This is a genomic window from Rhodococcus yunnanensis NBRC 103083, from assembly GCF_001895005.1.
Taxonomy (GTDB): domain Bacteria; phylum Actinomycetota; class Actinomycetes; order Mycobacteriales; family Mycobacteriaceae; genus Rhodococcoides; species Rhodococcoides yunnanense.
On record NZ_BCXH01000006.1, the window covers coordinates 115,040 to 172,518 of the forward strand.

At 64.6% G+C, this 57,479-nt stretch carries 53 protein-coding genes and 2 riboswitches (1 of these 55 cut by a window edge); of the genes, 46 read left to right on the forward strand and 7 right to left on the reverse strand.

Annotation, left to right across the window (positions count from 1 at the left end):
- On the forward strand, nucleotides 1-711 hold the 3' portion of the coding sequence (locus RY1_RS12330; RefSeq protein WP_371829470.1) for an SMP-30/gluconolactonase/LRE family protein. The gene continues 162 nt to the left of window position 1, outside the view; only the last 711 of its 873 coding nucleotides appear in the window; the start codon falls outside the window, past its left edge; the stop codon is at nucleotides 709-711.
- A 136-nt stretch (nucleotides 712-847) separates the two neighbouring features.
- On the opposite strand, the gene RY1_RS12335 is transcribed toward RY1_RS12330, so the two are convergent.
- Entirely contained in the window at nucleotides 848-2,218 is a 1,371-nt protein-coding gene (locus tag RY1_RS12335; RefSeq protein ID WP_072803860.1) for an FAD-dependent oxidoreductase, read from the reverse strand.
- 388 nt (nucleotides 2,219-2,606) lie between these two features.
- Between RY1_RS12335 and RY1_RS12340 the strand changes: the two genes are divergently transcribed.
- The 7 genes from RY1_RS12340 to RY1_RS12370 are packed head-to-tail and all read left to right on the forward strand — an operon-like array spanning nucleotide 2,607 to nucleotide 8,471.
- Nucleotides 2,607-3,476, forward strand: a complete 870-nt coding sequence (locus RY1_RS12340; protein WP_072803861.1) for an ABC transporter permease — start codon at nucleotides 2,607-2,609, stop codon at nucleotides 3,474-3,476.
- A 7-nt stretch (nucleotides 3,477-3,483) separates the two neighbouring features.
- Nucleotides 3,484-4,512 (forward strand): taurine ABC transporter substrate-binding protein, encoded by a 1,029-nt coding sequence (locus RY1_RS12345; protein WP_072803862.1) that lies wholly within the window; start codon nucleotides 3,484-3,486, stop codon nucleotides 4,510-4,512.
- A gap of 10 nt (nucleotides 4,513-4,522) precedes the next feature.
- A complete protein-coding gene (locus RY1_RS12350) occupies nucleotides 4,523-5,323 on the forward strand; it encodes an ABC transporter ATP-binding protein (protein WP_072804031.1) in 801 nt (266 codons plus the stop codon).
- A gap of 12 nt (nucleotides 5,324-5,335) precedes the next feature.
- Complete coding sequence (locus tag RY1_RS12355; RefSeq protein WP_072803863.1) at nucleotides 5,336-6,202, forward strand: TauD/TfdA dioxygenase family protein; 867 nt, start codon at nucleotides 5,336-5,338, stop codon at nucleotides 6,200-6,202.
- 29 nt (nucleotides 6,203-6,231) lie between these two features.
- A complete protein-coding gene (locus tag RY1_RS12360; RefSeq protein ID WP_072803864.1) occupies nucleotides 6,232-6,759 on the forward strand; it encodes an Rv0361 family membrane protein in 528 nt (175 codons plus the stop codon).
- Nucleotides 6,760-6,789: 30 nt separating this feature from the next.
- The gene (locus RY1_RS12365; protein ID WP_072803865.1) at nucleotides 6,790-7,203 is read left to right on the forward strand and encodes a rhodanese-like domain-containing protein; all 414 of its coding nucleotides are present in this window, start codon (nucleotides 6,790-6,792) and stop codon (nucleotides 7,201-7,203) included.
- Nucleotides 7,200-8,471 (forward strand): O-succinylhomoserine sulfhydrylase, encoded by a 1,272-nt coding sequence (locus RY1_RS12370; protein ID WP_072803866.1) that lies wholly within the window; start codon nucleotides 7,200-7,202, stop codon nucleotides 8,469-8,471. The genes RY1_RS12365 and RY1_RS12370 overlap by 4 nt, the downstream gene beginning before the upstream one ends.
- A 1-nt stretch (nucleotide 8,472) precedes the next feature.
- Here RY1_RS12370 and RY1_RS12375 read toward each other — a convergent pair whose 3' ends face one another.
- The 3 genes from RY1_RS12375 to RY1_RS12385 form a co-directional block, all read right to left on the reverse strand.
- Nucleotides 8,473-9,555 carry an isochorismate synthase gene (locus RY1_RS12375; RefSeq protein ID WP_072803867.1) on the reverse strand — a complete coding sequence of 361 codons (1,083 nt, stop codon included), beginning with the start codon at nucleotides 9,553-9,555 and terminating at the stop codon, nucleotides 8,473-8,475.
- Nucleotides 9,555-10,313, reverse strand: coding sequence for an HAD-IIA family hydrolase (locus tag RY1_RS12380; RefSeq protein WP_371829472.1), 759 nt, complete (start codon nucleotides 10,311-10,313; stop codon nucleotides 9,555-9,557). Before RY1_RS12380 ends, RY1_RS12375 begins: the two co-directional genes overlap by 1 nt.
- 91 nt (nucleotides 10,314-10,404) lie before the next feature.
- A complete protein-coding gene (locus tag RY1_RS12385) occupies nucleotides 10,405-10,671 on the reverse strand; it encodes a WhiB family transcriptional regulator (protein WP_072803869.1) in 267 nt (88 codons plus the stop codon).
- A gap of 354 nt (nucleotides 10,672-11,025) precedes the next feature.
- Between RY1_RS12385 and RY1_RS12390 the strand changes: the two genes are divergently transcribed.
- The 29 genes from RY1_RS12390 (at nucleotide 11,026) to RY1_RS12525 (ending at nucleotide 42,386) form a co-directional block, all read left to right on the forward strand.
- Nucleotides 11,026-11,988, forward strand: coding sequence for an ABC transporter permease (locus RY1_RS12390; RefSeq protein ID WP_072803870.1), 963 nt, complete (start codon nucleotides 11,026-11,028; stop codon nucleotides 11,986-11,988).
- A gap of 28 nt (nucleotides 11,989-12,016) precedes the next feature.
- Nucleotides 12,017-12,871 carry an ABC transporter permease gene (locus tag RY1_RS12395; RefSeq protein WP_072803871.1) on the forward strand — a complete coding sequence of 285 codons (855 nt, stop codon included), beginning with the start codon at nucleotides 12,017-12,019 and terminating at the stop codon, nucleotides 12,869-12,871.
- Nucleotides 12,868-14,583, forward strand: a complete 1,716-nt coding sequence (locus tag RY1_RS12400) for a dipeptide ABC transporter ATP-binding protein (protein WP_072803872.1) — start codon at nucleotides 12,868-12,870, stop codon at nucleotides 14,581-14,583. Before RY1_RS12395 ends, RY1_RS12400 begins: the two co-directional genes overlap by 4 nt.
- The gene (locus RY1_RS12405; RefSeq protein WP_072803873.1) at nucleotides 14,580-16,214 is read left to right on the forward strand and encodes an ABC transporter substrate-binding protein; all 1,635 of its coding nucleotides are present in this window, start codon (nucleotides 14,580-14,582) and stop codon (nucleotides 16,212-16,214) included. The genes RY1_RS12400 and RY1_RS12405 overlap by 4 nt, the downstream gene beginning before the upstream one ends.
- A gap of 46 nt (nucleotides 16,215-16,260) precedes the next feature.
- Nucleotides 16,261-17,481 carry an amidohydrolase gene (locus RY1_RS12410; RefSeq protein ID WP_072803874.1) on the forward strand — a complete coding sequence of 407 codons (1,221 nt, stop codon included), beginning with the start codon at nucleotides 16,261-16,263 and terminating at the stop codon, nucleotides 17,479-17,481.
- Nucleotides 17,482-17,505: 24 nt separating this feature from the next.
- The gene (locus tag RY1_RS12415) at nucleotides 17,506-18,330 is read left to right on the forward strand and encodes a class I SAM-dependent methyltransferase (RefSeq protein ID WP_072803875.1); all 825 of its coding nucleotides are present in this window, start codon (nucleotides 17,506-17,508) and stop codon (nucleotides 18,328-18,330) included.
- A 92-nt stretch (nucleotides 18,331-18,422) separates the two neighbouring features.
- A riboswitch (SAM riboswitch) is annotated at nucleotides 18,423-18,520 on the forward strand.
- Nucleotides 18,521-18,686: 166 nt separating this feature from the next.
- Nucleotides 18,687-19,649: an amino acid ABC transporter permease gene (locus RY1_RS12420; RefSeq protein WP_072803876.1), complete on the forward strand. Its 963-nt coding sequence runs from the start codon at nucleotides 18,687-18,689 to the stop codon at nucleotides 19,647-19,649.
- Nucleotides 19,646-20,428 (forward strand): amino acid ABC transporter ATP-binding protein, encoded by a 783-nt coding sequence (locus RY1_RS12425; RefSeq protein WP_072803877.1) that lies wholly within the window; start codon nucleotides 19,646-19,648, stop codon nucleotides 20,426-20,428. The genes RY1_RS12420 and RY1_RS12425 overlap by 4 nt, the downstream gene beginning before the upstream one ends.
- Nucleotides 20,429-20,464: 36 nt before the next feature.
- The gene (locus RY1_RS12430; protein WP_072803878.1) at nucleotides 20,465-21,439 is read left to right on the forward strand and encodes an ABC transporter substrate-binding protein; all 975 of its coding nucleotides are present in this window, start codon (nucleotides 20,465-20,467) and stop codon (nucleotides 21,437-21,439) included.
- Between the two features lie 54 nt (nucleotides 21,440-21,493).
- Nucleotides 21,494-22,576 (forward strand): N-methyl-L-tryptophan oxidase, encoded by a 1,083-nt coding sequence (gene solA, locus RY1_RS12435; RefSeq protein WP_072803879.1) that lies wholly within the window; start codon nucleotides 21,494-21,496, stop codon nucleotides 22,574-22,576.
- Nucleotides 22,577-22,799: 223 nt separating this feature from the next.
- On the forward strand, nucleotides 22,800-23,276 hold the full coding sequence (locus tag RY1_RS12440) for a GNAT family N-acetyltransferase (RefSeq protein WP_245819626.1): 477 nt from the start codon (nucleotides 22,800-22,802) through the stop codon (nucleotides 23,274-23,276).
- Entirely contained in the window at nucleotides 23,273-24,346 is a 1,074-nt protein-coding gene (locus RY1_RS12445; protein WP_072803881.1) for an LLM class flavin-dependent oxidoreductase, read from the forward strand. Before RY1_RS12440 ends, RY1_RS12445 begins: the two co-directional genes overlap by 4 nt.
- Nucleotides 24,343-25,380, forward strand: a complete 1,038-nt coding sequence (locus RY1_RS12450) for an LLM class flavin-dependent oxidoreductase (RefSeq protein WP_072803882.1) — start codon at nucleotides 24,343-24,345, stop codon at nucleotides 25,378-25,380. The genes RY1_RS12445 and RY1_RS12450 overlap by 4 nt, the downstream gene beginning before the upstream one ends.
- Before the next feature lie 6 nt (nucleotides 25,381-25,386).
- Nucleotides 25,387-26,778 (forward strand): NtaA/DmoA family FMN-dependent monooxygenase, encoded by a 1,392-nt coding sequence (locus RY1_RS12455; protein ID WP_072803883.1) that lies wholly within the window; start codon nucleotides 25,387-25,389, stop codon nucleotides 26,776-26,778.
- On the forward strand, nucleotides 26,750-28,177 hold the full coding sequence (locus tag RY1_RS12460; protein ID WP_072803884.1) for an MFS transporter: 1,428 nt from the start codon (nucleotides 26,750-26,752) through the stop codon (nucleotides 28,175-28,177). The genes RY1_RS12455 and RY1_RS12460 overlap by 29 nt, the downstream gene beginning before the upstream one ends.
- Entirely contained in the window at nucleotides 28,174-29,295 is a 1,122-nt protein-coding gene (locus RY1_RS12465; RefSeq protein ID WP_139279817.1) for an LLM class flavin-dependent oxidoreductase, read from the forward strand. The genes RY1_RS12460 and RY1_RS12465 overlap by 4 nt, the downstream gene beginning before the upstream one ends.
- A 54-nt stretch (nucleotides 29,296-29,349) precedes the next feature.
- Nucleotides 29,350-29,468, forward strand: a riboswitch (SAM riboswitch).
- Between the two features lie 4 nt (nucleotides 29,469-29,472).
- Complete coding sequence (locus RY1_RS30995) at nucleotides 29,473-29,628, forward strand: putative leader peptide (protein WP_371829471.1); 156 nt, start codon at nucleotides 29,473-29,475, stop codon at nucleotides 29,626-29,628.
- A 144-nt stretch (nucleotides 29,629-29,772) separates the two neighbouring features.
- Nucleotides 29,773-31,389: an ABC transporter substrate-binding protein gene (locus RY1_RS12470; RefSeq protein WP_072803886.1), complete on the forward strand. Its 1,617-nt coding sequence runs from the start codon at nucleotides 29,773-29,775 to the stop codon at nucleotides 31,387-31,389.
- 2 nt (nucleotides 31,390-31,391) lie between these two features.
- The gene (locus RY1_RS12475) at nucleotides 31,392-32,399 is read left to right on the forward strand and encodes an ABC transporter permease (RefSeq protein ID WP_072803887.1); all 1,008 of its coding nucleotides are present in this window, start codon (nucleotides 31,392-31,394) and stop codon (nucleotides 32,397-32,399) included.
- Nucleotides 32,392-33,288 (forward strand): ABC transporter permease, encoded by an 897-nt coding sequence (locus RY1_RS12480; RefSeq protein WP_072803888.1) that lies wholly within the window; start codon nucleotides 32,392-32,394, stop codon nucleotides 33,286-33,288. Before RY1_RS12475 ends, RY1_RS12480 begins: the two co-directional genes overlap by 8 nt.
- Nucleotides 33,285-34,883, forward strand: a complete 1,599-nt coding sequence (locus RY1_RS12485; protein WP_072803889.1) for a dipeptide ABC transporter ATP-binding protein — start codon at nucleotides 33,285-33,287, stop codon at nucleotides 34,881-34,883. Before RY1_RS12480 ends, RY1_RS12485 begins: the two co-directional genes overlap by 4 nt.
- Nucleotides 34,876-36,009, forward strand: a complete 1,134-nt coding sequence (locus RY1_RS12490) for an LLM class flavin-dependent oxidoreductase (protein ID WP_072803890.1) — start codon at nucleotides 34,876-34,878, stop codon at nucleotides 36,007-36,009. Before RY1_RS12485 ends, RY1_RS12490 begins: the two co-directional genes overlap by 8 nt.
- Complete coding sequence (locus RY1_RS12495; protein WP_072803891.1) at nucleotides 36,009-37,370, forward strand: NtaA/DmoA family FMN-dependent monooxygenase; 1,362 nt, start codon at nucleotides 36,009-36,011, stop codon at nucleotides 37,368-37,370. The genes RY1_RS12490 and RY1_RS12495 overlap by 1 nt, the downstream gene beginning before the upstream one ends.
- Entirely contained in the window at nucleotides 37,367-38,140 is a 774-nt protein-coding gene (locus tag RY1_RS12500; RefSeq protein ID WP_072803892.1) for a DUF1684 domain-containing protein, read from the forward strand. The genes RY1_RS12495 and RY1_RS12500 overlap by 4 nt, the downstream gene beginning before the upstream one ends.
- Nucleotides 38,137-39,264, forward strand: coding sequence for an LLM class flavin-dependent oxidoreductase (locus tag RY1_RS12505; protein ID WP_072803893.1), 1,128 nt, complete (start codon nucleotides 38,137-38,139; stop codon nucleotides 39,262-39,264). The genes RY1_RS12500 and RY1_RS12505 overlap by 4 nt, the downstream gene beginning before the upstream one ends.
- Nucleotides 39,237-40,547 (forward strand): MFS transporter, encoded by a 1,311-nt coding sequence (locus RY1_RS12510; RefSeq protein WP_072803894.1) that lies wholly within the window; start codon nucleotides 39,237-39,239, stop codon nucleotides 40,545-40,547. Before RY1_RS12505 ends, RY1_RS12510 begins: the two co-directional genes overlap by 28 nt.
- A gap of 8 nt (nucleotides 40,548-40,555) precedes the next feature.
- Entirely contained in the window at nucleotides 40,556-41,497 is a 942-nt protein-coding gene (locus RY1_RS12515) for an NADP-dependent oxidoreductase (protein ID WP_072804032.1), read from the forward strand.
- Nucleotides 41,494-41,928, forward strand: coding sequence for a nuclear transport factor 2 family protein (locus tag RY1_RS12520; RefSeq protein WP_072803895.1), 435 nt, complete (start codon nucleotides 41,494-41,496; stop codon nucleotides 41,926-41,928). The genes RY1_RS12515 and RY1_RS12520 overlap by 4 nt, the downstream gene beginning before the upstream one ends.
- The gene (locus RY1_RS12525; RefSeq protein ID WP_072803896.1) at nucleotides 41,925-42,386 is read left to right on the forward strand and encodes a nuclear transport factor 2 family protein; all 462 of its coding nucleotides are present in this window, start codon (nucleotides 41,925-41,927) and stop codon (nucleotides 42,384-42,386) included. The genes RY1_RS12520 and RY1_RS12525 overlap by 4 nt, the downstream gene beginning before the upstream one ends.
- Before the next feature lie 5 nt (nucleotides 42,387-42,391).
- On the opposite strand, the gene RY1_RS12530 is transcribed toward RY1_RS12525, so the two are convergent.
- Together RY1_RS12530 and RY1_RS12535 are read right to left on the reverse strand one after the other, a co-directional pair.
- Nucleotides 42,392-43,714, reverse strand: coding sequence for an LLM class flavin-dependent oxidoreductase (locus tag RY1_RS12530; RefSeq protein WP_072803897.1), 1,323 nt, complete (start codon nucleotides 43,712-43,714; stop codon nucleotides 42,392-42,394).
- Between the two features lie 134 nt (nucleotides 43,715-43,848).
- On the reverse strand, nucleotides 43,849-45,723 hold the full coding sequence (locus RY1_RS12535; RefSeq protein ID WP_072803898.1) for an FAD/NAD(P)-binding protein: 1,875 nt from the start codon (nucleotides 45,721-45,723) through the stop codon (nucleotides 43,849-43,851).
- Nucleotides 45,724-46,045: 322 nt separating this feature from the next.
- Between RY1_RS12535 and RY1_RS12540 the strand changes: the two genes are divergently transcribed.
- The 9 genes from RY1_RS12540 (at nucleotide 46,046) to RY1_RS12580 (ending at nucleotide 55,273) form a co-directional block, all read left to right on the forward strand.
- Entirely contained in the window at nucleotides 46,046-46,894 is an 849-nt protein-coding gene (locus tag RY1_RS12540; RefSeq protein WP_072803899.1) for an ABC transporter permease, read from the forward strand.
- Nucleotides 46,891-47,649 carry an ABC transporter ATP-binding protein gene (locus RY1_RS12545; protein ID WP_245819627.1) on the forward strand — a complete coding sequence of 253 codons (759 nt, stop codon included), beginning with the start codon at nucleotides 46,891-46,893 and terminating at the stop codon, nucleotides 47,647-47,649. Before RY1_RS12540 ends, RY1_RS12545 begins: the two co-directional genes overlap by 4 nt.
- Nucleotides 47,646-49,250, forward strand: coding sequence for an FAD-dependent oxidoreductase (locus RY1_RS12550; protein ID WP_072803900.1), 1,605 nt, complete (start codon nucleotides 47,646-47,648; stop codon nucleotides 49,248-49,250). The genes RY1_RS12545 and RY1_RS12550 overlap by 4 nt, the downstream gene beginning before the upstream one ends.
- The gene (locus tag RY1_RS12555) at nucleotides 49,247-49,603 is read left to right on the forward strand and encodes a 4Fe-4S dicluster domain-containing protein (protein ID WP_072803901.1); all 357 of its coding nucleotides are present in this window, start codon (nucleotides 49,247-49,249) and stop codon (nucleotides 49,601-49,603) included. The genes RY1_RS12550 and RY1_RS12555 overlap by 4 nt, the downstream gene beginning before the upstream one ends.
- Complete coding sequence (locus RY1_RS12560; protein ID WP_245819628.1) at nucleotides 49,600-50,604, forward strand: ABC transporter substrate-binding protein; 1,005 nt, start codon at nucleotides 49,600-49,602, stop codon at nucleotides 50,602-50,604. The genes RY1_RS12555 and RY1_RS12560 overlap by 4 nt, the downstream gene beginning before the upstream one ends.
- Nucleotides 50,605-50,606: 2 nt before the next feature.
- Nucleotides 50,607-51,305 carry an alpha/beta fold hydrolase gene (locus RY1_RS12565; RefSeq protein ID WP_072803903.1) on the forward strand — a complete coding sequence of 233 codons (699 nt, stop codon included), beginning with the start codon at nucleotides 50,607-50,609 and terminating at the stop codon, nucleotides 51,303-51,305.
- Nucleotides 51,302-52,585, forward strand: coding sequence for an NtaA/DmoA family FMN-dependent monooxygenase (locus RY1_RS12570; protein ID WP_072803904.1), 1,284 nt, complete (start codon nucleotides 51,302-51,304; stop codon nucleotides 52,583-52,585). Before RY1_RS12565 ends, RY1_RS12570 begins: the two co-directional genes overlap by 4 nt.
- Nucleotides 52,586-52,623: 38 nt before the next feature.
- Entirely contained in the window at nucleotides 52,624-54,222 is a 1,599-nt protein-coding gene (locus RY1_RS12575) for an ABC transporter substrate-binding protein (RefSeq protein WP_072803905.1), read from the forward strand.
- Between the two features lie 253 nt (nucleotides 54,223-54,475).
- Nucleotides 54,476-55,273: a TauD/TfdA dioxygenase family protein gene (locus tag RY1_RS12580; RefSeq protein WP_072803906.1), complete on the forward strand. Its 798-nt coding sequence runs from the start codon at nucleotides 54,476-54,478 to the stop codon at nucleotides 55,271-55,273.
- 37 nt (nucleotides 55,274-55,310) lie between these two features.
- On the opposite strand, the gene RY1_RS12585 is transcribed toward RY1_RS12580, so the two are convergent.
- Entirely contained in the window at nucleotides 55,311-57,302 is a 1,992-nt protein-coding gene (locus RY1_RS12585) for an HNH endonuclease signature motif containing protein (RefSeq protein WP_072803907.1), read from the reverse strand.
- Between the last annotated feature and the right edge of the window lie 177 nt (nucleotides 57,303-57,479).

Consider the following 57,479-nt stretch of genomic DNA (forward strand, 5'->3'; position numbering starts at 1 on the left):
CCGTCGGGGCTCGGCTGGCTACCGGACGGCCGTCTGCTCGTGGTGTCGATGCGCGATCACACGATCCTGCGCCGGGAAGACGACGGATCGCTCGTCGTGCATGCCGATTTGTCGTCGTATGTCGATGCGAACCTCAACGACATGCTCGTCGACGACCGGGGCCGTGCCTACGTCGGCAACTTCGGGTTCGATCTGATGAACCTCGCGACGCCCGACACGGCGGATCTCATTCGAGTCGATCCCGACGGGTCAGCACACGTCGTGGCGAAGGATCTCTACTTCCCGAACGGCATGGCGCTGACGCCGAACGGCGAACTCCTCGTCGACGAAACCGTCGGCAATCGGGTGAGCGTGTTCGCGGTGCATCCCGACGGGACCCTCGGTGAGCGCCGCGACTGGGCGAAGTTCGCCGAACTGCCCGACATGAGCGATATGACGACTGCGCTGGGGCAACTGGTCGTCGCGGCCGACGGGTGCTGCATCGACACCGACGGTTCGTTGTGGGCGGCCGATGCACTCGGCCAGAGGATCGTGCACATCGTGGAGGGCAAAGGCATCGTCGAGCAACTCGAGTTCGACACGGGCGTGTTCGCCTGCGGGCTCGGCGGGGACGACGGGCGGACGCTGTTCGTGTGTGCGGCGCCCGACTTCAACGAGCACCAGCGCAAGGTCGAGACGGAAGGAAAGCTGCTGGCAGTGACGCTGCCCTGATCCCCCTGTGGGCGCAGTGACGACGTCACTGCGCCCATTTGATGCAGGAGTGGAGCCTGCGGAACGACCCGTTCGGTGCAGGAGTGGAGCCTGCGGAACGACCCGTTCGGTGCAGGAGTGGAGCCTGCGGAGCCGCTCAGGCTTTGTCGGGCTCGGAGGCTTTGAGCATGTCGTGACGCTCGACGACCTTGACGCGTTCGCGGCCTTCGGGTTCGCCGAGGGAGCGCTCGTGGGCGTCGAGGCGGTACCAGCCGTCCCAGGTGGTGAAAGGGACCTTCTTGTCTTCGAGGAACTTGGTGACGGCGTCGAGGTCGGGTTCGGTGGCGCCGGTGAAGTTCGGTGCGTCTTCGAGCAGGCACGCCACTGTCTCGTTGGCGTCGCCCTTGGTGTGGCCGATGAGGCCGACGGGTCCGCGCTTGATCCAGCCGGTGACGTAGGTGGCGGGGACGGTCGTCGTCGACGAGGGTCCTTCGACCACGCGGCCTGCTTCGTTGGGGATGGTGCCTGCCTGGTCGTCGAACGGCAGCTGGCTGATGTTCTGCGAGAGGTAGCCGACGGCGCGGTAGATGGCGCTGACATCCCAGTCGTTGTACTTGCCGGTGCCGCGGACGTTGCCGGTGCCGTCGAGCTCGGTGCGCTCGGTGCGCAGGCCGACGACCTTGCCGTCTTCGCCGAGGATTTCGGTGGGCGATTCGAAGAAGTGCAGGAACAGCTTGTGCGGCCGGTTGCCGACGTCGCGGATGGCCCAGTCCTGGAGTGTGTTGGCGACCATGTCGACCTGCTTGGAGGACCGGCGGGCGGTTTCGGAGCCTTCGTCGTAGTCGATGTCCTCGGGGGCGACGATGACCTCGATGGTCGGCGAGTGGTCGAGTTCGCGGAGTTCGAGGGGCGTGAACTTGGCCTGGGCCGGTCCGCGGCGTCCGAAGACGTGGACTTCGACGGCCTTGTTGGCCTTGAGGCCCTCGTAGACGTTGGCGGGGATCTCGGTGGGGAGCAGTTCGTCGCCGGTCTTGGCGAGAACGCGTGCGACGTCGAGTGCAACGTTGCCGACGCCGAGGACGGCGACCTTCTCGGCGTCGAGGGGCCAGGTGCGGGGGACGTCGGGGTGGCCGTCGTACCAGGAGACGAAGTCCGCGGCGCCGTAGCTGCCCTCGAGGTCGATGCCGGGGATCTTCAGATCGCGGTCGGCGTTGGCGCCGGTGGAGAAGATGACGGCGTCGTAGAAGCGGCGCAGATCGTCGAGGGTGATGTCGGTGCCGTAGTCGATGTTGCCGAGGAGTCTGACCTGCGGCTTGTCCAGCACCTTGTGCAGGGCGGTGATGATGCCCTTGATGCGGGGGTGGTCGGGTGCGACGCCGTAGCGAATCAGTCCGAAGGGTGCGGGCATGCGCTCGTACAGGTCGATGCTCACATCTGTATCGGACTTCATGAGCGCGTCGGCGGCATAGATACCGGCGGGGCCTGCGCCGACGATGGCGACGCGGAGTGGACGAGTCTGATCAGTCATGTGCAGCGAACTACCTTCGTCGACGGAAGTACGGACAACCCAGCATAAATTAAGCATTACCTGATCTGGGCTGCTGGTCCGCCCTCCAGGCTACTTGGCACGATCTGCAGTCTCCACAGACTCCGGACTTGAGCTATTTCCCTGTTTCAGGTAGGAATTGCATCATGCAGACGACATTCCTGGTCCGGCGGCTTGCCGTCGACTTCTGTCGTACCTGCACGACCATGTGTTGTCGGTGACCACACCCGACGCCAGGGCCTGATCTTCTTCTCTCCTCTGTGCAGCTCTGCATCTCTCCCTCTCTCTTCGGTCCGCTCTACAGCACCCCCTCTCTTCAGCCCTGCTGCGCTGTGCGCATGGCTGCTTACTTCGGCACGAAAGTGACCTCATGTCGACATCCGTCGAGATACCTCCGGACGATCCCGTCCGATCCTCGGCAGCGGCTCCGGTACGGGACAGAACCCGTCGCGGTCGTGGCTACCTGACCACCATCGGTCTCCCGATTCTCTCCCTCGTCGTCTTCGTCGGGCTGTGGCAGCTCGCCGCATCGAGCGGTATATGGAACGAGACGTTCGTTCCGTACCCGAGCACGGTGTGGTCGGCATTCGTGGACTTCTCGACAACGCACGACGGTGTGCGCGGCTACCAGGGCTACCTGCTCTGGGAGCACCTCTACATGACGCTGCGACGGGTATTCGCGGGCGTGATCATCGGAATCGCGCTCGGTGTCGCGCTCGGTCTTGCCATGGGCACCATCTCCTGGGTGCGGGCCGTGCTCGAACCGTGGTTGACGTTCCTGCGTGCATTGCCGCCGCTGGCCTACTTCTTCCTTCTCGTCATCTGGCTCGGAATCGACGAGGCACCGAAGGTCACGTTGCTCGCGCTTGCGGCGCTGCCACCGGCCGCGGTTGCGACGACGGCAGCAGTCCTTGCGGCTCCGGTCGGCCTCGTCGAGGCCGCTCGTGCGCTCGGCGCGAAGCGGCGAGATGTCATTCGCGACGTCGTCATCCCATCGGCACTTCCCGAAACATTCACCGGCATAAGGCTTTCGGTAGGAATCGCGTATTCTTCGGTCGTCGCTGCCGAGCTGTTCAACGGTCTTCCCGGCATCGGCGGCGCAGTCAAGGATGCCAGCAACTACAACAACACCCCGGTCGTGCTCGTCGGCATCTTTGCCATCGGCATCTCGGGTTTGATCATCGACGGCCTGTTGCGATCACTGGAACGCCGTGTCGTTCCGTGGCGTGGAAAGATCTGAGGAAGACATGAAACTCACCAAAGCTGTTGTCGCGCTTGCCGTAGGGGCGCTCGCACTCACCGGCTGCGCCGTCGACAACTCCGACAACGACGACAGCAAGCCCACCATCCGTATCGCGTACCAGTCGTTTCCCAGTGGCGACCTCGTCGTCAAGAACAACGGCTGGCTCGAAGAAGCGTTGCCGGACTACAACATCAAGTGGACCAAGTTCGACTCTGGCGCAGACATCAACACGGCGTTCATCGCGGGTGAACTCGATTTCGGTGCCATCGGCTCCAGCCCGGTGGCGCGTGGATTGTCTGCGCCGCTGAACATTCCGTACCAGGTGGCGTTCGTTCTCGACGTCGCCGGTGACAACGAGGCATTGGTCGCGCGCAACGACACCGGAATCGAGTCGGTCGCCGATCTGCGCGGCAAACGCGTCGGGACGGCATTCGCATCGACAGCCCACTACAGTTTGCTCGCCGCCCTCGAGCAGGCCGGGCTGAGCGCGTCGGATGTCGATCTCATCGATCTGCAGCCGCAGGCCTCGCTCGCTGCGTGGGAACGCGGAGACGTCGACGCCGTCTACACCTGGCTGCCGACGCTGGACGAGCTGCGCAAGACCGGCAAGACACTCGTCGCCAGTCGTGAGCTCGCCACCGCAGGAAAGCCGACGCTGGATCTCGGTGTCGTCTCGACATCGTTCGCCGACGAGCATTCGGAGGCCGTCGACGCGTGGCGCCAGGTCGAGACCCGCGCACTCAACACCATCGCCGACGACCCCGATGCAGCTGCGAAAGCCGTTGCGGCAGAGATCGGAATCACGCAGGACGAGGCCGCGAACCAGCTGAGTCAGGGCGTCTTCCTGACGCCGGAGGAACTGACGTCGTCCGAGTGGCTCGGAACCGAAGGCTCGGTCGGCAACATCGCCGTGAACCTGCAGAGTGCATCGGAGTTCCTGGCTGCGCAGAATCAGATCGACGCTGCGGCGCCGCTGTCGACGTTCCAGGACGCGATCTACGTGAAGGGGCTTCCCGGTGTCCTCACAGACTGACACGTCCCGCATCGGCGCTCCGAACGCCGGTGACCGGACTCTGGACGGGTCGATCCGCATCGACAACGTCTCGCACATCTACGGCAAGGGAACCGATCGAGTCACCGCGCTCGGTCCCGTCGACCTGACCGTCCCGCCGGGGGAGTTCCTCGTGCTCGTCGGTGCTTCGGGTTGCGGCAAGAGCACGCTCCTACGGCTGATCGCCGGCTTCGAGAGTGCCACGGAAGGGTCGGTTCAGGTCTCGGGTACAACGCCGACGCCAGGGCTGACGTCCGGTGTGGTCTTCCAGCAGCCGCGTCTGTTCCCGTGGAAGACCGTCGGCGGAAACGTCGATCTCGCATTGAAGTACGCGGGAATCAGCAAGGGGGCGAGAGTCGCTCGCCGTGACCAACTGCTGGCCCGTGTAGGACTGGAAGGGACGGCGGATCGCAAGATCTGGGAGATCTCCGGCGGCCAGCAGCAACGTGTGGCGATCGCGCGGGCATTGGCGGCGGATACGTCGTTGCTCCTGCTCGACGAGCCGTTCGCCGCGCTGGACGCACTTACTCGTGAGAGGCTTCAGGAAGACTTGCGTCAGGTCAGTGCCGAGTCCGGCCGCACGAGCGTGTTCGTGACGCACAGTGCCGACGAAGCGGCCTTTCTCGGTTCGAGGATCGTCGTCCTGACCACCCGCCCTGGGCAGGTCGCTCTCGACATTCCGGTCGATCTCCCACGAAGCGGTGTCGACGCAGACGAGCTCAGAGGCTCACCGGAATTCGCCGCGCTGCGTGCCGAAGTCGGACACGCGGTCAAAACCGCAGCAGCTGCATAGAAGGAGGAGAACATGACCACTGTCGAAACCGCAGTGTCCTTGACGCTCGACAAGTTCGGGCCGAGGTTCGGCGCCGAGGTGATCGGACTCGACGTCGCGTCGGCGTCCGATGCCGAGGTGCTCGCGATTCGTGAGGCGCTCGTCGAGCACAAGGTTCTCGTGCTCCGCGGGCAGTCGCTCGACGACGAGGGGCAGATCGACTTCGGTCGGCGCCTCGGCGAGCTGACCGCAGGGCATCCCGTGCACGACAGTGGTCATGTGGCTGCCGAGGTGTACGCCCTCGACAGTCAGGACAACGGCTTCGCCGACATCTGGCACACCGACGTGACGTTCATGGAGCGTCCGCCGATGGGTTCGATCCTGCGACCCGTCGTCCTGCCTCCGCACGGCGGCGACACCAACTGGGCCGACAGTCAGCTCGCGTACGAGTCGCTGTCGGCTCCGGTTCGGCAGATGATCGACCAGCTCACCGCCGTACACGACGGCAACCGCGAGTTCGGGTACTACCTCGCGAGCAAGCGCGGCGGCAAGGGCAACGTGTGGGACGGCAAGGAGGTGACCGCGCTGGTACCCGTCGAACATCCGGTGGTTCGGGTCCATCCCGAGACCGGACGCAAGGGGATCTTCGTCAACCCCGGTTTCACCTCGCACATCGCCGGGGTGTCGGAGGCGGAGAGCCGCGGCATCCTCGACTTCCTCTACGCGCACCTGACGAAGCCGGAGCATGTCGTGCGGCACCGGTGGCGCCTGGGCGACCTGGTGCTGTGGGACAACCGGAGCACCTCGCACTACGCGAACCGTGATTACGGCACCGAGCATCGCGTCATGCACAGGATCACGCTGCGTGGGGATATTCCGGTCGGACCCCGGCAGCCGTAAGCGAAGGTCCTGCGAGGAAGATTGCAGGTATGGCGTCGTGGCGTGAACGTAGACAGTTGTGGGTCGAGAGCCGTGAGGAAGCCGCGAACAATGCTTCGAGGGTGGCTGCCGAGACGGGTGAGCGACGTCCGGCGAGTGCATGGCCGTTCCTGCTCGCGGTCGGCATCGTCGTGGTGATTCTGGGCGGGATCTTCCTCGCGGCGCAGTTCGCGCCCGCGGAGAAGAACATCACTCAGGCGCAGTTGATGACCGACGCCATCACCGAGTTCGTCGATGCGCAGAACGCCGGCGATGTCACGGCGCTACGCGCGACGACGTGTCAGGACCAGCTCGCGCAGATCGTGACCGGAAGCGACGAGCAGTACCGGCAGGCGAGAGCCGCCGACGTCGCCGACAACGGCAAAACCGTCGTCGACGGTGCCCCGACCGGTTACGAGGTCAACGGTGACCGCGGCGTCGCGACCGTGCCGATCAAGCAGGAGAAGTCCGGTTCGACGTCGAACGACGAGTGGAAGTTCGTTCGTGTCGACGGCAACTGGTTGGTGTGCAATGTTTGAGTCGAAACCTCTCTGTGGAAGGCTGAACCCGTGAGCTACGCAGGCGATATAACCCCGCAGGCAGCGTGGGAGCTGCTACGTGACGACCCCGACGCGGTCCTGGTGGACGTGCGCACGCACGCCGAATGGCAGTACGTGGGTGTGCCGGATCTGTCGTCGATCGATCGGCCCGCTCATCTCATCGAGTGGGTCAGCTATCCGAACGGCGCGCGCAACGAGAATTTCGTCGATCAGTTGAAGGACGCAGGCGTCGACGGTCGACGCCCGGTGGTGTTCCTGTGCCGGTCCGGCCAGCGTTCGATCGGCGCGGCCGAGGCTGCGACGGCGGCGGGCATCGGCCCGTCGTACAACGTGCTGGACGGATTCGAAGGTGCGACGGACGCCGAAGGCCATCGCGGCGCTGTGGGCTGGCGCGCGGTCGGACTTCCGTGGAGGCAGGGATGAGCGAGTCGGGGAATGGCTCCGGCGGGCAGGAGCGAAGCGACTCGGGGAATCGGGTGCCGAAGGGTGGGGGATTTTCGAAGCCGCTGCCGGCTGGTGTGGGCCAAGGCACGCTCGGAGTTCGGGGCGGACTGATGCGGTCCGGCTTCGACGAGAACGCCGAGGCGCTCTATCTGTCCTCCGGGTTCGTCTACGAGAGTGCCGGGGCCGCCGAGCAGGCGTTCACCGGTGAGATCGATCATTTCGTCTACTCCCGTTACGGCAATCCGACGGTGAAGATGTTCGAGGAGCGTCTGCGCCTGATCGAGGGTGCCGAGGCGTGCTTCGGCACGTCGAGCGGTATGTCGGCGGTGTTCACGGCGCTCGGTGCGCTGCTGAAGGCCGGTGACCGACTGGTGGCGGCGCGCAGCCTGTTCGGCTCGTGCTTCGTCGTGTGCAACGAGATTCTGCCGCGGTGGGGCGTGGAGACGGTGTTCGTCGACGGCGAGGACAACGCGCAGTGGGAGGAAGCACTGTCGGTTCCGACGACGGCGGTGTTCTTCGAGACACCGTCGAATCCGATGCAGTCGCTCGTCGACGTCGAGCGAGTGTCCGAATTGGCGCATGCTGCAGGCGCAACCGTGGTGCTGGACAATGTTTTCGCGACGCCACTGCTGCAGCGAAGCCTCGAGCTCGGGGCCGACGTCGTCGTGTACTCCGGGACCAAGCACATCGACGGGCAGGGCCGTGTGCTCGGCGGCGCCATTCTGGGCAGCAAGGAGTACATCGACGGACCGGTGCAGACGTTGATGCGGCACACCGGGCCTGCGCTGAGCCCGTTCAACGCGTGGACGCTGCTCAAGGGTCTCGAGACGATGCCGGTGCGCGTGCGCCACTCCACGCAGTCTGCGCTCGAGATCGCGAGGTTCCTCGAGGGTCACAAGGCGGTGTCGTGGGTCAAGTACCCGTACCTCGAGTCGCACCCGCAGCACGAGTTGGCCAAGAAGCAGATGAGCGGCGGCGGGACCGTCGTGACGTTCGAGTTGGATGCACCCGGCGGTGAGGGCAAGAAGCGCGCGTTCGAGCTGCTCGACGCTCTGAAGGTCGTCGACATCTCGAACAATCTCGGCGACGCCAAATCGCTCGTCACGCATCCGGCGACGACGACGCACCGTGCCATGGGCCCGGAGGGTCGCGCAGCGGTCGGCATCACCGACGGTGTTGTGCGTATTTCGATCGGTCTGGAGGACACTGCCGATCTGATCGCCGATCTCGACCAAGCACTGAGCTGATCTACGCGAGCCCGAGTGCGGCGAGAACCGTGCGGAACTTCGCCGTCGTTTCGGCGAGTTCCGCATCGGGATCGGACGCTTCGACGATGCCTCCGCCCGCTGTCGCCAGGGCCGAGCGGCCGTCGGCGGCGAGCACGAGGCATCTGATGGCGACCATCCATTCGCCGTCGCCGGAGCCGTCCGTCCACCCGACGGCACCGGCGTAGAAGCCGCGCGGTCCTTCGATCCGTGAGATCGCCGCCATTGCAGCCATCCGCGGAACGCCCGCGACGGCGGCCGTGGGGTGCAACGCGAGCGCGAGGTCGAGCGCGGTGGTTCCCGGGTCCCGAAGCACACCGGTGATCGGTGAGCTCAGATGCCACAGTTGAGGTGTGCTGCTGAGCTGAGGCGTGGCCGGCACCTCGATGTCGGTGCACAGCGGTTCGAGCGCGGCTTTGATCTCGTCGACGACAAATCTGTGTTCGGCTTGATCCTTCGCACTCGCAGCGAGCTGCTCGGCGATGACCGCGTCGATAGCCGGGTCGGCGCTGCGCGCGGCCGTCCCGGCAAACGGATGGCAGCTCACGATCGAGCCATGACGACGCACCAACAGCTCGGGGCTGGAGCCCACGAGATATCTGCCCGTGTGCTCGCCGCCTGCCGCCGACAGATCCACGGCGTAACCGTTGCCGAGCGGGTCGGCGCCGACCAATGCGTCGAGGAGCGCCAGCGGCGCGATCGCGGCATCTGCCTGCAACCGGAGCGAGCGGGCCAGCACCACTTTCTGTGCGGTTCCGCGGCGGAGCGAGTCGACGAGCGCTCGAACCCGTTCGACGTGCATGTCCGACGCCGGGACCTGTTCTCCGATATGCACTTCGGGAAGCTGGGTTCTCTCTTCGGCCCTCCAGGGGCCGTCGGTCCTGACGAGCGACGTCGGTTCGACGAGGGCCACGGGATCGGTGACGTCGAACGGTAGTGCCCCGACGACGGTGCTCCCGGATCGTACTGCGGCGACGGCGTCGGTCAGAGACGAGAAGGTGCGTTGGACTCCGCCGGCCTCGACGTTGTAACCGCGACGGGACAGAACGAAAGGTGACGTCGGCATCAGAACGGAGACTGTGTGCGCCCGACGAGGTCGGCGACCGAGTTGATCACCTTCGTCGGCCGGTACGGATAGTTTTCCACCGACGCCGTCGTCGAGATACCGGTGAGGACGAGGATGGTCTGCAATCCGGCTTCGAGTCCCGACAGCACATCGGTGTCCATGCGGTCGCCGATCATCAGTGTGCTCTCGGAGTGTCCACCGATCGCGCGCAGAGCCGAGCGCATCATCAGCGCGTTCGGTTTACCGACGTAGTACGGCTCGCGGCCGGTGGCCTTGGTGATCAGTGCGGCGACGGACCCGGTGGCGGGCAACGAACCCTCGCGGGACGGTCCGGTGGCATCGGGGTTGGTCGCGATGAACCGGGCACCCTTCTCGACGAGCCGGATCGCGGTGGTGATCGCCTCGAACGAGTACGTGCGAGTCTCGCCGAGCACGACGTAATCGGGATTGGAATCGGTCAGGACGTACCCGATGTCGTGCAGGGCCGTCGTCAGCCCCGACTCGCCGACGACGTACGCACTGCCCCCTGGACGTTGGTTGCCGAGGAAGTCGGCGGTGGCGAGTGCCGAAGTCCAGATCGTGCTCTCCGGGATGTCCAGTCCTGTTCGTTCGAGCCGTGCCCGCAGGTCGCGGGGTGTCCGGATCGAATTGTTGGTCAGCACGATGAACGGAATCTCGTTGGCCTGCAGCTCCGCGACGAACGCGTCGGCGCCCGGTATGAGGTGATCCTCGTGGACGAGCACGCCGTCCATATCCATCAGATAGGTCCAACGCTGCGGTGCATCAGGTGAGCTCACCTCACCCATTGTGCGCTACGGGCCATCTGCGCTACATGCGCTGGGCCCTGCGCTACCCCGCCTTCCGCTCTGCGGTACGCCGTAGAGCGCGTTCGCGGGCGGTCATTCCGCCCCAGACTCCGAAGGGTTCGTTGGCGGCAAGGGCGAACCGTCGGCACTGCGAGATGACCGGGCATTGTCCACACAGGACTTTTGCCTGATCCTCGCGTTGCCGCCGAGCCGTCCGACCTTCGCCCGAGGGGGAGAAGAAGATGTCGGAACTGCTGCCGCGGCAGACCGCGTCGAGCTGCCACTGCCACGCTGCTGTTGTGGGTGCCATACAGCGATGATGTCGGTCGAAAAGGCTGGTGGGAAGGTTTCGAATCATCCAGCGTCTAATGGTTCGGTGAACTTTCAGGGCGTGCTCGCCCGCGAGGGAAGCCGCGGGGACAGGCGTGTTCTCCAGCTGGCGTGAGCGGCTGTCGACAATTGAATCAGCCTGATTCGATTGTGACCGGAGTTCACCGAACATGCTGGTGCACAGTCGATCAGGGCGTCGTGATCGATGTTCGGGCAGTCGAGTTGCAGACCCACGCGCGCCCACCCCGTCCTATCGTGTGTCGCAGTCGCACCGGGAGTTCCGTCCGTGCGACTCCATGACGAGCCCGTTCGACCGAGTGCACGACGAGGATCGATGAGTACCGACCAACTATCTCGCACGTCTTCGCTGAAGGGTGTGTCCGCGACGGCTCTTCGCCGTGTGCTCGGCGCCGCAGTGGTGCTGTGGCTCGCGGCGACGTCCACGTTCGTGGTGTTGAAGCTTGCCGGAGGAGATCCGGTCGCAAACATGCTCGGCGGCGGCGAAGCGGTGTCCACCGAAGAGATCCGGGCCGCCGTGACCCGTCAGCTCGGTCTCGACGAGCCCCTGTATCTGCAATACCTGCATTATCTGCAGGGCCTGCTCGCCGGTGATCTCGGTCAGTCGTACCAGCTCCGACGCCCCGTCTCGACGGTGATCGGCGGCCAGATCATGTCCACGATCGAATTGGCCTTCGCGGCTGCGCTTCTCGCGATCCTGCTCGCGGTGGTCAGCGGCGTCCTCGTCACCTCCCGCAACCGCAGGATCGGTCCGGTGGTTCAGTCGATCGAACTGCTGTTGGTGTCGACCCCGACGTTCTGGCTGGGCATCGTCCTGCTGACGGTGTTCTCGTTTCAGCTCGGCTGGTTTCCGGTCTCGGGTGATCAAGGACTGTCCTCGCTCGTGCTACCAGCGGTCGCCCTGGCGCTTCCCTTGGCCGCCGTCCTCGCTCAGGTCCTACGCGAAGGAATCGACAGGGCGTTGGAGCAGCCGTTCGTCATGTCGGTACGAGCCCGCGGCGTCACCGAGACCCGGGTGAAGTTCGGCCACGTGATCAAGCATGCCGCAGGGCCTGCCCTCAATGTGGCGGGCTGGTTCGTCGGCGGGCTGCTCGGCGGTGCGGTGCTCACCGAGGCTGTGTTCGGGCGGCCCGGCCTGGGGCAGATCGCGTTGCAGGGAGTGATCAATCGGGACATGCCGGTCGTCATGGCGGTCGTGCTGATCTCGTCGCTGGTCTACGTGGTGGTCAACACCGTGCTCGACATCGTGCACGAACGACTGGATCCGAGGATCCGATGAAGGGAAGTCCCGTGGACCGGAGTGCGCCATGGCAGTGATCGATCGCATCACCGACAGGCCCGTCTCCACTCCGACACGCAGTGGTGTCCTCCGGGCCGTCGTGCTGGGGGTGCCTGCACTTCTGATCCTGGTGGCTGCGGTGGCGCCGAGCATCCTGACCTCCACCTCACCGCTGGAGTCGAACCCGCGCACGGTACTGCTGCCACCGTCGTGGGAGCACCCGTTCGGCACCGATCAGATCGGGCGCGATCAGCTCGCGCGAGTCGTACACGGTGCGCAGTACTCGCTGTCGATCGGCGTGGGCGCAATCGTTCTCGCCGCCGTGGTCGGCCTGCTGATCGGGACGCTGTCCGGTCTGGCGCCGCGGGTGGTCGACGAGGCGGTCACGCGATTTCTCGACGTCGTCAACGCGTTCCCCGAGGTGCTGCTGGCATTGGTCGTCATCGCCGTCGTCGGGCCGGGACCGATCAACGTTCTGGTGGCGATCGGTGTCGCCTCGATCCCGAGATTCGCTCGGGTCGTGCGTGCCCAGGTGTTCGTTCTCCGCCACTCGGGGTGGGTCGAAATTGCGACAACGCAGGGCATGTCGTATCCGAGGCGCGTGTTCAAACACATCGTGCCGAATGTGCTCGGTCCGGTCGTGGTGCTCGGAACCATCGGAACGGGAACGGCGATGATCGCTGCGGCCGGCCTGAGTTTCCTGCGATTGGGGCCGCAACCGCCGATCCCGGAATGGGGCTCGATGCTGTCGGAAAGCCGTGACTACGTCCAATTGGGTTGGTGGCTCGCGGTTTTCCCCGGACTGGCAGTCCTGACGACGGTTGCCGTCGTCACCCTGATCGGCAGACGTGCGCAACGCCGCTTCGAAGGGCGGCTGCCATGACATCGCTCGGATTCGATCGCGTCACCGAGCACACAGTTGCTGCGACGTCTCTGATCGAGGTCGAGAATCTGACCGTCGACTTCACACGGGGCGGTGTCGTGACGCGGGCGGTGGACGGCGTCTCCTTCCGCGTGGAGGCAGGCCGATGCCACGCTCTGGTCGGCGAGTCCGGCTCCGGTAAGACGGTCACCGCTCGATCCCTCGTCGGACTCAATCCCGAATCGGCGACCGTCCGCGCGGATACCCTTCGGTTCGACGGCCAGGATCTGCTGTCCACGACCGACCGAGGTTGGCGGGACCTGCGCGGCAGCAGGATCGGCCTGGTACTGCAGGATGCCTTGGTCTCGCTCGATCCGCTGCAGACGATCGGCCGCGAGGTTGCCGAAGCCATCGAACCTCGACGACGCAGGTCACGGTCGTCGGAGCTCCGAGACCGCGCCGTCGAACTGCTCTCCGACGTGGGGATTCCCGACCCAGAACGACGCCTCGATCAGTACTCGCACGAGCTGTCGGGTGGGTTACGCCAGCGTGCGCTCATCGCGACCGCTGTTGCTCGGACCCCCGACGTCATCATCGCGGACGAACCGACGACCGCACTCGACACGACCGTGCAGAAACAGATCATCGAATTGCTGCGGTCGAGGCTCGAGCGGGGTGCTGCGCTCATTCTGATCAGTCACGATCTCTCGCTCGTCGCCGAGATCGCCGACGACATCACCGTCATGCAGAACGGTCGCGCCGTCGAGCAGGGCACACCGGCGGAGGTGTTCTTCGATCCGCAGGACCCGTACACCAGATCGCTGCTCGCGGCAGTGCCGACGGCAGCGGCGAAAGGATTCCGGCTGAGCGAATCCACTCGCCGTATTCCGTTGCCGGAGAGAAAGATCGACAGCGATCGGGTCGTGCTGGACGTGCGATCGGTATCGAAAACGTACTCGGGCAAAGGTGGATTCACCAGACGAGCCGTCGATGCCGTCGATCTGCGTCTGCACGCAGGGGAGACCGTGGGCGTGGTCGGGGAGTCCGGATCGGGCAAGACCACACTCATGCGGATCGCGCTCGGGTTGATCACCCCGGACGAGGGGACGGTCCTTCTCGACGGCGAGAGTTGGAGCCCGTCGGCGGAGCGGGCCAGACGTTCGAGGCGGTCGCGGCTTCAGTTGGTCTCCCAGGATCCTCTCGGCTCGTTCGATCCCCGCTACACCGTGGGCAGATTGGTGGCCGACGGTGTGGCCGCTGCAGGGGTGACGGGCAAGAGCCGTGATCGGCGGGTGGTGGAGTTGCTCGAGTCGGTCGGTCTCGACGAAACGTTCGTTGCGCGTCGCCCGTTGCAGTTGTCGGGTGGTCAGCGACAACGTGTTGCCATCGCCAGAGCGTTGGCTCCTGCACCTGCGGTCCTGGTGTGCGACGAACCGGTATCCGCGCTCGACGTCTCGGTTCAGGCGCAGGTTCTGGACCTGATCGCCGAGTTGCAGGCCAGGCACGGCACGTCGGTGTTGTTCGTCTCGCACGATCTCGGCGTGGTCCATCATGTGTCGGACCGAGTCGTCGTGCTCAGCGAGGGCCGAGTCGTCGAAACCGGTGAGGTCGGGTCCGTCTACCGAAATCCGACACACCCGTACACGAGAACTCTTCTCGACGCTGTCCCCAGACTTTCGGCCGCCGAGTCTCGGCGCCTACCCGAATCCTCACGTGCGCAAGGAGAACGATGAAAAGGCAGTATTTCCCGGTGGCGAGAACACTGCGAATCGCGGTGTCGACGGCCACTGCCATCGTCCTGGTGGCGAGTTGCTCGGGCGGGGGAGATTCGGACGCGTCGTCGGCCGGTGACCCGGTGACCGGCGGAACATTGACCTACGCGCTGGGCGCCGACATCGACTGCCTCGATCCTGCGAAGTCGCCGGGAAACTCGATCGTCGTCGGCAACATCGTGGATTCGCTTGTCTACCAAGACGTCGACGGCAACATTCAACCGTGGCTCGCGTCGTCGTGGGATGTGTCGGAGGACGGAACTCAGTACACCTTCGAGCTTCGGGACGGTGTGACGTTCAGCGACGGTACACCGCTCGATGCCGCCGCGGTCAAGTACAACTTCGATCGAATCAAGAACCCGGAGACCGGATCCAGTTATGCCGCGTCGGTGATCGGTGAATACGCCGAGGGCGTCGTGGAAGGGCCGTTGACGTTCCGGCTCGTGCTGAAGACGCCGGTGACGGCGTTGCTGCAGGGACTGTCGTTGGCGTACTTGGGTATTCAGTCGCCGACGTATCTGGAGGCGCAGGGATCGGATACGTGCGGATCGATCGTCGGTTCGGGCCCGTTCGTGCTGGATCAGGCGGTCAAGGGGCAGAGCTACACTCTGACCCGCCGCGACGGATACGACTGGCCGTTCGACGGGGCCGAGCACGAAGGCAACGCGTACCTGGACTCGGTCACCTACAACGTTGTCAGTGAGGGTTCGGTACGTGTCGGCGGATTGAGCTCCGGGCAGTACGATCTCGTCAATTCGATCGCGACGTCGCAGTTGGCAGCGGTCAAGGCGAACTCGCAGTTGGAGGTACTCGACTACACCGCGCCTGGCATCGCGAACGCGATCGCCATCAACGCGACGTCGCCGATCTTCTCCGATCTTGCTGTGCGCCAGGCATTCCAGAGTGCCGTCGACGTGGACACCCTGGTGTCCTCGGCCCTGTTCGGGCAGGTGGAACCGGCTCGCGGGCCGGTGTCGACGACGTCGAAGTACTTCGACGACACGGTCGCCGGCAGCTACGGTTACGATCCCGACAAGGCGAACCGCCTGCTGGACGAGGCGGGCTGGTCCGAGAAGAACGCCGACGGGATTCGAGTCAAGGACGGACGTCCACTGAAGCCCGTTCTGTTCACCTTCCCCGACCCGGCACAGGATCTGCTGTCCCTTCTCGCATCGATTCAGCAGGAGGTGCGCAAGGTCGGGATCGATCTCGACGTGCAGAGTTTCGACCGCACCACGTGGAACACCAAGATCAATGCCAACGAGTACGACCTTCATGTGCACTCCTATTTCCGAGCAGATCCGGACATCGCACGGACGGTGTACTCGACTGCATTCGAGCCCCCGAACGGTTACACGTTCGCACGTCCGCAGGATCCGGTGCTGGAGGACCTTCTGCAGCGGGGCTCGCGCACACCCGATGGTCCCGAGCGTCAGGACATCTACGAGAAGATCCAGCACGAGGTCATCGACCAGGGATTCTCGCTCCCGCTGTATGCGAACCAGCGGACGTTCGCGTACAAGACCGACGTGCACGGCGTTCGGGTCACCGGCACGTCGGTTCCGTATCTCTACGACGTGTGGGTCGGCTGATTCTCGCGTCCACAGTCCGGTTCGATCCCATCCGAAGGAAACGAAGATGACCACACTCACCGCTGTCCGGACGTCGCCGCTGCGTGCACTGTACGAGGACTTCCATCGTCACCCCGAGGTCGCGTTCGCCGAGCATCGCACAACGGCCGTCATCGCCGATCTATTGCGCGAGCGGGGACTGGAGGTGACGACGTCGGAGACGGTCACCGGTGTCGTCGCGACGCTGGCCAACGGCAAGGGGCCTGTCGTCGCGCTCCGCGCCGACATCGATGCGTTGCCGATTTCGGAACAGACGGGGGTGCGGTACACCAGTGAAACCGCGGCAATGCATGCGTGTGGTCACGACGTGCACATCACGTCGTTGATCGGCACGATCGACAGGTTGCTCGCCGAGCGGGCAACCTGGTCGGGGACCGTGGTGGCGATCTTCCAGCCGGCCGAGGAAGTCGGCTCGGGCGCTCGGGCGCAGATCGCGTCGGGGATATTCGCCGATCACCCTGCACCGGACGTGGTGCTCGGCCAGCACGCGAGTGGGGCACTGCCACCGGGAACGGTCGGGTCGAGGCCTGCGGTGTTGCAGGCCGCCGCCGATACGTGGCAGGTGACATTGCGCGGAGACGGTGGCCACGCGGCAGGCCCGCACAAGACCATGGACCTGATCGTGCTCGCCGCCGCGATCGTGCTGCGCCTGCAGACGATCGTCTCCAGGGAGGTGCCGCCGAACGAGACGGCCGTGGTGTCGGTGGGAACGATTCACGCGGGCACGGTCAGCAACATCCTTCCCGACGAGTTGACGTTCACGGTCAACGCGCGATCCTTCACCGAGGACGTGCGAGCGCTCATCGAGCGTGCGGTCAAACGTATCGTCGTCGCCGAGGCGCAGGCCAGTGGCTTACAGGAGGAACCGGAGTTCGAACACATCGTCCGGTTTCCGCTCAACGTCAACGACGCCGCCACCTACGCTGTCGTCCGGTCGGCGCTCGAGGACGAGTTCGACGCGGAGAGCTTCACCGTTGTCGACCCGGTGACGGGCTCGGAGGATTTCGGTGAGTTCGGCACGAGTTTCGGTGTGCCGTCGGTGTACTGGTTCTTCGGCACCGGTCTGGCCGAGGAAGTCGCCGACAGAGTGCCTGCACCGAATGGGCACAGCCCGTGGTACGCACCGGATCCCGAGATCGCGATCGCAACCGGCGTGCGTGCATTGACCGCGGTGGCGCTGCGCGCACTTCGTGAGACCGGTTCGCGTCACAGCGCACAGGCGCTCTAGCACCGACGCGGTGGTGGCCGGCGAATGGCGTGGGACGAATGGCGCTGGGACGAATCGCTTTTCGCCGGCAGTGCTCCCTACTACTCGCGCGGTAGGCTGCCCTACTCGCCGGCTCTTGCGGACACCGTTGCCCGCGCCCTGTCACTCGACGGCAGAGGTCGACTTCTGGACGTCGGCTGCGGGCCCGGCACCGTTGCGCTCGCTCTCGCCTCGCACTTCGACGTCGTCGTCGGCCTCGATCCCGACGACGGGATGCTCGCCGAGGCGGAACGAGAAGCTGCCGCTCGGTCGGTGACCGGCGTGCAGTGGGTTTCCGGACGCGCAGAGGACCTTCCCGGTGATCTCGGGAGATTCGACGTCGTGACCTTTGCGCAATCCTTCCACTGGACGGACCGACACCGGGTGGCCGCGATCGTGCGCTCGATGCTGGAGCCGGGTGGTGCCCTCGTCCACATCAGCGATTCGAAGGACGCGGGCCGGGCGGGCGAGTCGGCGCCACCGTTCTCTGCGATGCACGATCTGGCGGTCGAGTATCTGGGCCCGCTGCGGAGGGCAGGGCAGGGTGTGCTGGTCGCAGGCACACCGAGCGGCGAGGACTCGATATTTCGGAGCGCGGGCTTCCCCGGGGTCGACAGGATCGTGGTTCCTGCGGGCGGCGTGGTTCGCCGGGATGTCGACGACGTCGTTGCCTGGGTGTTCTCGCAATCGAGTACCGCGCCGCACCTGTTCGGGGACCGAGTGGGTGACTTCGAGCATGACCTCAGGGCGCTCCTGCGGCGGGCAGCGCCGGACGGTGTGTTTTTCGAACATCCGCCGGACACGGAGGTGAAGATCTGGCGCAAGGTTTGAAATCATCATGATTTCAAGCCGAAGTGACAGCGCCCCAACAAAAACCGATTGCGGATACTTGACGGTTGCACTAGTGGGCGCATACATTCACCTCACCATCCAGAGCGACCGAGAGACCTTGGCTCTACGACGTCGCAGCAACCCCCTTCCTCACGGAAGGTGTGGGTGCTACCGCCAGGACCGATGGAGGAAACATGTGTAGCGCTACATGGCGACGTCTTCACGTCGATCTGTGTCGTATAGGTACCTGTACCTGTACTGACGCTTGATTCTCACTGCACAGCTCTCACTGCACGGCTCTCCCCACACACTTACTTCGACGCGAAGGCTTCATTCATCATGCATGCACCCCTCCGGTGGTCCCGGTGACTCAGTTGGAAGCCCGGCCGACGCCGGTCGAGACGGTGATCGGCGACGAAGACCTGGTCGTCGCCCGCAAATGGCATCCATGGCGATGGGTGATCAGTATTGCAGTCCTCGTCGTCGTTGCCCAGTTCCTTCACGGCTTCGCCACCAACCCCGGCTGGGATTGGGGGACTTTCGCGGATTATTTCACGGCGCCATCGATCCTGTCGGCCCTGTGGTTGACCATTCAGCTGACGTTCTGGGGCACTCTCTTCGGCTTCGTGATCGGCATCGCGCTGGCGATCGCGAGGTTGTCGAACAACCCCGTTCTTCAGGTCATCTCCTGGTTCTACATCTGGGCGTTCCGATCCATTCCGTTGATCGTGCAGCTGTTGTTCTGGTTCAACCTCGCGTACCTGTATCAGACGCTGTCGCTGGGAATTCCGTTCGGCCCGGCCTTCTTCGAGTTCAACGTCAACAGCGTGATCAGCGGGTCGACTGCGGCCATTATCGGTCTGGCATTGCACCAGGCTGCGTACTCGGCCGAGATCGTTCGCGCCGGCATCATCTCGGTGGATCAGGGCCAACTGGAGGCATCTGCTGCTCTCGGCATCCCGAAGCGGCGCGAGTTCTTCAAGATCGTTCTGCCGCAGGCGATGCGCGGCATTCTGCCCAATGCTGCCAACGAGGTCATCAGCCTCTTCAAGGGCACGTCCATCGTGTCCGTCATGGCCATCGCGGAGCTGTTCTACCAGGTACAGGTGGTGTACGGACGCAACGGTCGTGTCGTGCCCCTGCTGATGGTCGCAACCGTCTGGTACATAGTGCTGACGTCGATCCTGTCGGTCGTGCAGTTCTACGTCGAGCGGCACTACGCCAAGGGCGCGGTGCGCAACATTCCGCTGACGCCGATCCAGAAGCTGCGAAAGAAACTCGCCGAGATCACGCTCGCACCACGAGGAGCGACGCGATGACCGCGCTTCCGGAGAAGTCCGAGTTCGCCGTCGAGGTACGCGGGGTTCACAAATCGTTCGGCGCGAACGAAGTACTCAAAGGCGTCGACCTGGTGGTACGCCCTGGTGAGGTCACCGTCATCATCGGGCCGTCGGGATCGGGCAAGTCCACATTGCTCCGCAGCCTCAATCACCTGGAGAAGGTGGACAAGGGCACCGTCCGTGTCGACGGAGACCTGGTCGGATATCGGCGCAAGGGCGACAAGCTGCACGAGCTGAGCAACAAGGAGATTCTCCGCCAGCGCTCGCAGATCGGCTTCGTGTTCCAGAACTTCAATCTGTTCCCGCACCTGACGGCGCTCGAGAACATCATCGAAGCTCCGATCTCGGCGCAGAAGCGCGATCGGGCCGAGGTGGAAATCGAAGCGAAGGAACTTCTCGAGCGCGTCGGTCTGGCCGACAAAGCACACGACTATCCGCGCAGACTCTCCGGTGGCCAACAGCAGCGTGTCGCCATTGCGCGTGCACTCGCGCTGCGGCCGAAGGTGATCCTCTTCGACGAGCCCACCTCTGCGCTCGACCCGGAACTGGTCGGTGAAGTCCTCGAAGTCATCCGCGGCCTCGCACGAGACGGGGCAACCCTGGTCATCGTGACCCACGAGGTCGGATTCGCCCGCGAGATCGCCGATACCATCGTCTTCATGGACGACGGCCTGATCGTCGAACAGGGCACGCCCACACAGCTTCTCGACAGTCCTACCGAGGAGCGCACCAAGGCGTTCCTCGCGCACGTCCTCTGAATCCAGCGTCACTTTCACAGAAAACAAGGAACAATCATGTCCAGATCCACCAGACGTCTCGCGGTACTCGCCTCGGCGGCCGTCGCCGTTGCACTGACTGCGTCCGCCTGCAGTGAGCCCGAGGCCGAGAGCAGCGTCACCGCCTCCGACGGCGTCACGTACGACGTATCACCCGAGCAGTCCGGCCGCATCCATGTCGACAAGGTCGACGAGATCGCCGCGAAGGTGCCCCAGGCAATCCGCGACCGCGGAACTCTGATCGTGACGGGCTCGGTCGGATCGACTCCGCCGCTCAGTTTCTACGCAACCGACGACAAGACCACCGTCGGATCCGAGATCGACATCGCGTACTTGATCGCCGACACTCTCGGCCTGCAGTACGAGGGCAATACCGCCGACTGGGCACAGAACTTCGTCAAGATCGACTCGGGTGAGAACGACGCGTTCATCTCCAATGTCACCGTGACCGAAGAGCGTAAGGACAAGTACGACTTCGCGACGTACCGTCTCGACAACCTCGCGTTCGAGGCACCGAAGGACAGTGGTTGGACCGTCGAAGGCCGTAAGGATGTCGCGGGCAAGAAGATCGGCGTCGGTTCCGGCACCAACCAGGAACAGCTGCTCGTCGACTGGAACGCGCAGAACGTCGCCGAAGGCCTCGCTCCTACCGAGATCGCCTACTACCAGAACGCATCCGACTACTACCTCGCACTCGGCTCGGGACGTATCGACGGTTACTTCGGCCCCAACCCGTCCGCGGTCTACCATTCGTCGAGCACGGGTGAGACCGAAGTGATCGGCACCTTCTCCGGTGCAGGAGAGAACCTGCAGGGTGAAATCGCAGTGCTCGTCAAGAAGGACAACGGACTCATCGAGCCCATTCAGGAAGCCCTCAACCACGTCATCGAGGACGGTAGCTACCAGGAGGTGCTCGACAAGTGGGGCCTGCAGTCCGAGGCCGTCACCGAGTCGGTCATCAACCCTCCCGGCTTGCCCCGCAAGGCTCCGTAAATCTCCGCCCTCGTTCGATCGAATGCAGTAAGAAAATGCAGTAGGAAAGTAGTCATGAACGTAGTAGTCGTCGGCGGCGGCGTCATCGGAGCGGCATCGGCGTGGAATCTCGCCAAGCGTGGCCACGATGTCACCCTGATCGAGCAGTTCCAGCCCGGCCACAAGAACGGTGCGTCGCACGGGTCGTCGCGGATTTTCCGTCACGCCTATGCCGACGACTACTACGTCAGCCTCGCCGCCCGCGCATATACGCTGTGGCGCGAGCTCGAAACCGACACCGGTACAGACCTTCTCACCATCACCGGTGCGGTCGACCACGGCCCGGCCGATATCGTGCAACCGCGAATCGACGCGTTGGCACGGTTCGGCTTGGCCGGTGAGGTGCTCGACCCGGCCGAGGCGCAGCGGCGCTGGCCGGGAATGAAGTTCGACACCACGGTGCTCCATCACCCCGACGCTGGTCGGCTGCACGCCGACCGGAGCGTCGCGGCCTTCGCCGCGGCAGCCGAAAAGCTGGGCGCCCGAATCGAATACGGCAGTGCCGTGCGTGAGATTCGCAACACCGAGGTCTCCACCGACTCCGCCACGTTCTCCGCCGATCACATCGTCGTCGCCGGAGGTGCATGGACGTCGTCGTTGGTCTCCGCCCACGTGCCGCTGCCCCGGTTGGTGACCACGCAGGAACAACCTGCACACTTCCTCCCGACCATCGACGCAGCGTGGCCGAGTTTCGTCCACCACCCGGGTGCAGAACTGCAGACCGAGGGAATCTACGGTCTGTCGTCCGAGGACGGGGTGAAGATCGGTGAGCACGGCACCGGTCCGATCATCGAGCCGGATACGCGAGACTTCGTACCGATTCCCGATGGCGTGGAGCGGTTGAAGGACTATGCGCGTGCATGGCTGCCCGGCGTCGATGTCGACTCCGCGGACCCGCTGACGTGCCTCTACACGACCACTCCCGACTCCAACTTCGTCGTCGACAGAAGCGGAGATCTGACGATCGCAGCCGGCTTCTCCGGGCATGGGTTCAAATTCGCACCGGCGGTCGGTGAACTGGTCGCCGATCTGGTCGACGGCCGTGCACCCTCGACGAGTCTGTTCCGATTCGGTCCGCGAACGTCCCCGACCGTCTAGGCCAGGAAAAAAACTTTCCGGCGATCGGGAATGGATCGGCGTCGACGCCGGTTCGTACAACTGGCCGGCCCTGACAACTGCATACCCATCCAGAGCGACCGAGAGACCTTGGCTCGACGACGTCGCAGCAACCATCACGCGCGCGCGTGCGGGTGCTCCCGCCAGGACCGATGGAGGAGAAATACGAGTGAGTACGCCTACCGATACACCAACCCTTCAGTTCGTGGCAGTGCACCAGACCGATCCGCTTGCTGCGCCTCTGATCGAGGAACTTGCCCTCGAATATGCAACTCGGTACGGCCGTACGCCGGGGGAGCAGTACAGCGAACTGAAGGCGTATCCGGCAGAAGAGTTCGAACCCCCGCGGGGCGCGCTGATCGTCGCGATTTCGGACGGCGTTCCCGTTGCAGGCGGAGCGTTCAGGCAGTTCGATTCCTCGACCGCAGAGCTCAAGCGCATCTGGACCGCGTCGAGTCATCGCAAGCGGGGGTACGGCAAGTTGGTGGTCGCCGAGCTGGAACGGATTGCAGGCGAGCGAGGTTACTCGCGGATCTACCTGACCACGGGGTGGCGTCAGCCGGAGGCCGTGGCTCTGTACCTGGCCACCGGGTACACCGCGCTCTACGATCCGAACCTTCCCTCCGAGGAAGTCGGCGCACACGCGTTCGAGAAGTTCCTCGACTGTGTGGGTGCATCATGAAGTTTCTGCTGATGACGCTGATCTCGCATCAGCCGGACCCGATCTCGCAGGAGAAGAAGACGCCGGCCGAGCGACTGCGGGACGTCGTCGAGACAGCTGTGCTCGCCGAAGAACTGGGTTTCGACGGTTTTGCCGTCGGCGAGCGACACGAGGATCCGTTCATCTCGTCCTCACCGCCCGTCGTGCTGAGCAATATCGCCGCGCGTACGTCGACGATTTCGTTGTTCACGGCTGTTACGACCTTGAGCTTGCTGGATCCGGTGCGCGCCTTCGAGGATTACTCCACACTGGACAACCTGTCCGGTGGGCGTCTGGAATTGATCATCGGAAAGGGCAACGGCGCAGCGCAGGCCGAGTTGTTCCATGTGACGCCCGACGACCAATGGGACCGCAATCGCGAAGGTTACGAACTGTTTCGGGCCCTGTGGGAGAGCGACAGCGTCACGTGGTCCGGTCGATTCAGGCCGTCACTCGTCGAGGCCAAGGCGTTGCCGAGGCCTCTGCAATCGCGTATCCGTGTGTGGCACGGTAGCGCGACGAGCAAGAGTTCCGTCGACCTGGCTGCGCGGTACGGCGATCCGATCTTCTCGGCCAATGTCACCAACCCGATCGAGCCGTACGCCGAACTGATTCGGCACTATCGGCAGCAGTGGGAGTTCTACGGACATCGCCCCGAGGATGCGCTCGTCGGCGCGGGGACTGCCGGATTCCACATCGCGGAGACGTCGCAGGAAGCCGTCGCTGCATATCGATTCACGTTCGAGGCGCGTCTGGCTGCGCAGCGGAGTGCAGGTTTTCCCGTCGTCTTCGATTCGGTCGAGGATCTGGTCGAGCGTGGTTCGGCGTTGATCGGCAGCCCACAGCAGGTGATCGACAAGGTCGGTCGCTATCACGAGCAGTTCGGGCACGAGGTCATCCACCTCAGTGCCGATGCCGACGGTGTGACGCCCCAGCAGCAACGTCGCAGTCTCGAATTGTTCCAATCGGCGGTTGCACCCGTTCTGCGCGAGCGGATTTCCAGCAGACCGCTCGCATCCCAACGTTCCACCCTGAAAGAGGTTCTGGTATGAGTGTTTTCGCCCTGGGCATCGAGTTGGACGGGGAGGGAAACCATCCGGCCGCGTGGCGCCGCGCAGGCCACGCACCGAACGAGTCTCTCACCGGACGTGTTCTGAAGCAGCGAGTCGCGGCGGCGGAGAACGCCGGATTCACCTACGCCACGTTCGACGACTCGATCGTCCCTCCGTCGGGGGACATCCGGGCGCGCGTCGACGCGGTCAATCGTGCCTCGTACGTCGCGGCGACGACGTCCACCCTCGGGTTGGTGCCGGTCGTGGGAACCACCTATGCCGAGCCGTTCCATACTTCCTCGCAGTTGGCGACACTCGATTACTCCTCGCGCGGACGCGGCGGTTGGATCCCGGTCCGCGTCGACGACCCTGCTGCAGCTCGGGCGTGGGGACGACCGGAGGTCACCGATGCCGCCGATCGTGATCGTGAGCAACGTGATTCGATCACGGTCGTGCGCTCGCTGTGGGATTCCTGGGAAGACGACGCGGTCGTCCGCGACTATGCGAGCGGTCGGTTCCTCGATCGGGACAAACTGCACTACGTCGACTTCGAAGGCGAATCGTTCACCGTGAAAGGTCCCGCCATCGTGCCGAGGCCACCGCAGGGGCAGTTGGTGGTCTTCGGTACCGAGGCGGACCGCGACCAGGTCGACGTCGTTCTGGTTCAGCGCCCGCCGACCGAGCGAGGTGAAGGACTGACCGTCGTCGAAATCGATGTCACGCTCGATACCCGCGAGATCTCCGCTGCCGATCGGCTGGCGGCACTCGATGCGCACTCGGCACGCACGCCGTCGCCTCGGCTCGAGTACTCGGGCAGCGCAACGGGTCTCGCCGAGCTGCTCACCGACATCGCAGCCACGGCCGACGGAGTTCGGCTCTTCCCCACCGTCATCGACGAAGATCTCCCGGCTCTCGGCCGCCTCGTGCTTCCCGTGCTGTTCAAATCCGGTGTCGCCCATCGTCCGGTGCCCGGTTCGACACTGCGTGGCAACTTCGGACTCACGCGCCCGGCAAATCGTTACGAGAGGGTCTGATCGGCCATGTCTGTTCCCCGTCCGAACGCACACGTCCACTTCGGTGTGTTCTTCCAAGGCGTCAATCACACCACCGTCTGGTCGGACCCCGCGAGTGGGTCACAGATCGACTTCGAGACCTTCCGCCACATGATCTCCACCGCCGAGAAGGGCCTGTTCGACGCCTTCTTCCTCGGTGAAGGTCTGCGACTTCGTGAGCAGCAGGGCAAGATCCTCGACCTCGACATCGCCGGTCGACCCGACGCGATCGCCCAGCTGTCCGCGCTGGCAGGCATCACCTCGCACATCGGGCTCGTCGCAACGCAGAACACGACGTACAACGAGCCGGGCGATCTGGCAAGAAGGCTGGCCGGGCTCGACATCCTGTCCGGTGGCCGGGCCGGCTGGAACGCCGTCACCACCGACAATGCGTGGACCGGGGAGAACTTCCGCCGCGGCGGGTTCCTCGACCACGAGCTGCGTTACGAGCGTGCAGGGCAGTTCATTCGTACCGCGCGTGCGATCTGGGATGGCTGGTCCGACGACGCTCTGGCAACCAGCTCCGGCGCAGCATCCTGGTCCACCGACGATGCAGTACAGCACCTCTCGCGTTCGAGTTCGCAGTTCGACGTCGATATCGATTCGACTCTGCCGCGCAGTGCACAGGGGCATCCGGTGATCTTCCAGGCCGGGGACTCGCCGACGGGCCGTGATTTCGCGGCGGCCAACGCCGACGTCATCTTCTCGCGTCACGGAACGCATTTCGAGGAGGCGTTGACGTTCGCCAACGACATCCGCGCGCGGCTCCGGGCCGCCGGTCGGCCGGACGACGACATCAAGATTCTGCCGGGCACTCAGATCGTGTTGGCGGAGAACGCCGCCGAGGTCGAGGAGAAGGAACGCTGGGTCCGCGAGGGCCAGTTCACCGGCCAGACGGCACTCTCCCTCGTCGGATTGGTGTGGGGCCGCGACCTGTCCGATCTCGACCCCGACGGACCGTTGCCGGCCGACGACCCCGTCCCCGCACCGATCTCGGTGACACGCGGTGCGTTCCGCGACGGCAAGGATCCGATCCAGCTGGCACGAGAATGGCGGGCACTGGCCGAGGCCAAGAATCTCTCGCTCCGCGAGGTCGCCATCGAGACGTCGCAGCGCTCGGGTTTCGCGGGCACACCGGGCCAGGTAGCCGACGAGCTCACCAAGTGGGTCCGTGAGGGAGCGACCGACGGGTTCAACATCTCGCCGTACATCGTTCCCGGTGGGTTGGACGAGATCGTCGAGTGGTTGGTGCCGGAACTGCAGGAGCGCGGTGCATACCGCACGGAGTACACCTCCGACACCCTGCGCGGTCACCTCGGGCTCCGCGAGCCGCTGACGCGTAGAAAGTCCGGTGAGACCGATATCAGCGCTGCAGGCTGACGCTCGGGAACAGACCGCTGCCAGTTCGCGCAGAGATGTCTTCGTCTGCGCAGCAGCCGGTTTCACCACCCTGCTCGACTCCGCGGTACTCGGTATCGGAATCCCGGCGATACGGGGCTCCCTCGACGCCGGTACCGCGGAGGTGCAATGGATCCTGGCAAGTTATTCGCTGACGTTCGGCCTTGCGCTCGTACCCGCGGGCAGATTGGGCGACGTCATCGGTCGTCGTCGACTCTTCCTGTTCGGTCTGTCGTTGTTCGCGGTGATGGGTCTGCTCGGCGCAGTCGCGGCGGAGCCGTGGATGATCGTCGCGGCCCGGCTGGGTCAGGGGATCGGTGCGGGAACCGTCAGCTCGCAGGTGCTGGGGATCATCACCGATCGCTACAAGGGCAAGGAGCGCGCACAAGCGCTCGGGGCGTACAGCACTGCGGGCGGGCTCGCGGGCCTGATCGGACCTGTACTCGGCGGAGCGCTCCTCGGTGTCGCGAGCCCGGACGTGGGCTGGCGACTGCTGTTGGTTCTCAACGTCCCGTTCGCCGTCATCACGTTGATCGCTGCCGCGCTGTGGCTCCGACGCGACGAGGCACGCCGGAGCGGTGCGAGCATCGACATCGTCGGACTGATCGCACTCGCGGTGGCGACGCTGCTTCTGCTGCTGCCGATGGTGTCCTCGCTCGGGCCGATCTTCGCCACCGTGTCGGTTCTCGGCTCCGCCGCGACACTGTGCGGATTCTGGTTCTGGGAACGGCATTTCGCTGCAGGCGGCGGAACTCCCGTGCTGCTCCCAGCGCTGCTGGCCTCGCGCGGATACACGCTGGGAACGCTGGTGGCGATGTTCTGGTTCGGCGCTGTGCTCGCTCTCAACGCGGTACTGAGCCTCTACCTGATCGAAGGGTTGGGATACCCCGCGCTGCAGGCGGCGCTCATCATGGCGGGCAGTTCGCTGCTGATGGCGGTGACGTCGGCGTTCGGGTGGCGGATCGTTGCACGGCTCGGTAGAACCGCAGTGGTCGGAGCCGTCGTGCTCGAGTTGCTCGTGGTCGCAGGCTATGTCGGGGTGGTCAACGTGGTGCCCCGCGAGTACACGGTCCTCTCGTTCGCGGTCCTGGCCGTATTCTCCGGCATCGCAAGCGGATTCGTCGACGCACCCAACCGCGGCATGACGCTCGAATACGCACCCGCCGGGGCCAACGGCGTCGCCGCAGGATTTCTGCAACTGTCCCAGCGATTGTCGGCGACGATATCGTTGGCTGCGGTGTCCGGCATCTACCTCGGCATACTCGCCGCAGACTCCGAGGATTTCGGCCGGGCAGTCGGCGGCGGACTCGGGGTGTGCGGCCTGATGCTCGTGGCATCTCTCGTATGTGCGGTAGTGGACGGACGAAGGAGGCGGGTATGAAGTTTTCGTGGTTTCTTCCGACCGGAGGTGACGACGAGCGTCTCGGCGGCAGCTCGCACGGCGTCGCGATCGGTGGTAGCTCGCAGTCGGTCAGCGACACCGGCCATCGGGACGCCTCCCTTGCGTACCTGACCGAACTCGCGCAGACCGTCGACCGCCTCGGCTTTCATGCCGTCCTGACCCCGACCGGCGGTCACTGCGAGGACGCCTGGCTCGTCACCTCCGCACTCATCGCCGCAACCCGCGACCTCAAGTTCCTCGTCGCTTTTCGGCCGGGCGCCGTGGCGCCGGTGTTGTCGGCACAGATGGTCAGCACGTTCCAGCGATTGTCGGGTGGCAGGGCACTGCTCAACGTCGTCGTCGGTGGTGACGACGCCGAGCAGCGTGCCTACGGCGACACACTGGGCAAGGACGAGCGATACCGTCGGGCCGAGCGGTTCCTCGAGATCGCCCGCGCAGTGGGTGATGGCCGACCCGTGGCCGTCGACGACGAGTACTACACGGTCGACCGCCCGAGCGGAGCCGGATTCAGCGGCTACGCACCGGTGCCCATGCCGGATGTGTATCTCGGCGGGTCTTCGGACGGCGCGATCGACGTCGCGGCCGCCCAGGCGGATGTGTTCCTGACCTGGGGTGAGCCGCCTGCCCAGGTTGCCGAGAAGGTGGCCGTCGTCAAGGATGCGGCGCGTAGGCGTGGCCGTGAGATCCGCGGCGGGATCCGGTTGCACGTCATCACACGGGAGACGTCCGACGAGGCGTGGGCAGCGGCGGAGAACCTGATCTCCGGGCTGGACGACGACCTGATCGCCCGGCGCCAGGAGGCGCTGCGGGGTATCGGCTCGGAAGGCCAGCGTCGAATGTTGGACCTGCACGGCGGTGATCGCGAGAAGTTGGTCGTGTCACCGAACCTGTGGGCCGGATTCGGGCTCGTCCGGGGCGGAGCGGGAACGGCCCTGGTGGGCAGCCACGACGAGGTGGCCGAACGTATCTCCGAGTACCGCGACGCAGGGATCGAGGAGTTCATCTTCTCGGGTTACCCGCACCTGGAAGAGGCCGTCCACTTCGGGGAAGGCGTGATCCCGCGCTTTCAGCATGCGAATTCCCCGGTTACCAGCTAGGAAAAGACCCCAATTGGCGTCGACGGGGTAACAGCTCGTACACTCGAGCACGTAACACCATCCAGAGCGACCGAGAGACCTGGCTCTACGACGTCGCAGCAACCCCCCGAGGGCACCGGTCACACACGACACGATGCTTCGGGAGCGGGTGCTACCGCCGGGAACGATGGAGGATCGATGCGCACCACCGACCGTGCTCGTTCACAGGGCCGTGCTTATTCACAGGGCCGTGCTTGTTCGCAGAGCCGGGCACTCGGTGCGGGCTTCGTCGACTCGTGGGGCCGCATACACGTCGACCTGTGCCGTGTGACGGGTTGCATCTGTCTCGACTGAGTCTTCTCGGTCGGGCATTTTTTCGTTCCACCCCTCTGTTGTTCACCCCCCCGTTGTTCACCCCTTTGTCGTCCTCACTGCAGCGCGCCCCGACGTCGTGGCAGCTGTGTGTTCGGCCGTCCCCGAAAGATCCGGAGTAACTCGGTGTCCTCACGATCCGTACGCGTAGGCGTCGGTGCGCTCGCTGCCCTCAGCGTCGTTCTGACCGCCTGTGGCGGAAGTTCCACATCCACCTCTGCCGATGCCGGTGATCCCACGTCCGGCGGCACGCTGCGCTACGGGCTGTCAGGAGCACCGACTTGCTCGGATCCGGCGCAGTCCGGTACCAACCAGACCATCTACGTCGTGCGGCAGATCGTCGATTCGCTCACCGACCAGGATCCCGAGACCGGTGAGATCACCCCGTGGCTCGCCGACAGCTGGGAGGTCTCCCCGGACGCCTCGTCCTTCACCTTCACGCTGAAGGACGGCGCGACGTTCAGCGACGGAACTCCGGTCGACGCCGAGGCGGTCAAGGCCAACTTCGATTCGATCGTCAACGTGTTGGGCGGCGCCAAAGCGGCACTCGCGGCAAGCTATCTGTCGGGTTACACGGGCACCACAGTCGTCGACCCGCTGACGGCTCGCGTGGACTTCAGCGGCCCCAATGCGCAGTTCCTGCAGGCGACCTCGACGGCACAGCTGGGTATCCAGTCACCCGAGACCGTGGCGCAGCCTGCCGAAGCGCGGTGCCTGGGCACCAACATCGGCAGTGGCCCGTTCACGTACGCCGACTACCAGCAGGACAAGTCGGTCACGCTGGCCAAGCGGGCGGGCTACAGCTGGGGTTCGGCAGCGTTCGGCCACGAGGGTGAGGCGTACCTGGACAAGATCGAGTTCACCGTCGTCCCCGAATCGGGCGTACGTACCGGCAGCCTCTCCTCGGATCAGCTCGACGCGGTCAGCGACGCGTTGCCGCAGGATGCGCCGCAGATCGAGGCCACTGGCGGACAGATCCTGACGACCTCGAATCCGGGCATTCCGTTCGGCTTCCAGCCCAACGTCACTCGCGGAGTACTGCAGGATCCCGAGGTCCGTAAGGCGCTCGTGCCGGCGATCAACCGTCAGGAACTCGTCGACACCGTGCTCGGTTCCGACTTCAAGCCCGCCACGAGCACGCTGGCGAGCAAGACACCCGGGTACACCGAACTGGCCGATGTGACCTACGACCCCGAGAAGGCCAAGTCGATCCTCGATGCCGCAGGGTGGGTTCCAGGAGCCGACGGCATCCGTGAGAAGGATGGCCAGAAGCTCAGCTTCAAGGTTCTCTTCAGCGCGGTGTTCGCAGGAAACCAGGCGATTCTCGAACTGACGCAGCAGCAGCTACGCGACGTCGGTGTCGACCTGCAGCTGGAGCTGGTCTCCAACTCGGAGGCGACTGCGCGTCAGGGCACCAAGGACTACGACTCCACGTACTACAACAGCACGCGCGCCGACGGCGACATCCTGCGCACGACATTTGCTGTCGACGGCCGAAACCTCAATGCACGCGGTCCGATCCCGGAGCTCGACGCCTTGCTCACACAGGAGCTGGCCACCACGGACACCACCGAGCGCAACGAGATCATCGAGCAGGCGCAGCAGCAGGTTCTCGACAACGGCCTGTGGATTCCGACCATTGAGTTGTCCCAGGCGATCGGCGCCGGCCCGAACGTGCAGGACCTGAAGTTCGAGGCATCGGCTCGTCTGCAGTTCTTCGACACCTGGCTGAGCGGACAGTAACCATGATTCGTTACCTCGCACAGCGCGTACTGCAAGCCGTTCTGGTTCTGTGGGCTGCGTTCACGATCTCGTTCGGAGTGTTGTTCCTGCTCCCGTCCGATCCGGTGTCCCTTGCTGCGGATTCCGCGGGTTCGGGTACTCCGGTCGACGCAGCAGCCATCGCTGAACTGCAGGCGCGGTACGGCCTCGACCAGCCCGTCTGGGTTCAGTACTGGCACTCGCTCAGTGGCGCTGTGCGTGGTGACTTCGGTTACTCGATCTCCACCGGTCAGTCGGTGACGACGGCCATCTTCGACGCGCTGCCGAGCACGGTGGCGTTGGCGTCGACCGCACTGGTACTGGCGCTGCTGTTCGGCGGCACCCTTGCCTTCCTCGCCACCTACACCAAGGCCGGTTGGTTCAAGAACCTGCTGTTCTCGATCCCGCCGCTCGGCGTCGCGGTCCCGACCTTCTGGGTGGGTCTGCTGCTGCTGCAGGTGTTCTCGTTCCAGCTTCGGCTCTTCCCCGCGTTCGGTGATCAGGGTGCGTCCTCGCTGGTACTTCCGGCGATCACACTGGCACTGCCCACCGGCGCTGTCATCGCTCAGGTGCTCGCCACGTCGATGACGACGACGTGGAAGCAACCGTTCGTCGAATCCGCTCGCGCCAAGGGAGTCTCGCGCCTGCGGGTGCAGACCAAGCATGTGGCGCGGCTGTCCTCCATTCCCGCCTTCACCATCGCGGGAGTTCTGGTGGGCAATCTGCTGGCAGGCTCGGTCGTCGTCGAAACGGTGTTCTCTCGCGCCGGAGTCGGCCGATTGACCCAGACGTCGGTCATGGCACAGGACATCCCGGTGGTGCAGGGCATCGTGGTGCTGACCTCACTGGTGTTCGTGCTCGTCAATCTCGCCGTCGACCTTCTGTACCCGTTGATCGACCCGCGCATCGCCAGCGAGTACGCCAAGTCCGCGCCGAAATCCGCTGCCACGGGCGAGGTCGCGCAGGAGCAAGAGGAGAAAGCGCATGTCTGACATCCTGACTCGCGAACTGGGCGTCGATACCCCGGAACCGGAGGTGCTGGCCCCGGCGGCCCCGACGAAGCGCAGGCGACTCTCGCTCCGGTGGGCGCTGAAGAACGTGTGGCTGGCCATCTCGATCGTGGTCCTGCTCCTCGCCGTCGGATTCGCCCTGTTCCCGTCGGCGTTCGCCAGCGGTGACCCACTCCAGGGTGTTCCGGCGGACAAGCTGCAGGGACCGAGCGCGACACACTGGTTCGGAACCGACAACATCGGCCGCGATCTGTACACGCGCGTCGTGCACGGCGCGGGACTGTCGTTGACGGCGACCCTGATGGCCGTCGCCATCGCGCTCGTCGTCGGCACTCTGATCGGGCTGCTGTCGGGAGCCGTCGGCGGTGTTCTCGATGCAGTGCTGATGCGCTTCGTCGATGTGCTCCTGTCGATTCCGGCACTGCTGCTGTCCTTGGCCTTGGTGACGGCACTGGGTTTCGGAACCCGCAACGTCGCCATCGCCGTCGGTGTGTCCCTCGTCGCCAACTTCGCGCGCGTCATGCGTTCGGAGGTACTGCGAGTGCGTCGCTCGCTCTACGTCGAGGCGGCATACGCGTCCGGGGTTCGGTGGTACGACGTGTTTCGCCGTCATATCCTGCGTAACTCGTACGCGCCGGTCATCGCGCTCGCCGCAGTCGAATTCGGCATGGCGGTGCTCGCGGTGTCCGCGCTGAGCTTCCTCGGATTCGGCGCGGTGCCGCCGACTCCGGAATGGGGTTCGTTGATCTCCGAAGGCCGTAACTTCCTCGCCACCGCCTGGTGGATGACAACTCTGCCCGGCCTGGTGATCGTGGCCGTCGTGTTGTCCGCGCACCGAGTCGGTCACGCTCTCGAAGGAGGCAAGCGATGAGTCCGGTACTGAAGGTCGACAATCTGGAAGTGTCCTACGGCGACACTCCTGCCGTCCGAGGGATCAGCCTGAGCGTGGACAAGGGCGAGGTCGTCGCCATCGTCGGAGAATCCGGTTCCGGTAAATCCACGACCGCACACGCCCTCATCGGGCTGCTGTCGGGCACCGGCCACGTCACCGGTGGCACGGTGCACTTCGACGGTGATCGCATCGACAACGCGTCGGAGAAGGCACTGGACCGGTTGCGCGGAGCCCACATCGGCCTCGTACCGCAGGATCCGACGACCTCGCTCAATCCCGTCATTCGGATCGGTGAACAGGTGGCCGAGGTGCTTCGCGTGCACGGCCTGGCCACCAAGCGCTCTGCGAAGATCGAAGCGATCCGGATACTCACCGAAGCCGGGATAGACAACCCGGAACTCCGCGCACGTCAGTACCCACAGGATCTCTCCGGTGGCCAGCGCCAGCGAGTCCTCATCGGAATTGCGTTGGCGTGCAAACCCGAACTGGTCATCGCAGACGAGCCGACCAGTGCGCTCGACGTGACGGTACAGCGGCGGATCCTCGATCACCTCGACGCGCGCATCGCCGAGACGGGCGCAGCGGTGCTGCTGATCACCCACGATCTGGGCGTTGCAGCCGATCGGGCCGATCGGTTGGTCGTCATGAGCAAGGGTGTGATCGTCGAAACCGGTCCGACTGCCGAGGTTCTCGCCGACCCGAAGCACGAGTACACCAGGTCTCTGCTCGCGGCAGCGCCGAGCCTGAACTCGGCACTTCGCCCGCCGCGACCGTCGTCGGGAAACCCGATTCTGACGGTGAAAGATCTGTCCAAGACCTTCCGAATCGGACGCGGCGTCACGCTCGATGCCGTGAAGAACGCATCCATCACCGTCGAGCGTGGACACACTCTGTCTCTCGTCGGTGAATCAGGTTCGGGCAAGTCGACTCTCGCGCGTATCGCAATCGGGCTGGAGACCCCGACGAGCGGATCGGTCGAGTTCGACGGCACCGAGGTCACCTCGCTGCGTGGCTCGGCACTGCGCGCACTGCGTCGACGGGTCCAGATCGTCTACCAGAACCCGTACGCCTCGCTGAACCCGAAACTGCACGTCGATCAGATCATCGGTGAGCCCCTCGAGGCGTTCAAGGTCGGCACGTCCGCCGAGCGATCCGCTCGGGTTGCCGAATTGCTCGATCAGGTTGCGCTGTCGAAGGATTACGCCAGGCGCCGGCCTGCGGAGCTGTCCGGCGGACAGCGTCAACGTGTTGCCATCGCCCGAGCGCTGGCACTACGACCGGATCTGGTGGTGCTCGACGAACCGGTGTCCGCCCTCGACGTGTCGGTGCAGTCGCAGATACTGTCCCTGCTCGACGACCTGCAGTCCGAACTCCACCTGAGCTACCTGTTCATCTCGCACGACCTGGCCGTGGTTCGCCAGATCAGCGACACCGTCGCGGTCATGCAGTCCGGCAACATCGTCGAATACGGGCCGACGGCACAGATATTCGATACACCACAACGCGCCTACACCCGTGAACTTCTGGCGGCCATTCCCGGTGGTTCGCTCGACAAGGAGACCGCTCATGCCTGACCGTACCTTTGTGATTGCCGTCGAACTGCACGGCACCGGCATTCACCCGCAGGCGTGGCGCCGGGAGGACTCGCGGGCGGAAGAACTGTTCACCGCGGACTACTGGACGGATCACCTGGAGATCGCCGACCGTGCGGGCATCGATGTCGCATTCATCGATGATTCGTTCGCGCTGCAATCCAGCGCCGGTTCGGAGCTCGGCAGACTCGACGCCGCCTCCATCGCGGCGCGGGCCTCGGCGGGTACGCAGTCGATCGGGCTCGTTCCCACCGTCACCGTCACTCACACCGAGCCGTTCCACGTGTCCAAGCAGATCGCGAGCATCGACTACGCATCGAACGGCCGCGCAGGCTGGGAAGTCGCAGTGTCGGAGGGCCCCGATCAAGCGCGAGCATTCGGCCGCAAGCCCGAACAGAGCACCGACAGCCTCTGGCGCGAAGCCGACGAGGCCATCGAGGTCGTCACCAGGCTGTGGGACAGCTGGGAGGACGACGCCGAAATTCGCGACGCGGCCACCGGGCGCTTCATCGACCGAGACAAGTTGCACTACATCGACTTCGAAGGTGAGAACTTCTCGGTCAAAGGGCCCTCGATCACCCCGCGATCACCACAGGGTCAGCCGATTGTCGTCATCCGTGCAAGTGCCGAGCCTTCCACTCCGCAGGCTCCGCTCCTGTCTCTCGCTGGAGCACGCGCCGACATCGTCCGCATCTCGGCTCCGACGGTGGAGGACGCCGCGACCATCGCTGCGGCAGTGCGCAGGGCCGTCGTTGCTGCAGGTCGTGACCCGCTCGACGTCCACGTCGTACTCGACCTCGAAGTCCTCGTCTCCGGGTCGGCCACAGACGATCTCGCTCAGCTCGAGAACTGGGCCCCGCACTCGCCGGAATCGGTGACCTACCACGGCGACGCAGACGGACTGCGGTCGTTGCTCGAGCAGATCGCCGAATCCGGTGCAGTCGACGGCGTCACGCTGCGTCCCCTCGCGCTGGCCTCGACCCTGCCCGAGATTGCTACTCACGTCCTGCCGCAGCTGTCGTGGTCTCCCGTTTCGCGCGCAGGATCCCTGCGCGCGCGGCTCGGCCTGAAACGCCCGGTGAATCGTTACGCAAAGGAAGCGCAGTAATGGCACAGCAGAAGAAGCAGATCCACCTCGGCGCACACTTTCCCGGGGTCAACAACACCACCGTCTGGGCCGACCCGGCGTCGAAGAGCCAGATCGAATTCGATTCGTTCGTCCATCTCGCGCAGACCGCCGAGCGTGGACTGTTCGACTTCTTCTTCCTCGCCGAAGGACTGAGGTTGCGCGAACACCAGGGGCGTATCCACGACCTCGACGTCGTGGGCAGGCCTGACACGCTGATCGTGCTCAATGCGCTGGCCGCGGTCACCGATCGCCTCGGTCTTGCCGGCACGATCAACACCACCTTCAACGAGCCGTTCGAACTGGCCAAGCAGTTCGCCTCGCTCGATCATCTGTCCGGCGGCCGCGCGGCATGGAACATGGTGACGTCGTCGGATGCGTTCACCGGTGAGAACTTCCGCCGCGGCGGTTATCTCGACCGGAACGACCGGTACGTGCGGGCACGCGAGATCGTCGACACCTCCCGTGAGCTGTGGGACAGCTGGAGCCCCGACGCCGTTGTCCTCGACCGTGACAACGGTGTCTTCGCTCGACGCGAATCGATCAACCAGGTCCGCCACCAGGGACCGCAGTTCGACATCGACGCCGCGTTCGGCGTTCCGCGCAGTCCCCAGGGTCATCCGGTTCTCCTGCAGGCGGGCGACTCCGACGAGGGGCGCGAGTTCGGTGCCGCCAAGGCCGACGCGATTTTCACCGTGCACGGCACACTGGAGGCAGGCCAGAAGTTCTACTCCGACGTCAAGGGCAGGCTCGCGAAGTACGGCCGCGAGCACGCCGACCTCAAGGTGCTTCCCGCCGCGACGTTCGTGTTGGGCGATACCGAAGCGGAGGCGAGCGAGCGAGCGAACATCATTCGTCATCAGCAGGTCGGACCCCAGACCGCTATCTCGTTCCTCGAGCAGGTCTGGGGTAAGGACCTGTCCGAGTACGATCCCGACGGACCGCTGCCGAAGGAGGACCCTGAGGTGGACGTCAACATCACCCGCGGCCGAGTTCGGCACGGCGACCCCGCAACCGTCGCCCGCGACTGGCGGGCGCGGGCAGAAGCCGGGAACCTCAGTATCCGTGAGCTCATCATCGACGTCACCGCACGTCAGCAGTTCATCGGCACACCGACGCAGGTGGCCGCCGAGATCGACAGTTACGTGCAGAACGAGGCATGCGACGGATTCATCCTCGTCCCACACATCACCCCGGCCGGGTTGGACGAGTTCGTCGACAAGGTGGTGCCGGAGCTTCAGGAGCTCGGGAGCTTCCGCACCGAGTACACCGGAACGACGCTTCGTGACCATCTCGGACTCACCCATCCGTACGACAAGCGAGAAGGAGTGCGTGCATCATGACCAGCACCATCACCACCGATACGTTCGAAGCATCGTGGAACCAGTGGCATGCCGAGCGTGAAGGGTACTACCGCGACCCGCTCGGCTGGGTGGCTCTGACCGGATTGTATTGGCTCACCGACGAGTTCGAGACCGTCGCCGATCTTCCCGGCCGTTGGAGAGCAGACGAGAAGGCCGTGTACATCGAAGGGCTGTCCGTGGACAGGCTGGAGCCGGTGGAAGGTGCACCCGGACTGCTCGTCGAGGACGGCGATCGCCGCATCGAGGTGATCCGTCGGACCGGTTCCGTCGCGTTGCGAGTGCACGATCCCAAGTCGCCCGACCTCGCTCGGTTCACCGGAATCCCGGCGTTCACCCCGTCCGAGAAGTGGTCGGTGGAAGGAACGTTCACCGCTTTCGCGGAGTCGAAGATCGTCACCACCGGTGCCGTCGTCGAAGGCCTGGAACACCATCACACCGCCGTCGGCGTCATCGACTTCGAACTGGCAGGCGCACCTCAGCAATTCCTTGCGTTCGGTGGCAAGGCCGGCGGGCTGCAGATTCTGTTCACCGACGCCACGAGCGGCGTGACGACCTACCGGGCCGCGCGCACCCTCGCCGTCGCGGATCCGGCGACCGACGCACGTGTCGTACTCGATTTCAATCGGGCGTCCAACCTGCCGTGCGCGTTCACCGACTACGCGACGTGCCCGGTCGCGCCCGCCGAGAACAAGCTGACCGTCGCCGTCGAGGCAGGCGAGAAGATTCCAGGATTCGAGAAGGCGCTGTGACGCGGGTACCTCTCTCGGTTCTCGACCTCTCGCCCATCAGCGAGGGGTCGACGGCGCAGCAGGCGCTGCGCAACACCCTCGATCTGGCGCGGCAGGTCGAAGAGTGGGGTTACGAGCGGTACTGGGTGGCCGAGCACCACTTCGTGGCTGCGGCCAGTTCTTCGCCGGCAGTCCTGATCGGTTTGATCGCCGCAGCTACCAACCGAATTCGGGTCGGCTCTGCAGCGGTGCAGATCGGCCATCACACCGCGGCATCGGTGGTCGAGTCCTTCGGCACCATCGACGCCGTCTATCCGGGGCGTATCGATCTCGGAATCGGGCGCTCCGGTCAACGCCGGGCAGAAGCTCTGGCAGGCAAGGACCGACCCGAGCCGGAGCACGAAGCCAAGGTCATCGAGGGAACGCTGTTCCCGAAGCCATTCCAGATGAGCAAACTCATACTTCTGGATCGGCTGGTGGCGTCCGGAACCGTGCTGGTGCAACCGAACGCCGAAGCGCCGGACTTCGAGGTTCAGCTCGACGACATCATCGGGTTCCTTCGCGGCGACTTCGCGACATCGACCGGCGTGGAACTCACCGCGACGCCTGGTGCAGGCGCCGACGTCGAACTGTGGTTGTTCGGCAGCAGTGGCGGCCAGAGCGCGCAGGTGGCGGGAGCCCGCGGGTTGCCGTTCGTCGCGAACTACCACGTCAGCCCGGGAACCACGCTCGATGCAGTCGAGGCGTACCGCGCCGCGTTCGTGCCGTCGAAGATTCTGCACGAGCCGTACGTCGTCGTGTCCGCGGACGCCGTCGTCGCGGAATCGGATGACGAGGCAACGGATCTGGCGTCGTCGTTCCCGCAGTGGGTGCACAGCATTCGGAGCGGGCACGGCGCCATCCCGTACCCGGATCCGAAGACGGTTGCACCGTTGACCGACGAGCAGTCGGAGATCGTGCAGGACCGCGTCACCACGCAGTTCGTGGGGTCGGCAGCAGCGGTCGCCGAGAAGCTGGACGGACTGCAGCGAGCAACCGGCGCAAAGGAACTCGTCGTCACGAGTGTCACGCACGATCATGCGGATCGGCTCAGGTCGTACGAACTGCTCGGAAAGGAATGGGGACTGCCACGGCTGCGGGTGTAGGTAGAGCGGGGACGCTCCGGACAGCCTACGGCGGTCTTCCTCCTGCATCGAAGTTGTTGATGGTCAACCAGTTCGGGATCAGCCTCGGGTTCTACATGGTGCTTCCGTTCCTGGCGACCTACCTTCGCGGCGATCTGGGGTTCAGTGTCGCGTTCGTCGGTATCGTCCTGGGACTTCGAACGTTCAGTCAGCAAGGTCTTTTTCTCGTCGGTGGAACGCTGGCGGACCGGTGGGGTCCGCGGGCAACGATCATCACCGGATGTGCGCTGCGGGTGATCGCCTTCGGCCTCTACGCGAGCACATCCAGCGCCGTCGGTGTCGTGACGGCGACGATCGCCATCGGGGTCGCGGGAGCGGTGTTCAGCCCTGCCGTGCGGACCTATCTGATGCGCGAATCCGAAACCGGTCGGGCCGAGGTCTTCTCGGTGTACAACGTGTTCGGCAACGTAGGTGCACTGGTGGGGCCGCTGCTCGGCGCCGTCTTGCTGGGCGTCGATTTCCAACTGGTCGCAGCTGTCGCGGCCGTCGTGTTCGCGCTTCTCACGCTCGCCCAACTGATCGCGTTACCTGCGCAGCCGCGGCTGCTTCACCGCGATTCGGTGGTGGGCAGCTGGGGAACCGTGTTGAAGAACCGGCCGTTCATGCTCTTCACCCTCGGTGGGTGTGCGTACTTTGCGCTGTACAACCAGCTCTACCTCGCGCTGCCGATCGAAGCCGAACGTGTCACCGGTAGTGCGCAGGCGGTGAGCGTGGTGTTCGTCGTGTCGACGCTCGTGGGAATCGGACTGCAGATGCCGGTGACAGCGTGGGCCCGTCGTACCTTGTCACCGGGGAGAGCCGCCGCGATAGGCATCGGTTCGATGGGTGCGGCCTTCGTGCCACTCGCGGTGAGTGCTCCGCTGATCGAGAGCGCCTCCACTCCCAGGCCGGTCGTGGGGTGGATACTGGTGTTGGCGCCGGTGGTGGTGACCACCGCGGTGTTCGGTATCGGTATCGCACTGGCCAATCCGTACATCATGGAGTTGCTCGGCGTCGTAGGTGAGGAACGCCTGTCGGGCACTTACTACGGGTGGTTCTATCTGGTATCCGCCGTTGCCTCGCTTGCTGTGGGCGCGATCGTGGGCAGGGCGCTCGACGCGACCGAAACGGTGTGGCGGGCACTCCCGTTCGTCATCGTTGCACTGGTGGGTCTCATCGGGTATGCAGTGGTGGCGGTGATGTGCTCGCGTGGTCTCCTGACCGACGCGGTCGGTGAGGAAGAATTCGAGACGAAGGGGAGTTGAAGGACGACATGACTCGAGTAGCGGTTGCAACAGCATTCGGTGGCCCGGAGGTAGTACGCATCGTGGACGAGGCGTTGGCCCAGCCGGCCGCGGGGCAGGTCCTCGTGGAGGTCAAGGCGATCGGGGTGAACCCCATCGACTACAAGCTCTACAGTGGGGCTTTCGGTTCGGATTCCTCCACTCTCCCGCTGCATCTCGGTAGCGAAGCAAGTGGTGTCGTTCTTGCCGTGGGAAACAGCGCGACAGGTCCTGCCGGACCGATCGCCGCCGGCGACGAGGTCATCGTCACCGGGGCCAAGGGCGCATACGCCGAGAAGCTCCTGGTGCCGGCCGACGCCGTGCTGCCCAAACCAGCCGAGCTCGACTGGGAGACCGCAGCAGGCCTACTGGTCGTCGCGGGCACGTCGTACGACACGCTCGAGGTGACCCATGTCGGCGAAGGCGAGACCGTTCTCGTGCACGGAGCTGCGGGAGGCGTCGGATCCATCGTCGTTCAGCAGGCGAAAGCACGCGGAGCGCGCGTCATCGGCACTGCCAGAGCGGTCAATCACGACGCTCTCCGCGCGTACGGAGCCGAGCCGGTGGAATACGGAGACGGCCTGTTGGAGCGAGTGAAGGCGCTGGCGCCCGGCGGCATCGACGCCGCGATCGACACGGTCGGTACCGACGAGGCGGTCGATGTGTCGCTTGCTCTGGTGTCGGACACCTCGCGCATCGTGACCATCGCAGCGTTCGGTCGCGCCGCCGACGAAGGTTTCCAGTCGGTCGGTGGCGGCAACCCACAGAGCGCCGAGCGCCGGAAGAACGCGCGGCTCGCGCTCGTGGCGTCCGCTGCGGCAGGGGACTTCTCCGTGCCGATCGCGAAGACCTTCCCACTGGCCGATGCTGGGACGGCGCACGCGGAGTTGAAGGCCGAGCATCCCCGCGGCAAGTTCGTGTTGATCCCGTGAGCGAAACCAACTGGGCAGTGCACGAGTTGCTCGCCCGCTACGCACACGTCGTGGACAACAAGGAGTGGGACGAGCTGGCGTCGGTGTTCACCGTCGACGCCGAACTCGACGCGGAGTTCGCCGACGGTGAGATCCGCACGGTCACCGGGCTTTCGGAGATTCGTGGGTTTGTCGAGGGGTTCGACCCCCTTCGGTCGCATCACACCTTGAACACCATCGTCAGGACCGGCCCGCACGGTGAGCTGCATGCGTGGAGTCGATTCCTGGTCGTGGAGTTCGACGCGACCTCGTTGACGGGTGACTACGTCGACGAGATCGCCGATACCCCCGATGGCCTTCGAATCGCCAAGCGGCGTATCAGTACTCGCAACCGGCCCGAAGGTAGCCAGGGCAGGCAGGAGTCGTTCTCCAGCTGGACAGGTGGGCGATGAGCGCACCCGAGGGCCGCGTCGACGCGGCAGCGGCAGCCGAGATCCTCGACGTCCTTGCACGCTACGCCCAGGTCATCGACAACAGGGACTGGGATGATGCACACACCGTCTTCACCCCGGACGTGGTGTTCGGCAGTGGGCCGTCGGCTTTCTCCGGCGTCGCGGAGGTGCGTCGGATGGTCGAATCGGTGCAGCCGTACCACCCGCATCACACGTCGAACACCATTCTGACGGCGCGCCCCGACGGGACCGTGCGAGCGTGGAGCAAGTTCTTCATCGTGCGCACCGACGGAACCGTGGGTAGCGGCGATTATCAGGACACGTTGGTGCGCACCGAGGCAGGGTGGCGTATTGCTCATCGAGTCGCGAGCCGTGGCAACCGTCGCTCGGACGACCCCGGTGGCCCGTCGAGCAGGACTTTCACATTCGACAGCTGGCGGGAGGCCTCCGCAGAGTAGCTGCCTCACACCGCAGCGAACCGATGTGCCGGACGCGGCAACCCGTAGTGCTCCCGCAGTGTGGATCCGGTGTACTCGGTGCGGAACAGGCCGCGGGCCTGCAGGATCGGCACCACCTCGTCGACGAAGATCTCGAGTCCCGACGGCAGCGCGGGCGGCATGATGTTGAAGCCGTCCGCGGCGTCGCCGGTGAACCATTCCTCGATCGCGTCGGCGACCTGAGGGGGAGTGCCGGTGAAGGTGCGGTGCCCACGCCCGCCGCCGAGTCGGCCGATGAGTTGGCGCACCGTCAGCGATTCCCTGCGCGCGAGTTCGACGATGAGTGTGTAACGACTCTTGGCCTCCTCGATGTCGTCCTCGGCGAGCAGCTCGGCCGGTAGCTGCTTGTCCAGTGCCAGCTCGGACGGATCGACCTTGAGCGTCTTGGCCAGTTGCGTCAGCGCGTACTCGGGCACGATGAGGCGGTCGAGTTCCTCCTCGAGTTCGCGCGCCTGCGCCTCGGTGGACCCGATGACGGGCACGATGCCCGGCAGGATCTTGATGTGGTCCGGGTTGCGTCCGGCCGCTGCAGTGCGGCGTTTGAGGTCGAGGTAGAACTCGCGTGCATCCTCGATGGTCTGTTGCGCCGTGAACACGGCCTCGGCGTAGCGAGAGGCCAGCTCCTTGCCATCCTCCGACGAACCGGCCTGGACCAGAAGCGGATAGCCCTGTATCGGCCGAGGTACGTTCAGCGGCCCGCGAACACTGAAGTAGTGCCCCCGATGGTCGATGGTGCGAACCCGGGTGTTGTCTCCCCACACGCCTGATTCCTTGTCGGCGACGACTGCGTCGTCGTCCCAACTGTCCCAGAGCTTCTGCGCGACATCGACGAATTCGGCTGCGCGGGCGTACCGGTCGCCGTGAGCCGGAAGCGTGTCCAGGTTGAAATTCTGGGCCGCGTCGAGACCCGCCGTCGTGACGATGTTCCAGCCGGCTCGTCCGCCCGAGATGTGATCGAGCGACGCGAATGCTCGCGCAAGATTGAAAGGTTCGTTGTAGCTCGTCGTGGCCGTGGCAACCAAACCGATCTTCTCGGTGACCGTGGAGACGGCAGTGAGGATCTGCAACGGCTCCAGATAGCCCGACGGTCTGCGCCCGACGTCGGCGACGAGTTGTGGGCTGTCGGCGAAGAAGATCGAGTCGAACTTTCCTCGTTCGGCGATCTGCGCCAACTGCTGATAGTGAGCGATGTCCGTGCCGGCCCGTGGATTCGATCCCGGTAGTCGCCACGACGACTCGTGGTGCCCGGTCGTCATGAGAAATGCGTTGAAATGCAGAGATCTGCTCACCCTGGTGCTCCTTCGAATGCGCGGGACTGTGAACGCATACATCCAGGAGACCGCAGAACGAGCCCGAGCCACAACAGTTTGGGTATCCGTGATTCGAATTCCCCCAGCGCTGAATTACCCCTACAGGCGACCGGCTACGGGAGTAGTTCGATCGCCAACGCGTCGTTGTGCCGGAAGAAGCCTGCGTTGATGCGGGGCCGGGGAAATGCCGAGGACCAGTTGTGGCCCGCGACCCAGGGACCCACGGCGTACCGCCTGTCGTGAGATGTTCCGTCGGAGCGCAGAATCCGAGATCGGCCGTCCACCGAGATCTTTGCGGCGCTTCTCTCGTTGGCGCGAATCTCCACGATCTCGCCGCGCTCGTGCAGGCTCCGCAGCAGTGCGTCTCCGCTCGCACGAATCGAGGCGACCGGAAGTCGCGCATCGACGAGCGTTCGCGCCGTGACGGTCTCCTCGTGTGCGGCACTCTGCGCCGAGAAGACACCCATCGTCGTGTCCGCACTGAACGTCGTGTCGGGGCCGAGGAACCTGATGATGCCGCAGGAGGCCAACGCCCTGAGTTGCTCCAGACGCTGCGGCGGCGGGCCACTGGCGATGAAACTGAAGAACGAGTGCAGCCACCCCTCGATGTCCGTCGCGACGGACTCCGCGGGAATTCGGCCGCGCCGCAGCAGCTCTCCGGTCGTCATGTACACCGACAGCAGAGCATTGAACACTGCTGCGTCGCTGCTGTACCGAGGATCGGCGCGTCTGGCGAGATCGGCGTCGATGTAACCGATGATGCGGGCCGTGGCGTCGTCGATGCCCTCGTAGTGCTCGCCGGCCAGCGGACGATCGATCTGTTCGAGGTCGATCCGGTCGTCGTCCTTGGGCACGAACTCCTCGACCAGCGCGGCCGATGCCGCAGAGCCCCACGGTACCTCGGCGAAGCGGGAGTCGAAGTCCTCCCACGACCCGTTGGTCCGGTCGGAGTGCGAGGCGAACAGCTCGTGGAAATGAGCGCCCGCAACCTCTTTCGCCGCCAGCGGCCATATGTCCCGCCGGAAATCGAGGAGGGCGTCGCCGGGGAACGCGTCGGCGGTGAAGTACTTCGGCAGTGGGGGCCGGGCAGCGGCGATGTCGTAGCCGATCTTCGAGTGATACGGCACTCCGCGTCGCGAACCGGCGTAGATGAGCGGCTCGCGGCCCGAAGGTGTGTAGGTCAGATCGCCGTCGGAATTGCGCGAGAACACACCGCCGCGGCTTTCGGCGAGCAGAACCATCCAGTCGACGAACGCGAGGCCGAGGCCAGCCACCAGTATCGGCTCGGCCTCCGGCACGACGTCGGGATCGAGGTCCGCGGTGTAGCCGGGGCCGACGTACGTCAGCTCGTGCGAGTCGGCGAATTTGTGCAGGTAACTCTCGGCGGCGGAGGGCAGTGCATCCGGATGGCCCTGCGCGAGCAGAACCACATCGACCTCGAGCGTCGAACCGTCCTGAAGAGTCAGCTGCTGTGTGCCCTGCTGCTGTGTGCCCTGCTGCTGTGTGCCCTGCTGTGAATCCTCGATGTCGACGACCGCGCTGCGGTGCACCTCGACGTCGATGGGCGCATCGGTGACGGTGCGCGCGAAGACCCATTCGAGATAGCGGCTCTGAAGCGTGCGTGAGGCGAACGAGGAGCTGGTGAACGTCTCGAGTTCGGCGGTCAACTCCGGATCGAGGCGCAGCGTCTCGATGTTGCCGAGAACCCACTCGTCGAGCGTCGGACCCGGATCGACAGGTCCGTCGACGACCGTGGAGTCGTCGGTGAACATCGTGACATCGGCGGCAACGGAGTTCATCCACAGCAGAGGCGGCTGGCTTCCGCGCCAGATCCGCCCTGCACCTGCAGGGAACGGATCGAAGACGTGAATCTCGACGGTGTCGGCGGCCTCGCGGCCACCGAGATGGGCGAGCAGTCTTTCGAGGACGCCGGTGCCGCGTGGTCCCGCACCGACGATCGCGATGCGGTGCCTCTGTGTACTGCTCATTCCTACGTGCCTCCATCGGCCCTGGCGGTAGCACTCGTACCGTGTTGTTCTCGGGGTTTGCTGCTGCGTCACAGAGCAGGCCCGGAGTGAAACCCGCGGAACGACCGAGGCCGCAGTCTCGGCCGCTCTGGATGGTCGAGCTGACAATAACCGCCACCACGACGCACTGCGACACAGGGTCCAACGCAGAATCACGGTGATTCTATTTCTATCGCGCTGGTCGGGGACTTCGTACGCTTCAAGGACTCGTGCACCGCCGTGCGTACAGCCCACGCCGCGGTGCCGCCCATTTTCCGTGCGTTCCGGCCGAGGTACCTCACGTATGACACTGCAGCTCGACAGAACCGAGAAAGACAGTTCGACGACCCCCCGACCGGACGCGGCATCCCGTTCGACGGGCGGTGCGGTGTCGTCTCGTCTGATTCGTCTGGCACGGCAGTCCTCGGGACTCGTCGTCATTCTCGTGCTGTGGCAACTCGGTGCCCGCGGCTGGCTCGGTACGACGACACCTGCACCCTCCGAGGTACTCGATGCAGGCTGGGACCTGATCGAAACCGGCGAGCTCTGGCGGCACTTGCTCGCGTCGACGAGGCGCGTCGCCATCGGGTTGACCATCGGCATCGCGATCGGGCTCGTACTCGGCGCGGCCGCAGGTCTGCTGCGTGTGGCCGAGGACATCGTCAACGCCCCGATTCAGGTGCTGCGCATGATGCCTGCGCTGGCGCTGGTGCCTGTGTTCATCATCTGGTTCGGCATCGGCGACTCGTTCAAGATCGCGCTCATCATCGTCGCACCGATCTTTCCGATCTACCTCAACGTCCTCGCCGGCATTCGCGGTGTGGACCGCAGACTCGTCGAGGCGGCACAGTCGCTCGGACTCGGGCGGATCGAACTGGTTCGCCGCATCATTCTGCCTGCGGCGTTGCCACAGATATTCGTCGGTCTGCGTCAGGCACTGGGGATCGGGTGGCTTGCTCTCGTCGTCGCCGAGATGCAGACCACGCCGGTCGGGCTCGGTTTCCTGATGAACGACGCCAAGGAATTCCTCCGTACCGATCAGATCTTCCTCGTGTTGGTCATCTATGCGATTCTCGGCCTGCTCACCGACGTGTTCGTGCGTCTGCTCGAACACAGGTTTCTGGCGTGGCGCACCGGATTCGAGGGCCAGTGACGACATCGGTGATTCGTGAGCACCTCGGCGTCCACGTGGCGGGAGCGGGCCGGGCGTTCGACGGCAAGACCGTGCTCGACGGCGTCGACCTCGACATCGAGCCCGGCGAATTCGTCGCTCTTCTCGGGGCCAGTGGGTCCGGCAAGAGCACGCTGTTGCGTGCGATCGGGGGATTGGACACAGGCTTCACCGGAACTCTCGACGTCGCCGCATCGAGGGCAATCGTGTTCCAGGAGCACCGGCTGATGCCATGGCTGAACGTGTGGCGCAATGTGGTTCTCGGCGTGAAAGGTTCGGGTCTGCGCGAGCGAGCACTCGACGCGCTCGCCGAGGTCGGCCTCGAGACCAAGGCCGATGTGTGGCCGTCGACCCTCTCCGGCGGTGAATCACAGCGGGTCGCGTTGGCGAGAGCGCTGGTGCGTACCCCGGATGTCCTGCTGCTCGACGAGCCGTTCGGCGCACTCGACGCGCTCACACGGTTGAAGGCGCAGGCGCTCGTCGCCCAACTGTGGCAACAACATCGACCGTCGGTGCTCCTGGTGACCCACGACGTCGAGGAGGCTCTGTTGCTGGCCGATCGAGCATTGTTGTTGCGCGACGGGCGGATCGCCGAGGAAGTGATCGTCGATGCACCGAGGCCGCGTTCGGTGCTCACTCCCGAGCACGCGGCATTGCGCAAGAGATTACTGACAGGTCTGGGCGTCGACGCCGACGCACCGACGGGGCTCGGCACACCGACGAGGAGTTCACTGTGACAGATGTTCTCGACCTCACCGCTGACGTTCTGATCATCGGGGGAGGGCCTGCAGGGACGTGGGCAGCGTTGCGCGCCGCACAGCACGGTGCGGACGTCCTGCTCGTCGACAAGGGATACTGCGGCACCAGCGGCGCGACGGCCCCGTCGGGAACGGGGGTCTGGTACGTCGACCCGTCTCGCGCCGAGCGCGAGAAGGCGAAGGCGAGCCGTGAATCCCTCGGGGGCCACCTCGCCGATCATCGGTGGATGGACCGCGTCCTGGACCAGACGTACGAGAACATGGATCTGCTTGCCACCGAAGGGCGTTACCCGTTCCCTGTCGACTCGGGCACCGGACGTCAGATTCGCACAGGGCTGCAAGGTCCCGAGTACATGCGCCGGATGCGTGCCTGGATCAGACGTCGGGGCGTTCGGATTCTCGATCATTCGCCCGCGCTGGAACTGCTCGTCGATACCGATGGTCAGGTGCGCGGAGCGGCAGGCTTCCAGCGCCAGGAGAGTCGAGACTATCGAGTCTCGGCGGGCGCGGTGGTCATCGCCAGTGGTGGGTGTGCCTTTCTCTCGAAGGCACTCGGCACCAACGTCGACACCGGGGACGGCGCGCTGATGGCGGCGGAGGCAGGCGCGGAATTCTCCGGAATGGAATTCTCGAACGCGTACGCCATCGTCCCGGAGAATTCGACCGTCACCAAGACCGCCTACTACGGTTATGCGACGTTCTTCCGCGGCGACGGGACGGTCATCGAGGGCGCTGGTTCGACGAAGGGACGGTCGGTCATCGCGGAGACGTTGGTGAACGAGCGAGTGTTCGCCCAGCTCGACCGCGCCGACGAGAAGGTTCAGCGTCAGATGAGGCTCGGGCAGCCCAACTTCTTCCTGCAGTTCGACCGTCGCGGAATCGACCCGTTCACCGATCGGTTCCCGATCACGCTGTTGGCCGAGGGAACCGTGCGGGGAACAGGCGGAATCGAGGTCGTAGACGATACATGTGCGACGACGGTCCCGGGCCTGTTCGCGGCAGGCGACGCCGCCACTCGGGAGCGAATCTGCGGCGGCTTCACCGGTGGAGGTAGCCACAATTCGGCATGGGCGATGTCGTCCGGTAGCTGGTCCGGCGCCGCCGCGGCGCGGTTCGCACGTGCAGAAAGTATTGCGCCACTTGCAGATCTGCGGGCGATAGGTGATGCAGGGTTGCGTCCGTCCAGACCGGCGGCGATGGACCACACCGAAGTTCTCGCCGCTGCGCAGGCGGAGCTGGTTCCGTACGAGAAGAACTTCCTACGCGACGGCGAGCGAGTACGCGACGCTCTCGGTGCTCTCGAAACACTGTGGTACGACAACGTGTCAGGACTGCGCGGCGACGACGGCGAGACCCGGCTGCGATCGAGGCAGGCTGCCGCGATCACCGCGGTGGGTCGGTGGATGTATCACTCCACCCTTGCGCGCACCGAATCCCGCGGTATGAGCAAGCGGGCTGACTTCCCCGACCTGGACGAGGCTCAGCGGCACCACATTCTGACGGGCGGTGTGGATCGAATCTGGACCGGAATCGGCCCGTTGAAATCGACCGTCCGCGACGGTGTTCGAGCAGCATCGTGATCGAACTCGTTCTCGCCGAGACCTGCATCGGGTGTGACAAGTGCATCGATGCGTGCCCGACCAACGTGTTCGACAGGACGGCCTCGGGAATACCCGTCATCGCACGGCAATCCGATTGCCAGACGTGCTTCATGTGCGAGGCATACTGCCCGGTCGACGCCCTGTACGTCGACCCGCAGGCAACCCCGCGGTCCTCGGATTACGCGGTGCCCGAGGATCACATCGGACGTTATCGAGAAAAACTCGGATGGGGTAAGGGCAGGGCAGCGGGCACGCTTACCGCGGTGGGTCCGCCTCTGCCACATGGAGATCTGCCGCCGAGACTGACGACGAAAGAGAAATCGAGACCGTGAAGTTCCATACAATCGCTGTGGCGCTGCTTGCCGCCGCGGCCCTTGCCGTGGGTGGGTGCAGTTCCGACGGCTCGGGTTCGGCGTCGAGAACCGAGATCAAGACCCTCCGCATCGGCACCATCGGCTCGGGAAACACCCTGTCGGGTCCGCTGGGGTTCGCCAACCAGCGCGAGAAGTTGGTGCCCGCGCTCGCCGATCTCGGCGTCGAGAACATCGAGATCTTCAGCTTCCCCAACGGACCCGATCTGAACCAGGCCCTTGTCGCCGGTGAACTCGACGTCGCCAACTACGGCGATACGCCTGCTCTCGTGGCGAAAGGTAGCGGCCTGCAGACCCGGTTGCTGGCAGTGACCGCATTCGACAACAATGCTGGCGTCGTCGCCAAGGATCCGTCCATCACGTCGCTGAAGGATCTGCAAGGCAAGAAGATCGGAGTGCCGTCGGGTTCCTACATCGACAGGTACCTGCAGGGCGCCTTGCAGGAGGAGGGGGTCACTGCGGAACTCATCCATCTGTACCCGGCCGATCAGGAAGCGCCACTGAACTCGGGTGAGATCGACGCGGCGGCGCTACCCGACGTCAACCCGTCGGCGTCGTTGCATGCTTTCCTCGCCAAGGGCTTTCATCAGGTCGACTCGGTGTACGACGATCATCCCGATCTCGCAGGTACCAGCGCGTCGGTGAGCAGCGACGAGTTCCTCGAGGCGAACCCGGACTTCGGTCTGGCCTGGCAGCAGTTGTTGGTCTCGTCGGCGAAATTCGCCAAGAACAACTGGGAGGACTACCTCGCCTACGAGATCGGCCAGTCCAACTTCTCCCCTGACATCGTCCGCGGAGCGGCCGTCGCCGACTCCATTGCGGAAGAAGCATTTCCCCCGGCGGCCGTGGACCTGCTGACCGGCACCAAGCAGTTCTTGGTCGATCAAGGCAAGATCAGGGAAGATTTCGACCTCGAATCGTGGTTCTACGTCACGGATACATCCGACACCGGAGAGGCGTGAGAATGGCGAACGACATCACTGTGCAGGAATGGGGTTCGGGCGACCGCCATGCGGTCTTGATTCATGGACTCGGCAACTCGTCGGGGTCGTGGTTCGATGTCGGGCCGGCCCTGGCGGATCGTGGTTACCACGTCCATGCGGTCGACTTGCCGGGACACGGCGACAGTGCGCCGCTGGAGCGTTACTCGGTCGAAGCGCTGGCCGACGCCGTGCAGGGGGCGGTTCCCGGTGAGCCTGCGTTGGCCGTCGGGCATTCGCTCGGTGGGTTGGTCCTGGCGCACGCGGTGGCCACGTTGAAGCCGGCGCACGCGGTGTACGTCGACCCGGCGTGGCGCATCACGCCCGACGCTGCCGTGATCAACTTCTTCCGTTCGCAGAAGACCTGGACACTCGACGACGTCGCAGCGAATTTCCCGAAGTGGGATGCAGGCAGTCTCGAGCGCAAACTGGTCGCGCTGCAGAAGTGGGACGTCACTATCCTCGACGACCTGGGATCCTTCACACCCGCGGACTCCAGTACGCCGGTGGTGCCGTCGACCGTCGTACTCGCGGACCCGAGCAACCTGGTACCACCCGAGCGCGCAACGGAACTGAGAGAGGCAGGCTTCGCGGTCTCGACAGTCGCAGGGGCAGGTCACGTCGTGCACATCGATGATCTCGACGGGTTTCTGGAGGCCGTCTCGGCAGTGATCGCGGTATGAGTGAGCGTCGCAGAACACTCAAGACCGTCACCGGCGTGAGCGGTGGAACCGACATCTACGACGCGGCCGTCGACCCGAGCCGATCCACTCTCGCGTCGTCGATCGAGATCGCGAAGATCGCCGAGGACAACAAGTTCGATGCACTGTTCGCGGCCGACCTGCTGAGTTTCGGCGCACAGGGTGCGATCGGCGCCCAGGAGCCGCTGATCTATCTCGCTGCTCTCAGCGCCGTGACGACGCACGTCGGTCTGATCGCCACGGTGACGACGACATTTCACCACCCGTACAACCTGGCCCGCTTGTTCGGGACGCTCGACCACGTCAGCAACGGCCGCGCCGCATGGAACGCGGTCACGTCCTCGCTGGGCGAGGAGAACTACGGCGACACCGATCTACCGAGCCCCGAGGAGCGATACGCGCGCGCCGCGGAATCACTCGAAGTGGTGGGCGCACTGTTCGACAGCTGGAAGCCAGGTGCGCTGACGCCGGGAGCAGACGGTGCGGTGCTCGATCCTTCGCTCGTCCAGCCCATCGACTACCGCGGTGACTATTTCACCGTGAAGGGGCCGCTGAACATCCCGTCGCTTCCACAGGGCCGACCGGTGCAGTTTCAAGCAGGTCAATCCGCAGGTGGTATCGAGCTGGGTGCCAGATTCGCCGAGGTCGTGTTCACCTCACTGGCGACGTTCGAGGACGCGGTCACCTACACCAAGACGATTCGCTCGCGCGCAGCGGAACTCGGACGTGGTGACGAGTTGCCCTTGATCTTCAGCTCCTTCCACGCCACTTACGGTTCGAGCGAGGCCGAAGTCGACGCGCTCGTGAGAGAGCGCGCGGAATCGACCGACTTCGTGGCGGGGCGAGCGCAGCTCGAGGACATGCTCGGTGGCAACATCGACCTGTCGGAGTTGCCGCTCGACAAACCGATTCCCGTCGAACTTCTGCCCGACCCCAAGACCGTCAATCGTCGCCGAGGTCGAGTGGAGATCTTCGGAAAGCTCGCTGCCGACGGTAAGACGTTGCGCGAGTTGATCGTCGCATCGAAGGACACCGGGCACTGGGCCCTGGCCGGCACTCCCGAGCAGCTCGCCGATTCCATTCAATATCGTTACGACGCAGGTGTTCTCGATGTGATCTCGATCGGCGGGCTCGCCGACGAACGTACACGTGATTTCGCACTGAACGGGCTACTGCCCGAGCTGCGGCGTCGCGGCGTCGTCGGGAACGACTATCTCGGTGACACATTCAGGGAGAACCTCGAACTGCCGCTGCGGAGATAGAGCCGACCGAGTTTCTTACGACATGGGGGAATGAAACGATGAACAGGTCTGTACCGGTGGCGCTCGCCGCGGTCACGCTGGCATTGCTGTCCGCGTGCGGTGACTCGGAGAAATCCGAGACGAATGCGGGGGCACCGCAGGCAGGCGGCACGCTGCGGTATGCCTTGTCGCAGTCGCCGACGTGTTCCGATCCGGCGCAGTCGGGGACCAATCAGACGATCTACGTCGCTCGGCAGGTCGTCGACTCGCTGACCGATCAAGACCCCAAGACCGGCGAGCTGACGCCCTGGCTTGCGGACAGCTGGGAGATCGGCGGTGATGCAACGTCGTTCACGTTCCATCTGAAGGACGGCGTCACGTTCAGCGACGGGTCGCCGGTGGACGCCGAGGCCGTCAAGAACAACTTCGACGCCATCGTGAACACCCTCGGTGCAGCGAAAGCGCAACTGGGTTCCAGTTATCTCGCGGGATACACCGGCACCACCGTCGTCGATCCGCTCACGGCACGGGTGGATTTCGCTACGCCGAACGCTCAGTTCCTACAGGCCACGTCGACGCCGCAACTCGGGTTGCAGGCCAAGGTGACAACGGACGCACCGGCGGAGCAGCGGTGCCTCGGCAGTAACGTCGGAAGTGGACCCTTCGTCTACAGCTCGTATCAGCAGGATCGTGCGATCACTCTGAACAAGAGGGCCGGATACGCGTGGGGCTCGGATGTCTTCGGTCACGACGGTGAGGCGTACCTCGACGCTATCGAGTTCACCATCGTGCCGGAATCCGGGGTTCGGACCGGCAGCCTTGCCTCCGATCAACTCGATGCGATCAGCGACGCATTGCCCCAGGACGCCCCGCAGATCGAGGCCGCAGGTGGCGCGGTGCTCACGACGCCGAACCCTGGCACCCCGTTCGGTTTCACACCGAACGTGACGCGGCCCGTACTCTCCGATCCCGAGGTGCGACGGGCTCTCGTTCCTGCTCTGAACCGTCAGGAACTCGTCGACACCGTGCTCGGGCCGAACTTTCTGCCTGCGACCGGGACCTTGGCGAGCAAGACGCCCCAGTACCTGAAGCTGGACGATGTCACCTACGACCCGGATGCCGCACGGTCGATCCTCGATGCGGCCGGGTGGATTCCCGGTCCGGACGGGATTCGCGAGAAGAACGGCCAGCGGTTGTTGTTCTCGGTGACATTCAGTGCCGTGTTCGCCGGTAACCAGGCGATTCTCGAATTGGCGCAGCAGCAGCTCGCCGACGTCGGTGTCGAACTGGTGCTCGACCTCGTGTCGACACCCGAAGCCCTGGCTCGGCAGGTCAGTGGTGACTTCGATTCGCTGTACGGCAATGCCACACGTGCCGACGGCGACATACTGCGAACCTCGTTCGCCCTCGACGGCCGCAACAACAATCATCGTGGGCCGATCCCGGAGCTCGACCTGGCTTTGGCAGATCAACTTGCGACGACCGACTCCGAAGAACGCAAGACCATTCTCGGCGACGCGCAACGTCAAGTGCTGGCCAACGGCCTCTTGATCCCGACGATCGAGCTTTCCCAGGCCATCGGCGCGGGTCCGAACGTGCACGACCTGAAGTTCGAGGCGTCCGCTCGGTTGCAGTTCTTCGACACCTGGCTCGGCTGATGTCGCGGCACCCTTCGAATCAACATGATCGGAAGGGTGCCGCTGCGGCTCGTCCGGGTCTAAGTTGGCCTCTATGTCCTGGCTGAAGCGTTTCTTCGACGTGCGGTGGTTCGATGATCATTCTGCGCGCGGACTCGACTGTGCTCATGCGGCGGTCGATCTGTCCGTTCACGGCTGACCGTATCGCGCGCGTATTGCAACCACACTGATTTCAACTCTCGTTCGCGCGTTGGCTCGGCTCTAACGTCGAAGCATGACAGCCACATTGAGTTACCGAGTCCATCGTGCCGGCCCATTGTTCGGCGCAGAGATCTTCGATATCGACCTGACGGCCCCGATCGACGAGGACACACGAGCGTCGCTCCGCCGTGAATTCGACGAACACAAGGTTCTGGTTTTCAGGGGTGCTGATCTGACGCCTGCGCAGCAGGTCGAGGCCGTTCGTATCTTCGACGAGCCGTTCGACCACCCGACGGCCGTCCGCCACGAGGACCATCCGCTGGTGTACCCGTACAACGTGCAGAGCACCGGTAAAGCGAGCAGCTGGCATATCGGCGGTGTGTGGCGTACCCCGCCGTTCTCCATCGAATCGCTTGTGTACGAGGAAGTGTCGGAACTCGGTGGTCACACCCTGTGGGCAGACCTCCAGGCCGCGTACGACGACCTGTCCGACCCGGTGAAGGTTCTGCTCGAGGGCGTCGGCGCCGTGTACGACTCGAATGCCGTTCACTACGCGCAGGGCGCCGATCGGGGTGAGATCAAGCAGACCGTCACGCATCCGGTCGTGCGAGTGGACCGCAACGGACGTAAGGGCTTGTTCATCAGCACCGGGGCGCTGCGACTGGAAGGTCTGTCCGATCGCGAAGGCAAAGCGATCCTGCCGTTCCTTCTCGACCACGCGTCCTCGCCGAACTACACCATCCGATTCGGCTGGAATGCAGGCGATTTCGTGCTGTGGAACAACCTGGCGACCTGGCACTACGCAATCGACGACTACGGCGTCGGCCCCCGCCGGTACCGCAAGGTCCTCGCTGCCGCGCCGGTTCAATAGTTTCTCGCGTCTCACTGGATCTCGACGCATCCTGTGATCAGAACGGCGCCGGGTCATCGGCATCGGTGGGGACGTCGTCGGCGATCTCGGTGTCGGTGGCCTCGGCTTCGGTTTCGGGTCCAGATACAGGCACAGACACAGAAGCCGGCCCGGTTGCCGTTACCGCCTCGTCGGTATCAGTGGCAGGCTTGGTCTCGGTGGCTATGGTCTGCTGGGTGGCTGCGGTCTCGGTGGCTGTGGTCTGCTGGGTGGCTGCGGTCTCGGTGGCTGTGGTCTGATCGGTGGTTGTGGTCTGCTGGGTGGTGCAGACCGTTCGTCGTTTGCGCGGGATGTACGGGAGCAGGTCCGATCCCGGCATGTTCGATCCGCCGACCGTGCTGCCGGGCAACGTAATTGCAGTGGTACCGGAATTCGACACCCAGTAGTCGACGGCCCCGGCGAGCATTGTCGGCGTCCAGGCTCCCATGGTCTTCAGTGAGTGGTGGTATTTGCAGAGGCAGTGCACGTTGGTGAGCACTGTCCAGCCGCCTCTCCGAGGATCGTGGTGAAGATAAGGTACGACGTGGTCGATTTCGCAGTTGGCGGCCGGAAGGTCGCACCCCGGATGACGGCAGGTGCGGTCGCGGTGACGAACGAGCTCGGCCAGTTGTGTGCAGGGTCGATAGCGCAGCGCACCGGGCGGTGGGTCGTCGAACCCGCCGTGTCCGTCCGGGTACAGCGGGACGGCAAGCGCCGGATCAGCGGCAATGGCCCGCTCGAGTGCGGCAATCAGGGTGTACCGCCCCTCGTGCGGTCCAGTTGGAGGCGTGGCCGTCGTACGTGCGACGGTGGGTGACGGTTTCGGCAATCTCATGCCGCGGCGACGCCGACCACGGCCCAGCGGATGGAACGACAGGTGCGCGCTCGGGCGTACCGTGGCAGCTGGCTTTTCAGCACCCGTGTCAGCTTGCTTCTCGACACCCGTGCCAGTGCGTGAGTCGCCGGGTCTGACTGACGTGCCGACGGGCTCTGTAGTTTCACCAGGTGCTTCGGTTTCAGCGGCGCTGCCCGCAGCATCGCCCGTGAGGTGCCCGAGTTCCCGGGCGAGGTCCACTGCCTCGGTCAGAAGAATCTGAAGGTCACTGTTTTCAGCGAGCTCACGTGCGTACTCGGCGTCGATGTCGCCGTGGCCGGCGAGATACGCGGGGAGGTCGGCGAGTCCGAGGAGGGTGCGGATGTCGATGGTGACGCTGGTCAGCGGGGCGCGTCGGTCGGGGAGATTCGGCGTCGCCGTGCAGGGTACGTCTTCGTCGGGCTCGCAGGTGCAGGCCAGGTGATCTTCGCGATGCAGCAATGCGGTGTAGGCCGCGGCGCGACGCTGCGCTCGTGTGCGGGGATCTCTGGGGCAGGCGGTTGCGGCCATCTCGTTGATCAGTTGCCAGCATGCTGCAGCATCGGCTGCTTCCAGGTTGGCTTCGATGGTCGCGATCATGTCTTTGTCCCGGTAGTTCACTCCGGTCAATCTGGCGAGGTCCTTGCGGAGTTCGGCAGCTTCCTCGGGTGCGATGCGGTGCAGGATGGCGTCGACTTCGGTGGCGAGGGGCCCGGGAGACAGCCGTCTGGCTGCGTCGAGGATCTCGGATTCGGCGCTTTGGGCGGCAGTGACAGTGTAGGGACCGGTAACGCGATAGATTGCGCGTACTCGGAGAAAGTCGAGCTCACCGGCTTCGAATGCCATCCTGATGGTCGGAAATCGTAGACGTAGGTCCATGCCGATCTCGGAGTATTTGTCGGCCATGCTCTTCGAGCAACCGAGCACTCCTGCGATCTCGGAGGACGCGTAGCTTCCTGCGTCCGTGATGTGCTCACCGACTTGAATTGTCTGTTGGACGCACGAGTCCCAAATCGCAGCAGCCAGAGCAACTTTCCTGGCACATGCCTGATTTTCGGCTTTGGCTGCATCCCCGATTTCACGCAACAGGCGGCGATCGATGACAGGCTTCTTCTGAATCCCCGCGTACGACGCAAACGCGCCCCTGGTTCTTGTCATCTCGCCGCCCCCCGGTGGCCGATTCGAATGTTTGTTCGAGTATATGTTCGTTCAGAAAATCCGTCAAGTAAAAGCATTGCAGTGCAATGACTTACGCCGAGTCGCGCGATACGCTTTCAGTCCCCGCCCCGCAGCCCCACGCCGCCGCAAACGCGTGTGCGTTTGTGTGGGGTGGTG

Bases quoted from the DNA above. Each gene is read 5' to 3' on its own strand.
- RY1_RS12400 (WP_072803872.1), top strand. From the start codon at position 12,868: ATGACATCGCTCGGATTCGATCGCGTCACCGAGCACACAGTTGCTGCG.
- RY1_RS12375 (WP_072803867.1), bottom strand. From the start codon at position 9,555: ATGCCGACGTCACCTTTCGTTCTGTCCCGTCGCGGTTACAACGTCGAG.
- RY1_RS12540 (WP_072803899.1), top strand. From the start codon at position 46,046: ATGACACTGCAGCTCGACAGAACCGAGAAAGACAGTTCGACGACCCCC.
- RY1_RS12450 (WP_072803882.1), top strand. From the start codon at position 24,343: ATGAGTGTTTTCGCCCTGGGCATCGAGTTGGACGGGGAGGGAAACCAT.
- RY1_RS12390 (WP_072803870.1), top strand. From the start codon at position 11,026: ATGAGTACCGACCAACTATCTCGCACGTCTTCGCTGAAGGGTGTGTCC.
- RY1_RS12340 (WP_072803861.1), top strand. From the start codon at position 2,607: ATGTCGACATCCGTCGAGATACCTCCGGACGATCCCGTCCGATCCTCG.
- RY1_RS12405 (WP_072803873.1), top strand. From the start codon at position 14,580: ATGAAAAGGCAGTATTTCCCGGTGGCGAGAACACTGCGAATCGCGGTG.
- RY1_RS12395 (WP_072803871.1), top strand. From the start codon at position 12,017: ATGGCAGTGATCGATCGCATCACCGACAGGCCCGTCTCCACTCCGACA.
- RY1_RS12415 (WP_072803875.1), top strand. From the start codon at position 17,506: ATGGCGTGGGACGAATGGCGCTGGGACGAATCGCTTTTCGCCGGCAGT.
- RY1_RS12570 (WP_072803904.1), top strand. From the start codon at position 51,302: ATGAGTGAGCGTCGCAGAACACTCAAGACCGTCACCGGCGTGAGCGGT.
- RY1_RS12360 (WP_072803864.1), top strand. From the start codon at position 6,232: ATGGCGTCGTGGCGTGAACGTAGACAGTTGTGGGTCGAGAGCCGTGAG.
- RY1_RS12500 (WP_072803892.1), top strand. From the start codon at position 37,367: ATGACCAGCACCATCACCACCGATACGTTCGAAGCATCGTGGAACCAG.
- RY1_RS12495 (WP_072803891.1), top strand. From the start codon at position 36,009: ATGGCACAGCAGAAGAAGCAGATCCACCTCGGCGCACACTTTCCCGGG.
- solA (WP_072803879.1), top strand. From the start codon at position 21,494: ATGAACGTAGTAGTCGTCGGCGGCGGCGTCATCGGAGCGGCATCGGCG.
- RY1_RS12485 (WP_072803889.1), top strand. From the start codon at position 33,285: ATGAGTCCGGTACTGAAGGTCGACAATCTGGAAGTGTCCTACGGCGAC.
- RY1_RS12585 (WP_072803907.1), bottom strand. From the start codon at position 57,302: ATGACAAGAACCAGGGGCGCGTTTGCGTCGTACGCGGGGATTCAGAAG.
- RY1_RS30995 (WP_371829471.1), top strand. From the start codon at position 29,473: ATGCGCACCACCGACCGTGCTCGTTCACAGGGCCGTGCTTATTCACAG.
- RY1_RS12510 (WP_072803894.1), top strand. From the start codon at position 39,237: ATGGGGACTGCCACGGCTGCGGGTGTAGGTAGAGCGGGGACGCTCCGG.
- RY1_RS12385 (WP_072803869.1), bottom strand. From the start codon at position 10,671: ATGGCACCCACAACAGCAGCGTGGCAGTGGCAGCTCGACGCGGTCTGC.
- RY1_RS12525 (WP_072803896.1), top strand. From the start codon at position 41,925: ATGAGCGCACCCGAGGGCCGCGTCGACGCGGCAGCGGCAGCCGAGATC.
- RY1_RS12575 (WP_072803905.1), top strand. From the start codon at position 52,624: ATGAACAGGTCTGTACCGGTGGCGCTCGCCGCGGTCACGCTGGCATTG.
- RY1_RS12425 (WP_072803877.1), top strand. From the start codon at position 19,646: ATGACCGCGCTTCCGGAGAAGTCCGAGTTCGCCGTCGAGGTACGCGGG.
- RY1_RS12480 (WP_072803888.1), top strand. From the start codon at position 32,392: ATGTCTGACATCCTGACTCGCGAACTGGGCGTCGATACCCCGGAACCG.
- RY1_RS12430 (WP_072803878.1), top strand. From the start codon at position 20,465: ATGTCCAGATCCACCAGACGTCTCGCGGTACTCGCCTCGGCGGCCGTC.
- RY1_RS12490 (WP_072803890.1), top strand. From the start codon at position 34,876: ATGCCTGACCGTACCTTTGTGATTGCCGTCGAACTGCACGGCACCGGC.
- RY1_RS12355 (WP_072803863.1), top strand. From the start codon at position 5,336: ATGACCACTGTCGAAACCGCAGTGTCCTTGACGCTCGACAAGTTCGGG.
- RY1_RS12345 (WP_072803862.1), top strand. From the start codon at position 3,484: ATGAAACTCACCAAAGCTGTTGTCGCGCTTGCCGTAGGGGCGCTCGCA.
- RY1_RS12535 (WP_072803898.1), bottom strand. From the start codon at position 45,723: ATGAGCAGTACACAGAGGCACCGCATCGCGATCGTCGGTGCGGGACCA.
- RY1_RS12515 (WP_072804032.1), top strand. From the start codon at position 40,556: ATGACTCGAGTAGCGGTTGCAACAGCATTCGGTGGCCCGGAGGTAGTA.
- RY1_RS12410 (WP_072803874.1), top strand. From the start codon at position 16,261: ATGACCACACTCACCGCTGTCCGGACGTCGCCGCTGCGTGCACTGTAC.
- RY1_RS12565 (WP_072803903.1), top strand. From the start codon at position 50,607: ATGGCGAACGACATCACTGTGCAGGAATGGGGTTCGGGCGACCGCCAT.
- RY1_RS12370 (WP_072803866.1), top strand. From the start codon at position 7,200: ATGAGCGAGTCGGGGAATGGCTCCGGCGGGCAGGAGCGAAGCGACTCG.
- RY1_RS12465 (WP_139279817.1), top strand. From the start codon at position 28,174: ATGAAGTTTTCGTGGTTTCTTCCGACCGGAGGTGACGACGAGCGTCTC.
- RY1_RS12455 (WP_072803883.1), top strand. From the start codon at position 25,387: ATGTCTGTTCCCCGTCCGAACGCACACGTCCACTTCGGTGTGTTCTTC.
- RY1_RS12445 (WP_072803881.1), top strand. From the start codon at position 23,273: ATGAAGTTTCTGCTGATGACGCTGATCTCGCATCAGCCGGACCCGATC.
- RY1_RS12380 (WP_371829472.1), bottom strand. From the start codon at position 10,313: ATGGATATGGACGGCGTGCTCGTCCACGAGGATCACCTCATACCGGGC.
- RY1_RS12475 (WP_072803887.1), top strand. From the start codon at position 31,392: ATGATTCGTTACCTCGCACAGCGCGTACTGCAAGCCGTTCTGGTTCTG.
- RY1_RS12580 (WP_072803906.1), top strand. From the start codon at position 54,476: ATGACAGCCACATTGAGTTACCGAGTCCATCGTGCCGGCCCATTGTTC.
- RY1_RS12335 (WP_072803860.1), bottom strand. From the start codon at position 2,218: ATGACTGATCAGACTCGTCCACTCCGCGTCGCCATCGTCGGCGCAGGC.